Source organism: Salegentibacter sp. UBA1130 (genome assembly GCF_002311535.1).
Lineage (GTDB): Bacteria > Bacteroidota > Bacteroidia > Flavobacteriales > Flavobacteriaceae > Salegentibacter > Salegentibacter agarivorans.
In genome coordinates this window covers 57,672-114,114 of sequence record NZ_DCAP01000031.1, presented here as the reverse complement: position 1 = coordinate 114,114, position 56,443 = coordinate 57,672, and the positions used below count along the sequence as shown (strand labels likewise).

General features: G+C 36.8%; 59 protein-coding genes and 2 tRNA genes (1 of these 61 running past the window's edge). 25 read left to right on the top strand and 36 right to left on the bottom strand.

The window, feature by feature from the left end; translation table 11 throughout:
* Positions 1–718, bottom strand: partial view of a hypothetical protein gene (locus B4F31_RS12230; RefSeq protein ID WP_075326192.1) — the 5' portion only. It extends 80 nt beyond the left edge of the window; the window shows 718 of its 798 coding nt (coding positions 1–718); its start codon is at positions 716–718; its stop codon lies off the left edge, out of view.
* Positions 719–861: 143 nt separating this feature from the next.
* On the opposite strand from B4F31_RS12230, the gene pepE reads away from it, so the two are divergent.
* On the top strand, positions 862–1,569 hold the full coding sequence (gene pepE / locus B4F31_RS12225; protein WP_075326191.1) for a dipeptidase PepE: 708 nt from the start codon (positions 862–864) through the stop codon (positions 1,567–1,569).
* A gap of 1 nt (position 1,570) precedes the next feature.
* Positions 1,571–2,485, top strand: a complete 915-nt coding sequence (locus tag B4F31_RS12220; protein WP_075326190.1) for a glutaminase — start codon at positions 1,571–1,573, stop codon at positions 2,483–2,485.
* A gap of 80 nt (positions 2,486–2,565) precedes the next feature.
* Here B4F31_RS12220 and rpsT read toward each other — a convergent pair whose 3' ends face one another.
* The 4 genes from rpsT to proS form a co-directional block, all read right to left on the bottom strand.
* Complete coding sequence (gene rpsT / locus B4F31_RS12215) at positions 2,566–2,814, bottom strand: 30S ribosomal protein S20 (RefSeq protein ID WP_075326189.1); 249 nt, start codon at positions 2,812–2,814, stop codon at positions 2,566–2,568.
* A gap of 29 nt (positions 2,815–2,843) precedes the next feature.
* Positions 2,844–2,915: transfer RNA gene (locus B4F31_RS12210), tRNA-Glu, on the bottom strand.
* A gap of 66 nt (positions 2,916–2,981) precedes the next feature.
* Positions 2,982–3,053 (bottom strand) — tRNA-Glu (locus B4F31_RS12205).
* A gap of 78 nt (positions 3,054–3,131) precedes the next feature.
* The gene (gene proS, locus B4F31_RS12200) at positions 3,132–4,610 is read right to left on the bottom strand and encodes a proline--tRNA ligase (RefSeq protein WP_075326188.1); all 1,479 of its coding nucleotides are present in this window, start codon (positions 4,608–4,610) and stop codon (positions 3,132–3,134) included.
* Positions 4,611–4,720: 110 nt separating this feature from the next.
* Between proS and B4F31_RS12195 the strand changes: the two genes are divergently transcribed.
* Positions 4,721–5,869, top strand: a complete 1,149-nt coding sequence (locus tag B4F31_RS12195) for a hypothetical protein (protein ID WP_286761398.1) — start codon at positions 4,721–4,723, stop codon at positions 5,867–5,869.
* Between the two features lie 136 nt (positions 5,870–6,005).
* A complete protein-coding gene (locus B4F31_RS12190) occupies positions 6,006–7,508 on the top strand; it encodes an OmpP1/FadL family transporter (protein ID WP_286761397.1) in 1,503 nt (500 codons plus the stop codon).
* Here B4F31_RS12190 and B4F31_RS18165 read toward each other — a convergent pair.
* Positions 7,492–7,641, bottom strand: a complete 150-nt coding sequence (locus tag B4F31_RS18165) for an HK97 family phage prohead protease (RefSeq protein ID WP_143083604.1) — start codon at positions 7,639–7,641, stop codon at positions 7,492–7,494. The two genes, B4F31_RS12190 and B4F31_RS18165, sit on opposite strands and share 17 nt — an antisense overlap.
* 31 nt (positions 7,642–7,672) lie before the next feature.
* Between B4F31_RS18165 and B4F31_RS12185 the strand changes: the two genes are divergently transcribed.
* The 6 genes from B4F31_RS12185 (at position 7,673) to B4F31_RS12160 (ending at position 14,001) form a co-directional block, all read left to right on the top strand.
* A complete protein-coding gene (locus tag B4F31_RS12185) occupies positions 7,673–8,452 on the top strand; it encodes a hypothetical protein (protein ID WP_143083603.1) in 780 nt (259 codons plus the stop codon).
* A gap of 161 nt (positions 8,453–8,613) precedes the next feature.
* Positions 8,614–8,790 (top strand): hypothetical protein, encoded by a 177-nt coding sequence (locus B4F31_RS12180; RefSeq protein WP_177195632.1) that lies wholly within the window; start codon positions 8,614–8,616, stop codon positions 8,788–8,790.
* A 198-nt stretch (positions 8,791–8,988) separates the two neighbouring features.
* Positions 8,989–9,561 (top strand): cob(I)yrinic acid a,c-diamide adenosyltransferase, encoded by a 573-nt coding sequence (locus tag B4F31_RS12175; protein ID WP_093301924.1) that lies wholly within the window; start codon positions 8,989–8,991, stop codon positions 9,559–9,561.
* 149 nt (positions 9,562–9,710) lie between these two features.
* Positions 9,711–9,932 carry a DUF2795 domain-containing protein gene (locus B4F31_RS12170; protein ID WP_008272287.1) on the top strand — a complete coding sequence of 74 codons (222 nt, stop codon included), beginning with the start codon at positions 9,711–9,713 and terminating at the stop codon, positions 9,930–9,932.
* A gap of 88 nt (positions 9,933–10,020) precedes the next feature.
* Positions 10,021–13,380 carry a preprotein translocase subunit SecA gene (gene secA / locus B4F31_RS12165; RefSeq protein WP_286761396.1) on the top strand — a complete coding sequence of 1,120 codons (3,360 nt, stop codon included), beginning with the start codon at positions 10,021–10,023 and terminating at the stop codon, positions 13,378–13,380.
* A gap of 114 nt (positions 13,381–13,494) precedes the next feature.
* Positions 13,495–14,001 (top strand): DUF4199 domain-containing protein, encoded by a 507-nt coding sequence (locus tag B4F31_RS12160; protein WP_286761395.1) that lies wholly within the window; start codon positions 13,495–13,497, stop codon positions 13,999–14,001.
* Here the strand turns inward: B4F31_RS12160 and B4F31_RS12155 are convergent.
* Genes B4F31_RS12155 through B4F31_RS12140 form a run of 4 tightly spaced genes read right to left on the bottom strand, consistent with a single transcriptional unit; the run spans position 13,974 to position 17,259 of the window.
* Positions 13,974–14,675, bottom strand: a complete 702-nt coding sequence (locus B4F31_RS12155; protein ID WP_286761394.1) for a peptidoglycan DD-metalloendopeptidase family protein — start codon at positions 14,673–14,675, stop codon at positions 13,974–13,976. The genes B4F31_RS12160 and B4F31_RS12155 overlap by 28 nt on opposite strands.
* 56 nt (positions 14,676–14,731) lie before the next feature.
* On the bottom strand, positions 14,732–16,129 hold the full coding sequence (locus tag B4F31_RS12150; protein ID WP_286761393.1) for a hypothetical protein: 1,398 nt from the start codon (positions 16,127–16,129) through the stop codon (positions 14,732–14,734).
* Complete coding sequence (locus B4F31_RS12145) at positions 16,110–16,730, bottom strand: hypothetical protein (protein WP_208224881.1); 621 nt, start codon at positions 16,728–16,730, stop codon at positions 16,110–16,112. The genes B4F31_RS12150 and B4F31_RS12145 overlap by 20 nt, the downstream gene beginning before the upstream one ends.
* On the bottom strand, positions 16,714–17,259 hold the full coding sequence (locus tag B4F31_RS12140; RefSeq protein WP_075326179.1) for an RNA polymerase sigma factor: 546 nt from the start codon (positions 17,257–17,259) through the stop codon (positions 16,714–16,716). The genes B4F31_RS12145 and B4F31_RS12140 overlap by 17 nt, the downstream gene beginning before the upstream one ends.
* 154 nt (positions 17,260–17,413) lie before the next feature.
* Here B4F31_RS12140 and B4F31_RS12135 point away from each other — a divergent pair, with 154 nt between their 5' ends.
* Entirely contained in the window at positions 17,414–17,977 is a 564-nt protein-coding gene (locus tag B4F31_RS12135) for a DUF2911 domain-containing protein (RefSeq protein ID WP_075326178.1), read from the top strand.
* Between the two features lie 143 nt (positions 17,978–18,120).
* Here B4F31_RS12135 and B4F31_RS12130 read toward each other — a convergent pair whose 3' ends face one another.
* Positions 18,121–18,555 carry an organic hydroperoxide resistance protein gene (locus tag B4F31_RS12130; RefSeq protein WP_075326177.1) on the bottom strand — a complete coding sequence of 145 codons (435 nt, stop codon included), beginning with the start codon at positions 18,553–18,555 and terminating at the stop codon, positions 18,121–18,123.
* A 95-nt stretch (positions 18,556–18,650) separates the two neighbouring features.
* Here B4F31_RS12130 and meaB point away from each other — a divergent pair, with 95 nt between their 5' ends.
* Positions 18,651–19,739 (top strand): methylmalonyl Co-A mutase-associated GTPase MeaB, encoded by a 1,089-nt coding sequence (gene meaB, locus B4F31_RS12125; protein WP_093301907.1) that lies wholly within the window; start codon positions 18,651–18,653, stop codon positions 19,737–19,739.
* On the opposite strand, the gene B4F31_RS12120 is transcribed toward meaB, so the two are convergent.
* The 4 genes from B4F31_RS12120 to B4F31_RS12105 form a co-directional block, all read right to left on the bottom strand.
* Positions 19,736–20,305: a phosphatase PAP2 family protein gene (locus B4F31_RS12120; RefSeq protein WP_075326175.1), complete on the bottom strand. Its 570-nt coding sequence runs from the start codon at positions 20,303–20,305 to the stop codon at positions 19,736–19,738. The genes meaB and B4F31_RS12120 overlap by 4 nt on opposite strands.
* A complete protein-coding gene (locus B4F31_RS12115; protein WP_075326174.1) occupies positions 20,305–20,535 on the bottom strand; it encodes a hypothetical protein in 231 nt (76 codons plus the stop codon). The genes B4F31_RS12120 and B4F31_RS12115 overlap by 1 nt, the downstream gene beginning before the upstream one ends.
* Positions 20,536–20,537: 2 nt before the next feature.
* A complete protein-coding gene (locus tag B4F31_RS12110) occupies positions 20,538–21,908 on the bottom strand; it encodes an MATE family efflux transporter (RefSeq protein WP_286761392.1) in 1,371 nt (456 codons plus the stop codon).
* Between the two features lie 82 nt (positions 21,909–21,990).
* A complete protein-coding gene (locus B4F31_RS12105; protein ID WP_286761391.1) occupies positions 21,991–23,409 on the bottom strand; it encodes a M20/M25/M40 family metallo-hydrolase in 1,419 nt (472 codons plus the stop codon).
* 301 nt (positions 23,410–23,710) lie between these two features.
* On the opposite strand from B4F31_RS12105, the gene B4F31_RS12100 reads away from it, so the two are divergent.
* Entirely contained in the window at positions 23,711–24,241 is a 531-nt protein-coding gene (locus B4F31_RS12100) for a hypothetical protein (RefSeq protein WP_394333630.1), read from the top strand.
* Between the two features lie 5 nt (positions 24,242–24,246).
* Here the strand turns inward: B4F31_RS12100 and B4F31_RS12095 are convergent, their stop codons facing one another.
* From B4F31_RS12095 to B4F31_RS12065, 7 genes are all read right to left on the bottom strand, one after another.
* On the bottom strand, positions 24,247–25,413 hold the full coding sequence (locus B4F31_RS12095) for a sigma-54-dependent transcriptional regulator (protein ID WP_093301900.1): 1,167 nt from the start codon (positions 25,411–25,413) through the stop codon (positions 24,247–24,249).
* Position 25,414: 1 nt separating this feature from the next.
* Positions 25,415–26,323, bottom strand: coding sequence for a DUF6268 family outer membrane beta-barrel protein (locus B4F31_RS12090; protein WP_075326169.1), 909 nt, complete (start codon positions 26,321–26,323; stop codon positions 25,415–25,417).
* Positions 26,307–27,248 carry a mechanosensitive ion channel family protein gene (locus B4F31_RS12085; protein ID WP_075326168.1) on the bottom strand — a complete coding sequence of 314 codons (942 nt, stop codon included), beginning with the start codon at positions 27,246–27,248 and terminating at the stop codon, positions 26,307–26,309. The genes B4F31_RS12090 and B4F31_RS12085 overlap by 17 nt, the downstream gene beginning before the upstream one ends.
* 3 nt (positions 27,249–27,251) lie before the next feature.
* Complete coding sequence (locus tag B4F31_RS12080; RefSeq protein WP_093301897.1) at positions 27,252–28,544, bottom strand: ABC transporter permease; 1,293 nt, start codon at positions 28,542–28,544, stop codon at positions 27,252–27,254.
* Positions 28,537–29,466, bottom strand: coding sequence for an ABC transporter ATP-binding protein (locus B4F31_RS12075; protein WP_286761390.1), 930 nt, complete (start codon positions 29,464–29,466; stop codon positions 28,537–28,539). Before B4F31_RS12075 ends, B4F31_RS12080 begins: the two co-directional genes overlap by 8 nt.
* A 307-nt stretch (positions 29,467–29,773) precedes the next feature.
* The gene (dnaJ, locus tag B4F31_RS12070; RefSeq protein WP_075326166.1) at positions 29,774–30,901 is read right to left on the bottom strand and encodes a molecular chaperone DnaJ; all 1,128 of its coding nucleotides are present in this window, start codon (positions 30,899–30,901) and stop codon (positions 29,774–29,776) included.
* Positions 30,902–30,931: 30 nt separating this feature from the next.
* Positions 30,932–31,525: a nucleotide exchange factor GrpE gene (locus B4F31_RS12065; protein ID WP_075326165.1), complete on the bottom strand. Its 594-nt coding sequence runs from the start codon at positions 31,523–31,525 to the stop codon at positions 30,932–30,934.
* Between the two features lie 171 nt (positions 31,526–31,696).
* Here B4F31_RS12065 and B4F31_RS12060 point away from each other — a divergent pair, with 171 nt between their 5' ends.
* Complete coding sequence (locus tag B4F31_RS12060; protein ID WP_075326164.1) at positions 31,697–32,365, top strand: YceI family protein; 669 nt, start codon at positions 31,697–31,699, stop codon at positions 32,363–32,365.
* A 78-nt stretch (positions 32,366–32,443) separates the two neighbouring features.
* Here B4F31_RS12060 and B4F31_RS12055 read toward each other — a convergent pair whose 3' ends face one another.
* The 3 genes from B4F31_RS12055 to B4F31_RS12045 all read right to left on the bottom strand — a co-directional run bounded on the left by B4F31_RS12055 (position 32,444) and on the right by B4F31_RS12045 (position 34,599).
* Positions 32,444–33,346, bottom strand: a complete 903-nt coding sequence (locus tag B4F31_RS12055; RefSeq protein WP_286761389.1) for a TIGR01777 family oxidoreductase — start codon at positions 33,344–33,346, stop codon at positions 32,444–32,446.
* Positions 33,347–33,416: 70 nt separating this feature from the next.
* On the bottom strand, positions 33,417–34,091 hold the full coding sequence (mnmD, locus tag B4F31_RS12050; RefSeq protein WP_075326162.1) for a tRNA (5-methylaminomethyl-2-thiouridine)(34)-methyltransferase MnmD: 675 nt from the start codon (positions 34,089–34,091) through the stop codon (positions 33,417–33,419).
* Between the two features lies 1 nt (position 34,092).
* Positions 34,093–34,599 carry a DUF4920 domain-containing protein gene (locus B4F31_RS12045; RefSeq protein WP_286761388.1) on the bottom strand — a complete coding sequence of 169 codons (507 nt, stop codon included), beginning with the start codon at positions 34,597–34,599 and terminating at the stop codon, positions 34,093–34,095.
* Positions 34,600–34,702: 103 nt separating this feature from the next.
* Between B4F31_RS12045 and B4F31_RS12040 the strand changes: the two genes are divergently transcribed.
* Entirely contained in the window at positions 34,703–35,770 is a 1,068-nt protein-coding gene (locus B4F31_RS12040; RefSeq protein WP_075326160.1) for a branched-chain amino acid aminotransferase, read from the top strand.
* A gap of 110 nt (positions 35,771–35,880) precedes the next feature.
* Here the strand turns inward: B4F31_RS12040 and B4F31_RS12035 are convergent, their stop codons facing one another.
* Both B4F31_RS12035 and B4F31_RS12030 read right to left on the bottom strand, forming a co-directional pair.
* A complete protein-coding gene (locus B4F31_RS12035) occupies positions 35,881–36,909 on the bottom strand; it encodes a Gmad2 immunoglobulin-like domain-containing protein (protein ID WP_286761387.1) in 1,029 nt (342 codons plus the stop codon).
* 43 nt (positions 36,910–36,952) lie between these two features.
* Positions 36,953–37,339: a nucleoside triphosphate pyrophosphohydrolase family protein gene (locus B4F31_RS12030; RefSeq protein ID WP_286761386.1), complete on the bottom strand. Its 387-nt coding sequence runs from the start codon at positions 37,337–37,339 to the stop codon at positions 36,953–36,955.
* Positions 37,340–37,662: 323 nt separating this feature from the next.
* On the opposite strand from B4F31_RS12030, the gene B4F31_RS12020 reads away from it, so the two are divergent.
* From B4F31_RS12020 to B4F31_RS12000, 5 genes are all read left to right on the top strand, one after another.
* On the top strand, positions 37,663–38,694 hold the full coding sequence (locus tag B4F31_RS12020; protein WP_075326157.1) for an SRPBCC family protein: 1,032 nt from the start codon (positions 37,663–37,665) through the stop codon (positions 38,692–38,694).
* Positions 38,695–38,700: 6 nt separating this feature from the next.
* Complete coding sequence (gene crcB / locus B4F31_RS12015) at positions 38,701–39,075, top strand: fluoride efflux transporter CrcB (RefSeq protein ID WP_208224863.1); 375 nt, start codon at positions 38,701–38,703, stop codon at positions 39,073–39,075.
* A 169-nt stretch (positions 39,076–39,244) separates the two neighbouring features.
* Positions 39,245–39,583, top strand: coding sequence for a P-II family nitrogen regulator (locus tag B4F31_RS12010; protein WP_075326155.1), 339 nt, complete (start codon positions 39,245–39,247; stop codon positions 39,581–39,583).
* A gap of 30 nt (positions 39,584–39,613) precedes the next feature.
* Positions 39,614–40,855: an ammonium transporter gene (locus B4F31_RS12005; protein ID WP_075326154.1), complete on the top strand. Its 1,242-nt coding sequence runs from the start codon at positions 39,614–39,616 to the stop codon at positions 40,853–40,855.
* 102 nt (positions 40,856–40,957) lie between these two features.
* Positions 40,958–42,073, top strand: a complete 1,116-nt coding sequence (locus B4F31_RS12000) for a porin (protein WP_093306420.1) — start codon at positions 40,958–40,960, stop codon at positions 42,071–42,073.
* Positions 42,074–42,315: 242 nt separating this feature from the next.
* Here B4F31_RS12000 and B4F31_RS11995 read toward each other — a convergent pair whose 3' ends face one another.
* From B4F31_RS11995 to B4F31_RS11985, 3 genes are all read right to left on the bottom strand, one after another.
* Positions 42,316–43,740, bottom strand: coding sequence for a hypothetical protein (locus B4F31_RS11995; protein ID WP_286761385.1), 1,425 nt, complete (start codon positions 43,738–43,740; stop codon positions 42,316–42,318).
* 105 nt (positions 43,741–43,845) lie between these two features.
* Positions 43,846–44,040 carry a DUF1328 domain-containing protein gene (locus tag B4F31_RS11990; RefSeq protein ID WP_075326151.1) on the bottom strand — a complete coding sequence of 65 codons (195 nt, stop codon included), beginning with the start codon at positions 44,038–44,040 and terminating at the stop codon, positions 43,846–43,848.
* Between the two features lie 217 nt (positions 44,041–44,257).
* Positions 44,258–44,707: an Lrp/AsnC family transcriptional regulator gene (locus tag B4F31_RS11985; RefSeq protein ID WP_075327935.1), complete on the bottom strand. Its 450-nt coding sequence runs from the start codon at positions 44,705–44,707 to the stop codon at positions 44,258–44,260.
* Between the two features lie 116 nt (positions 44,708–44,823).
* On the opposite strand from B4F31_RS11985, the gene B4F31_RS11980 reads away from it, so the two are divergent.
* Complete coding sequence (locus B4F31_RS11980; RefSeq protein ID WP_075326150.1) at positions 44,824–45,228, top strand: hypothetical protein; 405 nt, start codon at positions 44,824–44,826, stop codon at positions 45,226–45,228.
* 9 nt (positions 45,229–45,237) lie between these two features.
* Here B4F31_RS11980 and B4F31_RS11975 read toward each other — a convergent pair whose 3' ends face one another.
* Entirely contained in the window at positions 45,238–45,849 is a 612-nt protein-coding gene (locus tag B4F31_RS11975) for a MarC family protein (RefSeq protein ID WP_075326149.1), read from the bottom strand.
* 431 nt (positions 45,850–46,280) lie between these two features.
* The gene (locus B4F31_RS11970; protein WP_286761384.1) at positions 46,281–49,736 is read right to left on the bottom strand and encodes a methylmalonyl-CoA mutase family protein; all 3,456 of its coding nucleotides are present in this window, start codon (positions 49,734–49,736) and stop codon (positions 46,281–46,283) included.
* Positions 49,737–49,876: 140 nt separating this feature from the next.
* On the opposite strand from B4F31_RS11970, the gene purU reads away from it, so the two are divergent.
* The 3 genes from purU to B4F31_RS11955 all read left to right on the top strand — a co-directional run bounded on the left by purU (position 49,877) and on the right by B4F31_RS11955 (position 51,807).
* A complete protein-coding gene (gene purU / locus B4F31_RS11965) occupies positions 49,877–50,728 on the top strand; it encodes a formyltetrahydrofolate deformylase (protein WP_286761383.1) in 852 nt (283 codons plus the stop codon).
* Between the two features lie 62 nt (positions 50,729–50,790).
* Positions 50,791–51,498: a DUF4197 domain-containing protein gene (locus tag B4F31_RS11960; protein WP_075326146.1), complete on the top strand. Its 708-nt coding sequence runs from the start codon at positions 50,791–50,793 to the stop codon at positions 51,496–51,498.
* Positions 51,499–51,624: 126 nt separating this feature from the next.
* The gene (locus B4F31_RS11955; protein ID WP_075326145.1) at positions 51,625–51,807 is read left to right on the top strand and encodes a Lacal_2735 family protein; all 183 of its coding nucleotides are present in this window, start codon (positions 51,625–51,627) and stop codon (positions 51,805–51,807) included.
* Here the strand turns inward: B4F31_RS11955 and B4F31_RS11950 are convergent.
* The 3 genes from B4F31_RS11950 to prfA form a co-directional block, all read right to left on the bottom strand.
* Positions 51,804–52,577, bottom strand: a complete 774-nt coding sequence (locus B4F31_RS11950) for an ABC transporter substrate-binding protein (protein ID WP_093306430.1) — start codon at positions 52,575–52,577, stop codon at positions 51,804–51,806. The two genes, B4F31_RS11955 and B4F31_RS11950, sit on opposite strands and share 4 nt — an antisense overlap.
* 9 nt (positions 52,578–52,586) lie before the next feature.
* A complete protein-coding gene (pyrF, locus tag B4F31_RS11945; protein ID WP_093306432.1) occupies positions 52,587–53,405 on the bottom strand; it encodes an orotidine-5'-phosphate decarboxylase in 819 nt (272 codons plus the stop codon).
* A 136-nt stretch (positions 53,406–53,541) separates the two neighbouring features.
* Positions 53,542–54,618, bottom strand: coding sequence for a peptide chain release factor 1 (gene prfA / locus B4F31_RS11940; protein ID WP_208224853.1), 1,077 nt, complete (start codon positions 54,616–54,618; stop codon positions 53,542–53,544).
* A 381-nt stretch (positions 54,619–54,999) separates the two neighbouring features.
* Here prfA and B4F31_RS11935 point away from each other — a divergent pair, with 381 nt between their 5' ends.
* A complete protein-coding gene (locus B4F31_RS11935) occupies positions 55,000–55,659 on the top strand; it encodes an ATP-binding cassette domain-containing protein (protein ID WP_286761382.1) in 660 nt (219 codons plus the stop codon).
* A 55-nt stretch (positions 55,660–55,714) separates the two neighbouring features.
* On the opposite strand, the gene B4F31_RS11930 is transcribed toward B4F31_RS11935, so the two are convergent.
* On the bottom strand, positions 55,715–56,047 hold the full coding sequence (locus B4F31_RS11930; protein ID WP_286761381.1) for a hypothetical protein: 333 nt from the start codon (positions 56,045–56,047) through the stop codon (positions 55,715–55,717).
* Positions 56,048–56,443 lie beyond the last annotated feature (396 nt).

Genomic DNA, 56,443 nt, shown 5'->3' with positions numbered 1-56,443 from the left:
CCAATAAGTCATTATCTAAACCGTGATCTGTAACGTAGTAAATAAAATCATTTATTTTATCTTTTTCAATATCCAGGTTGGTTCTAAAAAACTCATCGTCATAAAGATCCCGTAATTTTTCGTCGAGTTCCTGTTTCGTAAAAGGATTGTTTTCAACCTCAGCCCCTACAAGGAATTTAAAGATGTTCACAAAGTTGAGTCCGTTTACCAGCCTGGTATTTCCGGCAGCCAGAGCTGCATTTCTTCCGGGCCCCATTAAAGAATCGGGTTGTCTTCTAACATTCAAGGCTTCCAATTCGGCTGCAGAATACCGAGGAACATCTGGGTCACTAACAGCAATTCGACTAACATCTACCCTAATATCTCCAGAAAGTTTATTATCAGATAACAGCACCTCTGGCAGTTCGGTAACAGATTCTGTTAGAAAAACATTCATTTCACCAGAATTTATAACGCCTTCTTCTACAACTACTCTAAATTCTTCAAATTGAATGGAAGAAAATACTACCGTATCATTAAGCGCAACACTTAACTTAAATTCCCCGTCGGGATTAGATATGGTACCGCGTGCGGTGTTTCGGTTAAAAATGGTCATTCCCTCTGGAGTATCTTCTTCAGGAACAATAATTTTACCGTTTACCAGAGTGCGTTCCTTCTCCTGGGCAATTAAAATACTGCTGAATAAAATAAAAATAATAAAAAATGTATTCTTTAACATAGTTGTGGTTTTCCTATTAATAAAGTAACAATTCTTAGTCCTTATTTATAGTAAAGCAGCTTGTAAACTTTTGTTAAAACCCCTATTTAGACTAATTTTAAGTCAATATATATTATACTAGCATTAGAAAAATAAAAACATTTATGAGCAAAGCATTATTGGCCAGCACCTCAACTTTACATGGGCAGGACTACCTGGAATATTTAATTCCGGAATTAAAGGTATTTTTTAAAAATATAGATGAAGTGATCTTTATTCCTTTTGCCCGCCCCGGCGGAATTTCGCACACTGAATACACTAAAAAAGCTTCCGAAGCTTTTAACGAAGCCGGAATTAACTTACGTGGAATTCACGAATTTGAAGATATGACTGAAGCTATAACTCAAGCTAAAGGAATTTTTACCGGTGGGGGTAATACTTTTTTACTGGTTTCTGAGCTCTACCGAAATAAATTAATGCAACCGCTTAAAGAAAGTATTCAAAATGGCGCAGCTTATATGGGCACCAGTGCAGGGACGAATATCGCGGGCTTAACAATGCAAACCACCAACGATATGCCCATAGTCTATCCGCCGAGTTTTAAAACTTTGGCAGTAGTTCCTTTTAATATTAATCCGCATTATTTAGATCCCGATTCAAATTCTACGCATAAAGGAGAAACCCGGGAGACACGAATAAAAGAATTCCACACTATAAATACGCAACCCGTAATTGGACTTAGGGAAGGTAGCTGGATATTGGTTTCAGATAATAAAATTGAGTTAAAAGGTAGCTTGAGCGCTCGCATTTTTAAATCAGAAAAATTACCTTTCGAGATAGAAACCAATTCAGACTTAAGCGAATTAAATTAATATGGACTACCAAAGTATACTAAATACTATAAATGACGAACTGAGTTACCGGGATGTAACCGGCAAAGTTGCCTCTTATATTCCTGAACTCGCCAAAGTAGATCCGCGTAAATTTGGTATGCACGTTTATTGTGGAGACCGGCAACATTTTAGTTTTGGAGATAGCGAAGAGCTTTTTTCTATTCAAAGTATCTCTAAAGTTTTTAGCCTTTCTATGGCTATGCGTATTATGGGTGAAGATCTTTGGGACCGGGTAGATGTAGAACCCTCGGGAGATCCATTTAATTCGTTAAGCCAGTTAGAATACGAAAGCGGTGTGCCCCGAAATCCTTTTATAAACGCCGGCGCTTTGGTAATTTCAGATATTTTAGTAGATCAATTAGAAGATCCAAAACAGGAATTATTAGATTTTGTAAGGAAAATTACCGAAGATAATAGCATTAATTTTGATCTCAAAATTGCAGCTTCAGAACGTTCTACAGGATATAGAAATGTAGCACTGGTAAATTATATGAAAGCATTGGGGAATATTAAATGTGAAGTTGAACCTATTGTAGATTTTTACTTTCACCTCTGTTCTCTGGCAATGTCCTGCAAACAATTAGCCCAGGCCTTTATGATTTTCGCTAATAAGGGTAAAATATTAAGTACAGATGAAGAAATTTTAACGCCTACCTCTGTAAAAAGGATAAATTCTTTAATGCAAACCTGTGGTTTCTATGATGAAGCCGGGGAATTTAGTTTTGAAGTAGGATTACCGGGGAAAAGTGGTGTTGGCGGAGGTATTGTAGCCATTCATCCAGACCAGTATTCAGTAGCGGTTTGGAGTCCTATTTTAAATGAAAAAGGAAATTCAGAATTAGGAATGAAGGCTTTAGAACGCCTTACTTCGCTAACCGGTCTTTCGGTTTTTTAAACCCAAAAATTATTAAAAATAAAAAAATGCTTTCCGCAAACGCAGAAAGCATTTTTTTATAATTGAACACTGTAATATTATTAAAGCGCAGCTACGTGCTTAGCAAGTTGCGATTTTAAGTTTGCAGCTTTATTATCATGTATAATATTTTTCTTTGCTAATTTATCTACCATAGAGATAACAGAAGGCAAAAGAGCTTCAGCTTCTTTCTTCTCAGACTCCTTCAACTTTTTAATTGCGTTTCTGGTAGTTTTATGCTGGTAGCGGTTTCTAAGACGTTTGGTCTCATTGCTACGAATCCTCTTCAATGCTGACTTGTGATTTGCCATTACAAAATTGCTTTAATTATTTTTTAAAGTAGTCCGTAGGGGAATCGAACCCCTGTTACCAGGATGAAAACCTGGCGTCCTAACCCCTAGACGAACGGACCATTAATTTATTTCAAATTGCCTTTTCAGGACTTTAAAAACACAAAACTAAAACTTGTGTTCTGTTGTAGTCCGTAGGGGAATCGAACCCCTGTTACCAGGATGAAAACCTGGCGTCCTAACCCCTAGACGAACGGACCATTTTTTTGTTTCAATGCGGATGCAAAAATACAACTATTTTTGAATGCCGCAAGAGTTCCACAAAAAAATTTTAAAAATTAATATGCCTTCGCAAAAAGCACTCTTTGCTCAGACGGTTTCCCTGTAAGCACACAGCTTCCCGACTCTTTTTCGGAATTAAATGGTATACAGCGAATTGTGGCTTTGGTAAGCCCTTTTATCTTGTTTTCTGTCTCTGCAGTTCCATCCCAATGGGCAGAAATAAATCCTCCTTTTTCTTTTAAAACTTTTTTAAATTCATCAAAAGAATCTACCTCGGTGATATGTTCGTTTCTAAAATTGAAAGCTTTATCAAATAAAGTATCCTGCATTTCAACCATAAGGTGCTTCACCTTCTCCACTACTTCTGTTTGGTTTACAAACTCTTTAGCGAGGGTATCTCTTCTTGCAAGTTCAACACTTCCTTTCTCAAGATCCTTTGGCCCAATAGCCAATCTTACCGGCACTCCTTGTAATTCGTATTGAGCAAACTTCCAACCTGGTTTTTGCGTATCTCTATCATCGTATTTCACCGAAATACCGGCTTCTTTAAGATCATCAGCCAGTTTGTTGGCTACCTTAGAAATTTCTTCTAATTGTCCTTCTCCTTTATATATAGGAACAATTACTACCTGAGTAGGCGCTAAATTTGGAGGAAGTACCAAACCGTTATCATCACTATGCGTCATAATAAGCGCTCCCATTAAACGTGTAGAAACACCCCAGGAGGTTGCCCAAACATTTTCTAATTTTCCTTCTTTAGAAGTGAATTTTACATCAAAAGCTTTTGCAAAGTTCTGACCTAAAAAGTGAGAGGTTCCTGCTTGCAGAGCTTTCCCGTCCTGCATCATTGCTTCAATGCAATAAGTTTCTACAGCACCGGCAAAGCGTTCACTTTCGGTTTTACTTCCTTTTATAACCGGCATTGCCATAAATTTCTCGGCAAATTCGGCATAAATATTATTCATTAATTCAGTTTCCTCCAGGGCTTCCTGTTTGGTGGCGTGGGCGGTATGCCCTTCCTGCCAGAGAAATTCTGAAGTTCTCAGGAATAATCGGGTTCGCATCTCCCAACGCACCACATTAGCCCATTGATTGATTTTAATAGGAAGATCTCTATAAGACTGAATCCAGTTTTTGTAAGTATTCCAGATAATAGCTTCAGAAGTTGGTCTAACTACAAGTTCCTCTTCCAGTTTAGCTTCAGGATCTACTATTAATTTAGATTTATCATTAGGATCTGTCTTAAGCCTGTAATGAGTAACCACGGCACATTCTTTCGCAAAACCTTCGGCATTTTTTTCTTCAGCTTCAAAGAGATGCTTGGGAACAAAAAGCGGAAAATAAGCATTTTGATGTCCGGTTTCCTTGAACATTTTATCAAGCTGGGCCTGCATTTTCTCCCAAATGGCAAATCCGTAGGGTTTAATTACCATACAACCTCGTACTGCGGAATTTTCAGCTAAATCAGCTTTTACTACCAATTCGTTGTACCATTTTGAATAATCTTCGCTTCTTTTGGTTAACTTTTTACTCATTCTCTGGATTTGGCATAAATCTTGTATTTTGTTAAACACAATCTAAATGCAGGTTTAGTTAGCGCAAAACTAACTATTTTTGTAATGTTCAACAATAAAATACTAAGCTAATGATACGCAATTACGACTTACACAAAAAAGCAATTCTATTTGTTGCTCCTATGTTCTTGCTATTGTTAGCATCTTGCGGTTCTTACCAGTATTCTGGTTATGAGGATGGGATCTATGGTGATTCTAACCAACAGCAATCAACTTCTGAAGAGCCATCCCAATATGCTAATAATAATAATAATAAACAGGATCAGGGAAATTCATACTATAAGAACCTTTTTTCAGAAAAATCAGAATTTTATGGCCAGATGGCCGATAACATAATCTTTACCGATGTAGAATCTTACTCCTCTGCAGAAGGCGGAGAGGATGAAGTTTATTATGAAGACCAACAAGCTTATGTTGGCGGAAGAGCTCCCTGGGGTGAAGATCCAGATCAATATACTATAAACATTTACAATACCGGTTTCCACGGTGGATTTTACAATCCATGGAGATGGAATCGTTTTGGATATGGTTACGGTTTTGGAGGTTACTGGAATGATCCGTTTTTCTGGGATCCATTTTATGGTCCAGGTTATTGGGGTGCCGGTTTTAGTCCCTGGGGCGGAGGATTTGGCCCATGGGGTGGCGGTTTTGCATACGGCTCACGATGGGGCTGGGGTAACCACTTTGGCTTCGGATTTGGATATGGAGGCTTTGGAGGCTTTTATAACCCATATATAGGAAGAGGATATTTAAACAACCCATATTATGGCTATCGTAACAATTACAGAGACGTAGCTTATAATAGCGGAAGAAGAGCCAGCTATTCAGATTATGGTACAAATTCAAGGGATAATGTTTCCCGTATTAGAACTAACGAATCTTCTTATTCCAGAAGCATTCGAAATATTAGAAGCAATGATAATGCTTCAAGAAGTAGAAGTTATACCAGAAGTAATTCAGATAATTCTAACGTTTATTCCCGATCTAGCAGAAGGAGCGAACCATCTAGAATCAACACTTCTTCTTCAAGAACAAATTCGGCTATAAACAGGTCTAATAGAAGTTCAAGATCTAACTCTACTTATAATAGATCTTCTAATAGTTCTTCAAGAAGTAGCGGTACTGTTCGCAGTAGCTCTAGTAGTTCCAGAAGTTCTGGTACAAGAAGTTCAGGCGGAAGTAGTCGTTCTTCTTCATCCAGAGGTGGCGGTAGAGGATAATCAACTTCTGGCGTGAAAGTATTTTAAAAAAAATTGAATCAACCTTACAGTTTCCCGCTGTAAGGTTTTTTCTGAAATCAATAAATATACTCCGGTCTAAAACCCGGTAAACCGTAAAAGGATTTAAAAATAGTTTATGAAAAAGATATTTATAATATTGAGCATTCTTTTAGCAGGAAGCGCCCAGGCTCAAAACATTACCGATGCTTATAGATACAGTTCTGAAGAACTGAACGGAACCGCCAGGTTCCAGGCACTTGGTGGTGCTTTTGGAGCACTTGGGGGAGACTTATCTGCCATTACAGTAAACCCGGCCAGTTCTGCCGTTTTCCTTAATTCTTTTGGAACTATGACTTTGTCTCACCGTTCTACCAATAAAAATGTAGATTATTTTGGAACCGGTACTACAAATGAAAATTCAGATTTTAACTTTAATCAGGCCGGTGGTGTACTTGTTTTTGATACAAGAAGTGATAGTCCCTGGAGAAAATTTAGTTTAGGTTTAAATTATAGTCAGACCAATAATTTTGACGATGCTTTTTTGGCTACTGGAACAAGCCAGACTTCTATAGACCAGTATTTTCTAAATTATGCTAACGGCATACCATTAGATTTACTCCAAACCCGTGAAGATGAAAGCATCTCTGATCTTTATTCTTATTTAGGAGAAAACGAAGGTTTTGGAGCGCAACAGGCATTTTTAGGATACCAGGGCTATGTTATAGATCAGGCAGAGGATTCACCAGATAACACCGAGTATAATTCCTTTATAAGCCCCGGGAATTTTAACCAGGAATATCGTTCTGTGGCTACCGGTTTAAACGGAAAATTTTCTTTTAATTTTGGGACACAGTTTAAAGATTTCTTATACCTGGGTGCTAACCTAAATACCCATTTTTTAAACTACGACCGTAGTACAAGGTTTAGAGAAAACAACAGTAATTCAGGTAGTGCTACCAATCAGGTAATTTTTAATAACAACTTAAGCACAACCGGAGACGGATTTTCTTTTCAGTTAGGTGCGATTGCCAAAGTAAGTGATAGATTTAGAGTTGGCGCATCATACCACTCTCCCACCTGGTTTAGTATCGTGGAAGAGGCTACCCAGTATCTCGAAACAAATAACGAAGCGAATGAGCGGGTGGTTGTAGACCCCAACGTTTTAAACCTCTACCCTGATTACAATCTTAAAACTCCCGGTAAAATTACCGGTAGCCTTGCTGTACTATTCGGTACCAAAGGATTAATTAGTTTTGATTATTCCTACAAAGATTATTCAGCAACTGAATTTAGACCTACAGATGATCCCGAATTCGATTTTCAAAATGGTCTTATTTCAGAAGAACTTCAGGCGGCTTCTACTTTTAGATTGGGTGGAGAATATAGAATCAATAACTGGAGCTTAAGAGGCGGTTATCGTTTTGAGCAAAGTCCCTACGCTAACGAATCTACTGTAGGCGATTTAACCGGCTATTCGGGTGGTATTGGCTACGATTTTGGAAGTATGAAATTAGACCTTGCCTACACCAACGCAAATTACGAGGAAAATGCAAGACTTTATGAAACTGGTTTAACCAATACGGCAAATATAGACAGAGACCTCTCCCAAGTGATTTTATCGCTTAGCTTCGGCTTGTAGGAAAACGATCTTTTGTTTTTAACTTAAAACGCCCTTTTTGGGCGTTTTTTAATTTAAACCCTATACTACATCCTCTTATATCACTATTTTTCAGTAACTTATACAACCTATTTATTGAAGCCTCATCTATCATAGCTGCATTACTAACATTTAAATACACAGTTATGAAGTCAATTTTTTACTGGATGATGCTAATTCCTTTTTTGGTATTTTCCCAAAATCAGTCAGATAACAATGAGGAATATCTCATTGTTGGATCCACTATTTTTTCAGCAAAAAGCGATAAAATAAAAGAGTTTTCTGAAGGTATGAAAAATCACAATGAGCAGTTTCATGCAGAAGGAGCTATGGGAGTACGAATTTTTACAATCATGAATGGCCAAAATGCGTATGATTATATGGCGGTAATTGGGCCAATGCCGTGGAGTGCTTTTGATGAAGCCAGCCCTACCCAGGAAGCACATGATGAAGACTGGACCAATAATGTGATCCCTTATTTAGAGAGCGAAGAGGAAGTGACTTTTTGGAGATTCCATAATAAATTATCTCATTTTCCTTCTAATTTTGAAATGAGCAAACTTAGAGTAAGCGTTTGGGACATAGCAAGAGGAAAATATGAAGATATGATTTCTAAGCTAGAAATGGTAACAGGAGTTTTAAAGGAAAAATCACCTGAAACGCCTTTCGCAATTTACACCAATGAATTTTCGTCTACCAACTCTGGCCAGGATCTTTCTGTAGTATATTTCTTCGATGATTTTGCCTGGCTGGGAAAAGATCAAAAGCTTAAAGAGAAGTTTGAGGAAGTTCACGGGGCTGGTTCTTTTAATTCTTTTACACAAGATTGGATGAATATTACCAATGGCGCTTCTCAGGAACTTTGGGTTTATAACCAAAACCTAAGTGGGATTGGCCCGCAGGTAACCACTTCTACCGAAGATTAAAATTTAAAAAATGAGTTATAAAAAAGTCAGCATAGAAAAATTTTCTATGCTGACTTTAATTTTTACATAAACTTCCTCTTCAGTATGCATCTATTGAAAAATTTAATTTAATTCCTTAAAAACTCAAAATTTCATATCTTGTAAAAAATTAACAGTTTATCATGTTTGAGTTTGACCAGGAAACCTGGATTTACTTCGCGCTTATTGCGGCTTTTCTCGTTTATTTTATTTGGAATTCCCGTAGAGCAAAAAAGAACCGTAAGGCTCGTAAGAACAGAAATTTTAGAAGGCGCTATATGGAACGCCGAAGAGAGGAAAAATCTGAAACTAATATTTAACTTCTTAGCCTCATTAATTGCCGCCTTAATTCTTCATTTTGTACTTTTGAAAAGTAAATTACTTTACCAGGGAAGGCAAAGTCTTAAGTAAAATAATTTAGGCCCGGGACTAAAAATTTAATTTGAAAAAGCCTGGAATTCAAGTAAGAATTTTGAGTATTTTAATTTCAATTATCCAGTAAGAAACAAAACATTTATATGAAGATATATACAAAAACCGGTGATAAAGGTACTACTGCCCTTTTTGGAGGCACCAGGGTTCCCAAACACCATATTCGCATAGAAAGTTACGGCACTGTAGACGAACTTAACTCTCATATTGGACTTGTTCGCGATCAGGATACCGGCGAACATACCAAACAGGTTTTAAGCAGAATTCAGGATAGGCTCTTTACTATCGGCTCTACCCTGGCGACAGATCCTGAAAAACAAAAATTAAAAAACGGAAAAGAGCGATTAAATATTCCTAAAATTTCGGCAGAAGATATAGAAATGCTGGAAAAAGAAATGGACAAAATGAATGAGGAACTTCCTCCTATGACTCATTTTGTGCTTCCGGGAGGCCACCAAAGCGTGTCATTCTGTCACATAGCGCGGTGTGTATGCCGGCGTGCAGAGCGACTTGCCACAGCTTTACACGAAATTGAAGCTTTTGACGATAAGGTTTTACAATATCTAAATAGACTATCTGACTATCTATTCGTACTGGCACGGATGTTGTCTAAAAAATTAGAGGCCGAAGAGGTAAAATGGATTCCCGAAAAATCTTAGTTCTTATTTTAAGGCTTCAGCAAGAATTATTCAGTAAAATCTATAATTTTAGCGTATGTTCTTAACAGTATTGATTAAATAATAGATTTTTTTCTTGGCTATTACCACAAAAAATTTATTTTTGCAAAAATAATAAACCTGAGCAACCCATGTATTGGACTTTAGAATTAGCATCTTATTTAAGTGATGCACCCTGGCCTGCAACTAAAGACGAATTAATTGATTACGCCATTAGAACAGGTGCTCCACTAGAAGTAGTAGAAAACCTACAGGCGATTGAAGATGAAGGAGATTCGTATGATTCTATTGAGGAAATTTGGCCCGATTATCCCACTGATGAAGATTATCTTTGGAATGAGGATGAATATTAAATAATAACACGCAAAAAATAGAAAAAAGTCTCCAAAGTGAGGCTTTTTTTTTGCGTACATTTGAACCCCGTATTAAACAAAAACTATTATGAGTTTTTTAAATTCTGTATTAAAAGTATTTGTTGGCGATAAATCTAAAAAAGACGTCAAAGAAATACAACCTATAGTCGATAAGATAAAGGCGCTGGAAGGTGAGTTTGAAGCCCTTTCTATAGACGAACTTAGGGCTAAAACAGCAAGCTTTAAGGCGAAGATCGCTGAAGCTCTAAAAGATATAAATAAACAAATTGAAGAGCTGGAAGCCGAGGCCGATGCCAGTGACGATATTACCCGAAAGGAAGATATTTATGCTGAAATTGATGCGCTGAAAGCTAAATCTTATGAGATCTCTGAAGGGGTTCTTAACGATATTCTACCCGAAGCCTTTGCAACGGTAAAAGAAACCGCAAAACGCTTTTTTCATAACGAACAACTTAAAGTTACCGCCTCAGAATTTGATCGCGAGATTTCTGCCGAAAAAGATTATGTAAATCTTGAAGGCGATCACGCAATCTGGAACAATTCCTGGGATGCTGCCGGAAAACCGGTAACCTGGGATATGATTCATTACGATGTACAGCTAATTGGTGGTGTGGCTATGCACCAGGGAAAAATTGCCGAGATGCAAACCGGTGAAGGTAAAACCCTTGTGGCAACCTTACCAATGTATCTTAACGCTCTTACCGGAAACGGAGTGCACCTTGTAACGGTAAACGACTACCTGGCAAAAAGGGATAGTGCCTGGATGGCGCCACTTTTTGAATTTCACGGTTTAAGTGTAGATTGTATAGATTACCACAGGCCAAATTCAGCCTCCAGGAGAAAAGCCTATAATGCCGATATTACTTACGGAACCAACAATGAATTTGGTTTCGATTATTTGCGTGATAATATGTCTCACGCTCCAAACGATCTCGTACAACGCCCGCATAACTTTGCCATTGTAGATGAGGTAGATTCGGTTTTAATTGATGATGCGCGTACACCTTTAATTATTTCCGGGCCAATCCCAAAAGGTGATGTTCACGAATTTAACGAACTCAAACCTGCAATTTCTAATATTGTAGAACTTCAGCGTAAACACCTTACTAAGGTTCTTGCTGAAGCTAAAAAACTTATCAAAGAAGGAAACACCAAAGATGGTGCATTCTTGTTACTAAGAGTTTATAGAGGTCTACCAAAGAATAAAGCACTTATTAAATTTCTTAGTGAAGAAGGTATAAAACAGTTACTGCAGAAGACCGAAAATCATTACATGCAGGACAACAACCGTGAAATGCCAAAAGTAGATGCAGACCTTTATTTCACTATTGAAGAAAAAAGCAATCAGATAGACCTTACCGATAAAGGTATTGAGTTTCTTTCTGCCGATGGGGATTCCGATTTCTTTGTTATGCCAGAGATGGGAATGGAAATCGCCAAGATTGAAAAAGAAGGACTTTCTAAAGAAGAAGAAGCCGAGAAAAAAGAAGAACTTTTTAGAGATTACAGCGTAAAAAGTGAACGTATTCACACTTTGCGCCAGCTTCTAAAAGCCTATACTCTATTTGAGAAAGACGACGAATATGTGGTTATAGACAATAAAGTAAAAATTGTAGACGAGCAAACCGGCCGTATTATGGACGGGCGCCGTTATAGCGATGGCTTACACCAGGCAATTGAAGCCAAGGAAAACGTAAAAATTGAAGATGCTACCCAAACCTTTGCAACAGTAACGCTTCAGAATTACTTTAGAATGTACAGCAAGTTATCTGGTATGACCGGTACAGCTGTAACTGAAGCTGGAGAATTCTGGGAAATCTATAAATTAGATGTGGTAGAGATTCCTACCAACCGTCCTATTGCCAGAAAGGATAAGGACGATATGGTTTACAAAACCAAAAGAGAAAAATATAACGCGGTAATAGACGATGTTACCCAGCTTTCTAATGCAGGAAGACCCGTACTTATTGGTACAACTTCTGTAGAAATTTCAGAATTACTCTCAAGAATGCTGAAATTGAGAAATGTTCCGCACAACGTGCTTAACGCGAAACTACATAAACGAGAAGCCGATATTGTGGCCGAAGCAGGTAAATCTGGTATTGTAACTATCGCCACTAACATGGCAGGTCGTGGCACCGATATTAAACTTAGTAAAGAAGTTAAAGAAGCCGGTGGTTTAGCCATTGTAGGTACAGAGCGTCACGATTCACGGCGTGTAGACCGCCAGTTAAGAGGTCGTGCAGGCCGCCAGGGAGATCCGGGAAGTTCTCAGTTCTATGTTTCTCTGGAAGATAATCTAATGCGTCTATTCGGCTCTGAAAGGATCGCAAAATTAATGGATAAAATGGGTCTGGAAGAAGGTGAAGTAATTCAACATTCCATGATCTCAAAATCCATTGAGCGTGCCCAAAAGAAAGTAGAGGAAAATAACTTCGGAATTAGAAAGCGTTTGTTGGAATATGATGATGTGATGAACGCCCAACGGGAAGTGATTTACAAACGTCGTTACCACGCATTATTTGGCGACAGGCTTAAGGTTGATATTGCGAATATGATCTTTGATACTTCTGAAGCGATTACCGAAAATAATAAAGTTGCCCAGGATTATAAGAATTTTGAATTTGAACTGATTAGGTATTTCTCTATGAGTGCCCCGGTTTCAGAAGAAGAATTCGAGAAAATGAGCGTACAAAAAATTGCCGGAATTGTCTATAAAGAAGCCTACCAGCATTACCAGGAAAAGATGAAGCACAGCGCTTCCAGGGCTTTCCCGGTAATTAAGCAGGTTTACGAAGACGAAAGCAACAATTTTGAAAGAATTTCTGTACCATTTTCAGACGGGCAAAAAACGCTTCAGGTAGTTACGAATCTTGAGAAAGCTTACGAAACCGAAGGTGTTCAGTTGGTTAAAGATTTTGAGAAAAATATAAGTCTTGCAATAATTGATGATGCCTGGAAAACCCACCTTCGCAAGATGGATGAGTTAAAACAGAGCGTTCAATTAGCGGTTCACGAGCAAAAGGATCCATTATTGATCTATAAATTTGAAGCTTTTGAATTGTTTAAATCTATGCTGGATCACGTAAATCGGGATGTAATTTCTTTCCTTTTCAAAGGTGAAATTCCAGAAGGAAATGTTTCAAATATCCAGGAAGCAAGACAACGCAAAAAAGAAAAAGTAGAAACTCAAAAAGATGAAATTCCTAATATAGACGAAAGAGCTGCTCAAAGTCGCGCTGCTGAGAACACCCAACAGCAACGCCGCCCACAGGTGACCGAAACCATTACCAGAGACCAACCAAAGATTGGCCGTAATGATAAAGTGACTATAAAAAATGTAATGAGTGGCGAGAATAAAACTCTTAAATACAAACAGGCTATTCCGCTTATTGAAAAAGGAGATTGGGTTGTTGTGAATCAGTAATTTAATTTTAAATTATACAAAAGGGCTGTTTAAACCTCCTAAATAGAGGAACTTTTAAACAGCCCTTTCTTTTTTTGAGTACATTAGCTTTTCATTCAACCAATCATCAAAAAAATGAAAAACTACCAAATAGAAATAAAGTGGGGCGTAATTTTCTTCGCTGCATCTTTACTTTGGATGTATTTTGAGAAACTCATGGGCTGGCACGATGTGCTCATTGCCAAACACGCTATTTACACCAACTTTTTCGGTTTAATTGCAATAGCAATTTACTTCTTTGCCATTCATGATAAAAGAAAGAATTTTTTCCGCGGAAAAATGAGCTGGAGACAGGGATTCGTTTCGGGAGTAATTTTAAGTATTGTTATTGCCTTACTCTCTCCTATTGGCCAACTAATTACACACTATCTTATTTCTCCCGAATATTTTGAAAACGCTATAGAAAGCAGCGTAGAAAGAAATGCTATGAAGCAGGAAGATGCTGAAGCTTATTTTAACTTAAGCTCATATATAGTACAATCTATAGCCGGTGCATTAATGATGGGTGTAGTAACCTCAGCTATTGTTGCATTGATTTTAAGAAAAAAAAATAATCAGGAGTTTTTCAATTTGAGCAAATAATTGGGATCTGGGCAGTTTTGTAGATAGAAGTCCAATTCCCGGCGGGAAGTAACCCCGGGAAAATCCCCTATTTTTTCAACTAAATCTTCAATTATCTGAAAATGTAAATGTGGTGCATAATCGCCATTTTCTTCAGGTGTTCCCAATTCAGCAATTTTTTCGCCTTTTTTCACAGAACTCCCCGGAACAAGACCGTTTAATGAAGATTTACTTAAATGACCATAAAGGGAATAGAACTTCTTTTCTTCAAATTCGTGTTCCAAAATTATGGTTGGGCCGTAATCTCCGAAACTGGAATTATCATTAAAACTATGAATTCTTCCATCTAAAACCGCTAAAACATCGGTATGTGCATCAGCCCAAAAATCCAGGCCTAAGTGTATATTCCTGTTAAAATCTTCATCTTCAGAAGTTGTAAAAAGCTCACTTCTCTTATAAAGTTTTCGTACTTCAGAATAGCCTCCAAAAGCCACCTTTTTTTCGAAGGCATTTAAATATTCGGCTATATAATTAGAAAAAGCCCGGGAAGAAGAAATATCTACTTTCCCGAGCTCTACATTGTTTTCAGATAAATCTATAATTATATAATCTTCTTCTTTTAAATTCACATCCAGAACCTGGGTAAAACCCGGTGTTAACTGCGAAAGAAATTCAGAAAAATTTGTGGTTCCCATAAGCGATCTTTAAAACGATTTACCGTTTAAGAATCGCTAAAATTACACCTTGAAATTTAATTTAACAAGACATCGCTAAAATTAGCTTGAATGCTAATATTCCCTCCCGAATCTTTAGTTTTATGAAATCCCGTAAGTTTTTTATTATCGTAAGATTCGCTACTTGTTACCTTTAAAGAACCAGGATGTTTAATATCGCTCTGGGTGCCACTATACATAAAATTAAAAGCTGATGAAGGCAAACCAAGTTCCAGATCGCTATTCTCTAAATTAATATCTAGATTTTTAAAATTAGCCCCTACTCTTGCAATATTCAACTCCCCAAAATTTCCCGATAAAATCCCGGTATCTTCAAGCTCCTCAATATTTACATTACTGGAATTGGAACTTAATTTGATGCTTTTAACCTTCTTAATTTTAAAGTTTTTTACATACCTGGCATCCATTATTCCATAAATCCAATAGTTGATGTTCACCGGAGTGTAAGCTGCCTCTACATTAGTACTTTTACCGCTTATCCTATCGGCGGTTAGTTTACTGTGAGAAAGATCGGCGTGAAGATTATTCGTTGTACCCGAAAGGTTTACATCCCCGTGGCGTACATCAAGATTAAGCTTTGCGTTTTTAGGCATTTTTACTTTAATGGTCTTTTTGGCCTTAGAATTACTTAAACCTATCACTTTTGGTTTTCCATTTTCTGCATCACCAAAACGGGCTTCCATTTGCGCTCCAAAAGATTCGCCCCAGGCTTCCATATCATTACCAAAACTTTCGGCCCATTTTTCCATAGACTTTTCAAGCTCTTCACTATTTATTTCCATCTTCATTTCAAAATTCTTCTCCCATTTCTCGGCATTTTTTTCAAACTGAGAAGCCCATTTTTCCATATCTTTTTCAAAATCTTCACCAAAATTCGCTTCCATTTGCTTTTCAAACTTCGCAATGTATTTGTCACCGTCTTTTTTATAAGCTTCATAGTCAAATTTGATATTGCCCATTTTTTCACTGAATTCTGGCGGAAGCGGCGCTCCCATACTTTCTCCCATACTTTGCATCAAAGGCGTCACCAAATTATTCATTAATGGCTCCAGCATCTGCGGAAGACTGGCCAGTGGTTTTTCCAATCCGCTTAGATCTATATCTCCGCTCCACTGCATTCCCCCGCCTGAAGAAATATTTACTTCTGAAGCATTTCCGGAAGTATTTAATTTCCAGGCCGCAAGAATATCTTTTATTTCACTTTTTTCAATTTCACCAGTTTCCAGAGAGGCTTCAATTTGCACTTCATTTTTATCCCAGTATTCTACAATAATATTGGTGTGACTGGCATCAATTTTCACTTCTACATCGCCGGAGGTTTTATAAGTTTTATCCAGCTTTTTTGTTTGCGCGCTCAATGTTACCGGAAGGCAGAGCAGCAGCGCAACTATTAAATTATACCTCGTAGTTTTCATATTCGTTGTCTTTTGATTGTTTAATTTCCTTTAATTTGCTTTTTAGCTTATATAGCAAGTCTAATCTAAGCTGAAGATTCGCTATCATCGCTTCCAGGGTTTGCTCGTTTGGCCCCGCTTCTTTAATTTCTGTATTTAAGCGTTGGTATTCCTTATCCAGTTCAGCCATTTGGTTCATAAAAGAATCTATAAGGGCTTTATTTGCGGGTGTAATATTGATCTTGGAAAGTTCAATATTAAGACTGGCCATATAATAATCTTCAATCTTCTTGAATTCAGGTGAAACTTCACTTAGCTGAAAATTATTTTCAGTTGTTCCCGGCTTATTTTCTTTTTCTTCTGAATTTTCCTGATTTGGAGTGTCAGCTACCGATGGCTCATTCGTAAAATTATCTCCCCCTGAATTCAGAAAAAAGAATCCCACGCCCAGCGCAACAATTAAAACCGCTGCGATCTTTAGAAAAAAGAACGTATTATTCTTCTTTTCTACGGGAAATTCTTTCTCCAGGCGATCTTCAAATCGCTTTTGGTGCCCTTTGGGTAAAGTGTTGGGTTTAGGCTCCTTCTCGTTCCTGAACATTTCTCTAATATCCTGTGCCATTTTTTATAGTCTTTAATTCTTCCTGCAATTTTTTCTTACCTCTGTGCACTAAAGTCCGCGAGGCTACCGGACTAATATTTAAAATCTCTGATATTTCTTCGTGGTCATAGCCTTCCATTAAGAACAGCATCAGTGGATATTTATATTTTTCGGGAAGTTTTTCCATACTTTGCTTTATTTCTTCCATTCCAATCCCATCGTCTACCTGCCAATTATCGTCTTCTTCGGCTGTGCTCAATACCTGTTCATTAATAGCAACTAATTCCAGCTTTTTCGCTTTTAATTTATCTATACACTTATTAATTACAATACGCTTAAGCCAGGCGCCAAAAGTAACTTCCCCCGTAAATTGTTGCAGTTTTGCAAAAGCTTTTATAAAAGCTTCCTGCATCGCGTCTTCTGCCTCATAAGGATCTTTCAAAAAACGCAAGGCCACATAATGCATTCCCTGGCAATACTGATTGTAGAGCTTCAGCTGGGCCCTGCGATCTTTGTTTTTACAGGCTTCTATTAATTGATGCTGTATCATTTTCTTTGATTGGTTGTACTTTAAAGACGAAACTATTTTTGCAATGTTGCAAGCTTCTGTTATTTTGTAGCTGAAAATACGTTTTTTCCTTTTTAAAGCCTGAAAAATTAGTTTGCACGCTTTTTGAACTGTAGTATTTCAAAATAAAATAATAATGAAAAAACCGGTAAAAACGTTTTTAAAGATTGGCGGAATTATTATTGTCTTAGCCGCTGTAGTGGTATTTATAATGCGCTACAGTACTAAAGCTCATAGTCCCGAAGCCACCGTAAATTATACACAGGGTGATTTGAAAATAGAAGTTTTTTATAACCGCCCTTATAAAAAAGAACGGGTGATTTTTGGTGAACTGGTACCTTATAATGAAGTATGGCGTACCGGTGCCAACGAAGCCACTACTTTTGAAACCAATAAAGATATAATGGTAGATGGTTCCCTTTTAGAAGCCGGGAAATACACCTTGTGGACCATCCCCATGGAAGATTCCTGGAAGGTGATTTTTAATAAAAATATGTATCCCTGGGGAATTGATATGGAGGAAAAAGCTTATCGTGATCCTGAGTTTGATGCGCTGGTACTGGAAGTTCCTACCAAAGATTTACAAAGAACTATTGAACAATTTACTATAGCTTTTAATGAAGAAAATGAATTTATAAATTTAAACCTGGCCTGGGCCGAAACGCTGGTTAGTGTTCCTATAAAACCTGAAAAAGCATAAAAAATTAAACCTCACAGGGTCATAAAATCCTGTGAGGTTTATAATTTAAGTCACCCTGAACTTGTTTCAGTGTCTAATTTCTTAAAGTCTTAGATGCTGAAACAAGTTCAGCATGACGATAACGAAATTTCGAAAATATCACCTTAATCTTCGTCTACTAAAAGATTAAGCGTCACATCTATATTGTCTCTTGTGGCTCTAGAATAAGGGCAAATCTCGTGGGCTTCATTTACAATTTTTTCACCAGTTTCAACATCTACACCTGGTAAATAGCAGTCTAATACTACAGATAGTTGTAAATTTTCTTCCTCATCAGTCAGGCCTAATTTTACTACTGCGCTCACACTAACATTTTCATCTATATCTATACCGTGATTCTTAGCAGCTAACTGCAATGCACCTCCAAAACAAGCAGAATACCCCGCTCCAAATAATTGCTCCGGATTGGTATAATTTCCGCCTTCACCGCCCATAGATTTTGGCATACTTAATTTTACGTCCAATATTCCATCATCACTTTTGGCGTGGCCTTTTCTTGCTCCTTTTGTAGTTACCGTTGTTTTATACAAATTTTTCATCGTTATTTAAGTTATATTAATTAGGCCTGAATATACCAAGCATAAACAAGGCTCCCAAAGATCGAATTCATAAATTTGTCATAAATAAGTATAGTTTGAGCGAGAAGAACCAAAAATCGGCATTAAGTGAATCTGGCAGTAAGCCGGCCTCGGCGAATGTGAATCCAAAATCAGCTCAAAAGATTAGAGCTTCCCGAAAAAATAAATTTGAGGAAGAAGATTTGCTTCAGCAACTTCTAAATGGAAATAAGACTGCATTAGGCCGTGCAATTACTTTGGTAGAAAGTAATCAATTTTCACATAGAAAAAAGGCGCAACAGTTATTGGAAGGCGCCTTGCCCTATTCTCAAAAATCTATTCGAATTGGAATTACAGGCGTGCCCGGCGTGGGCAAAAGTACTTTTATAGAAAGTTTTGGCTCATATTTAATCGAACAAGGAAAAAAAGTAGCGGTACTGGCGGTAGACCCCAGTAGTAGTGTTTCCCACGGAAGTATTTTAGGTGATAAAACCAGGATGGAAAACCTTGTAAAAGAAGAAAATGCTTTTATACGGCCATCGGCTTCGGGTTCTTCTCTTGGTGGGGTGGCCAAAAAAACCCGCGAAAGTATTATTCTATGTGAAGCTGCAGGCTTTGATGTTGTGCTTATTGAAACCGTTGGGGTTGGCCAAAGTGAAACCACGGTGCACAGTATGACCGATTTCTTTTTATTGCTGAAACTGGCCGGAGCCGGAGACGAACTACAAGGCATAAAACGAGGAATTATAGAGATGGCCGATGCAATTGTGATCAACAAAGCTGATGGAGACAATATAAAAGCTGCAAGGGAGGCAAAACTGGAGTTTAACCGTGCGCTCCAACTTTACCCAAGCAAAGAAAGCGGCTGGAAACCAAAAGTTGCTCTTAGCAGTGCTTTAAAGCAAACGGGAATTGATAGTGTTTGGGAACTGATTAAAGAATTTGAAAAGCTAGGAAAAGAAAATGGTTTTTTCCTGAAAAACAGAAAAGAGCAGAATAAATTCTGGCTTCTACAAACTATAAACGAACATCTAAAAAACCGCTTTTACCAAAATCCTGTGATGAAAAACGAACTTGAAATTCAATTAAAAGCTATAGAAAATAATAAGATAACCGCTTTCGCCGCAGCCGATTTATTAATTGAAAAGTTTGAAAATCTGGATTAATTCTTTTTGAAAATTTTCTGCTGTGCCCATTCGTGAAGTTTATAGAAAATAAAGCCTAAGAGCCCACCAATCAACATTCCTACAAGTATATCTCCCGGATAATGCACTCCTAGATAAACCCGACTATAAGCTACAAGTAAAGCCCAGGCAACTAACCAGAATATCATTTTAGGAAAGACTTTTCTAAATAATAATCCAAGAAAAATAGCAACGCCCATCGAGTTAGAAGCGTGTGCTGAAAAGAAACCATAAGAACCGCAACGAACCGCCACAAACCGGGTATATTCCATAATGCCTTCCTGCCGGCAGGGTCTTAAACGTTCAAAAGCATCTTTAAAAACATTTCCTAATTGATCTGTAGCGGTAATTAATAAGGTTATAAATACCACCGTGACCAGGCTTGATTTCCAACCGAATTTCCTAAAAATAAGGAATAAAAGTAAAGCGTATAGCGGGATTGCTGTCCATTTATCGGTAATGAGCAGCCAAAGCCAATCCCAGGTTTCATTACCGAGATTATTTAGCCAAAGAAATAATTTATGATCTAACTCTATTAATTTCTCCATTAATCGTCCTCGTATCTTGCAATTTCCCTATCGTAAAATTCTGAAGCTTCTTTAATAAGGTTTTCGGTTTCATTTTCAAGTTCTTCTTCATCGTGCTGATCAAATTCTTCCAGCCATTCTACTTCATCGTTCTCAAGATTAATGATAAATCGTGGGAATTCGGTATGTATTACGAAGATAGCAGTGGGATAGTCGGTATTATCACCGAGAAGAAATTTAGGGAAATCCATAATTATATTTTTGATTGAACAAGACTAGACTCTTGCAAAATAAGTTTTTTTGTTAAATAGTTAAATCGAATGTACAACATTAATGCCGAAACAGAGAGCCCGGCAAGGAGCCCAAGCCAGATTCCCATACTTCCAAGATTTTCGGCTTTGCCAAAATACCAGGAAACAGGAAAGCCAATAATCCAGTAAGAAATAAAACAAATTACCGTGGGAATTTTCACGTCCTGAAGACCTCTTAAAGCTCCCAGAATAACCACCTGCAAACCGTCACTAAGCTGAAATAACGCAGCTACAACTAATAATTGGGCAGCAAGTAAAATCACCTCGGCATTATCTATATAAAATGTAGGCAGCCAATCTTTAAGCAGAATAAAGCCTAAAGCAAATACTGCTTCAATTAAAAATACAAGCAGAAATGTTGAAAATGCAATTCTGCGTAAATCTTTAAAATTAGCAAGACCTTTTTGATTTCCTACCCTAATAGTAGCTGTAACTCCAAGTCCAACAGCAATCATAAAAGTCATTGAAGCGAGATTCAAAGCAATTTGGTTTGCCGCTTGTGGATTAGTACCCAACAAACCGGCAAGGAATACGGTAGCGGTAAAAATCCCAACTTCAAAAAGCATTTGCAGCGCCGTTGGAAAACCGAGGTTTAATAATCTTTTAAATACATCAGAGTTTAGAGATTCCTTTTTTCCCCATTTGAAATATTCGGCAAATTTCTTTTTTCGTCTCAAAATTTCCCAAACAAACCATAACATAAAGAATCGGGAAATCAAGGTACCAATTGCTGCTCCTTCTAATTCCAGTCTTGGAAAAATCCAGATTCCGTAGATTAAGAGGTAATTAAAAATCACGTTTACCACGTTAGCAATTAAAGTGGCATACATGGCATATTTTGTTTGCGAGAGTCCGTCAGCGAATTGCTTAAATGCCTGGAAAATCATTAAGGGAATCATTGAAAACGCCACGATATTAAGATAGGGAATGGCAAGTTCTACCACCTCTGGCGGTTGGTCTAAATAATACAATACCGGTTTCGCTATGAGTAAGGTGAGAAAAAGAAGAATTCCATTAATAATACATAAAATTACACCGTGGTGAAAATAGCTTCTGCCTTTATTTATATCCTGCGCGCCATCGGCTTCAGCAATTAAAGGTGTAATGGCGAAAGAAAAACCAATTCCTAAAGAGAGGGCTATAAAAACCAGCGAATTTCCCAGGGAAACCGCCGCTAGTGGTGCCGGCCCTAATTGGCCAATCATTAAATTATCTACCAGCCCAACTAATACATGGCCTAATTGCCCGAGCATTACGGGAAAGGCAATATTTAAATTTTTGCTGAATTCTTGTGTGTAGGCGCTTAGCTGCAAAACATAATTTTAGGCGGCAAAGATAGTAGGATTTTGCTGCTCTAAAATTTAAATTGCGATAAAGAATAATTAAATTTTAAATCTAAAGTTTCTGATCTTTTTCCAGATTAATTCGCTTTATTCCATACTTATCTACTAAATAGATCAATGAAGTCATTGTAGCAGCTCCAAGTTCCAGCTCACGTTTGTTTACGTGTTCAAAGGTATCAGTTGCCGCGTGATGATGGTCAAAATATCTTTGTGAATCTGGTCTTAATCCCGCAAGTACAATATCTCCCTTTTTCAACGGACCAATATCGGCTCCACTTCCACCTTTTTCAAAATAATGAATCAGGTAAGGTTCAAAAAGTGGTTTCCAACTTTCAATTTGCGCAAATTGAGCATCATCGGCTTCAAAAGAAAATCCGCGAGTAGTGAATCCTCCGGCATCACTTTCTAAAGCAAAAATGTGATTTTCGTTTTTACTATGTGCTACATCGGCATACTTATTCCCGCCGCGTAAACCGTTTTCTTCATTCATAAAAAGTACCACCCTAATGGTTCTTTTAGGTTTATGGCCGGTTTCTTTAAATAAGCGCAAAACCTCCATAGATTGCACTACACCCGCACCATCATCGTGAGAACCATCTCCCAAATCCCAGGAATCCAGGTGGCCGCCAACTACCATAATTTCTTCCGGAAATTCGCTACCTGCTATTTCCCCAATTACATTGTAAGATTGTACTTCGCCGTGATTTTCTGAACTCAATTTAAAATAAAATTCAAGGTCTTTTTTCAGCTTCAAAATTCCGGAAAGATATTCGGCATCTTTAGTACTAATCGCCGCAGCTGGAATTCGTTTACTATTTGGTAAATCGCCATAGCTCATTGACCCCGTATGCGGATTTTCATCTATTTTATGACTTAAAGAACGTACAATTACGCCGGCAGCACCGTATTTAGCAGCGGCTTCAGCCCCCGAATAACGCTGATCTACACACCCGCCGTACGCCTCAAAAGTTTGAATAAGTTCAGGATTCATTGGGCGATTATAAAAAACAATTTTGCCCTTTATTTCATCTTTATAATTTTCTAAATCTTCAATTCCCTGCACTTCTATAACATTTGCTTTTAAACCGCCGGTAGCAGTGGCAACAGAGCCCCCAAGAGCTGTTATACTTACTTCTGTAGTCATTCCCGGGCCGGTTTGTATATAAGCGTGTTCACGAGCTCCACGCGTCCATTTTGGAACCATAACCGGTTGTAGCCAAACCTTATCAAGACCAAGTTCTTCTAACTGTGTTTTAGTATATTCTACCGCTTTTTGCGCATTTAACGAACCCGATAACCTACCTCCAATTTTGTTAGAAAGATGGTCCAGCCAATTGTAGGCTTTACCATTTACCAGCGCAGCAGAATATATCTCCCTAATTTTAAGAGAATCTTCTTTAGTTTCAGGAGCCTGTGCATTAAGATTTAGTGTAAGAAAAAGGCCAAAAAAGGCGAAAATGTATAATTTCATCGGGAAAATAGGATTTAAATTTTCATGTTTTGACTGCTAAAATAAATATTCCTTTGGAAGCTTCTATTTTAATTCTTTATAGTTTCTATAAAATTTAGGAAACAATTTCTAGCTACCTGTGTGATAACAAAGAATATGCCTTAAAAGTATTTGAATTTGCAGAATTTTAATCGACTTACTTTAAACCTAAAAAAAGATAAATTTTATATCTTCGCCGCTAAATTATAGCAGTTTGAACAAAGCAGAAAAAGAAGAGATAATTACCAAAGTCACCAGCCTTTTAAAGGAAATCCCGTCCTCTATGGATATTGTAAAAAAGGGAGGTAACCGTCACAAACGTTTTGAATATCTCGCCACACATATGGTAGAGAAGGCGATTGAAAAAGACGCTCTTATTATTTCTGAAAACCGAATGGGAATTGCTATTTTATTTAAAACCAGCAAAAAAGACGATAACTTTCTGAAAGATATTTGGAGCCAAATTGGTTTGGTTTTAAATGTTACCGGAATAAAAAACGCTTATCGCATTGTAAAAAACCAGAATTATATTAAAAAACAACGCCCACAAACCGGGGAATATCTTTACTGCTGGTTCTGGGGTATTTTGGCTGAATCTCGCGGTGCAGATACCCAGGTTGGTAAAGAAATGAAAGACGAATTTTACCGCCAGGCAATAGAATATCAAATTCCACTATATGCCGAAACCAGAATGCGTAAAAACGCACTGGTATATCAGCGATTTGGATTTGAATTATTCCACGAATGGCAACACCCAAGCGGAGATACTATGTATTTTTTAAGATATAATCCGCCGCCGAAAAAAATCGATTAAATTCTCTAAAATTTGCTTCCGAAGAGTTTTACGTCTTCTTCAGTAATTTTATCGCCCCCTAAAATAATGAGCCGTTCTACAACATTACGAAGTTCACGTATGTTTCCGCGCCAGTCATATTCTTTAAGAGTTTTTAAGGCATCTTCGGTAAATTCTTTTTTACCCGAACCATGTTCTGCAGAAATCTTTTCGCTAAAATAATCTATAAGTAAAGGAATATCTTCCCGGCGTTCATTTAGCGACGGTACTTCTATTAAAATTACCGCAAGCCTGTGATATAAATCTTCCCTAAACTTTTTGTCTTCTATTTCTTTTTTTAAGTCTTTATTGGTTGCTGCAACAACCCGAACATCTACTTTTATGTCTTTGCCGCTACCCACGCGGGAGATTTTATTTTCCTGAAGCGCTCTTAAAACTTTGGCTTGCGCCGAAAGACTCATATCACCAATTTCATCAAGAAAAATTGTACCTCCATTGGCAACTTCAAACTTACCGGCACGATCTTTATTTGCTGAAGTAAACGCCCCTTTAACGTGACCAAAAAGTTCACTTTCTATTAATTCTGAAGGGATTGCAGCACAATTTACCTCTACCATTGGCCCTTTTGAACGTTCACTTTTTTGATGTATCCAGTGAGCCACCAATTCTTTCCCTGTACCATTTTGCCCGGTAATTAGCACCCGGGCATCTGTAGGAGCTACTTTTTCAATAAGTTCTTTAATACGCTCAATCCCTTCTGATTGGCCTACCATTTCAAAATTCTTACTAACTTTTTTCTTAAGCCGTGTATTCTCTACAACAAGCTCTTTGCGGTCTAGTGCATTGCGAACGGTATTAAGCAGTCTATTAAGATCTGGTGGTTTTGCGATATAATCAAAAGCGCCTACTTTCATTGTATTCACGGCGGTATCCAAATCTCCGTGACCAGAAATCATTACCACGGGAATTTCAGGCTTTATTTTCATGATTGCCTCCAGGACTTCTACTCCATCCATTTTGGGCATTTTAATATCACAAAGTACAAGATCATAATCTTCGTCTTTTATCTTTTCAATTCCTTCCAGGCCATCTCCTGCTTCTTCAACTTCATAACTATCATTTTCTTCGGTAAGGATTTTAACTAAAACCCTTCTAATTGCTGCTTCATCTTCTATTAATAAAATACGTGCCATATTATAAAATACTAAATTTTAAGCCGCCACGGGCGTAGAATGTATTGTTTTCGTCTATTGTATACAGGTCCTCCCTGTCTTTATCTCTTAATCTAATATCATTCATAACCGTATAACCGGCATAGGTATAAAATGCTATATTATCTGTGATATTATACTGGTATCCCAAACCGCTTAAAACTATGGTCATAGACATACTTTCTGCAAGCCGGTTTGCGCCAGGATTTGTTTGCGGATAAGGATTAAAGTTTTGCTGAATATTAGCAAAAAACCCATCTAATGTTACAAATCCCTGAACTTCATGTTTGTTGTTAAAATAATATTTCAGGTTGGTTTTAGGTATTCCAAGCCCATAAGACCAATTTTCATCAAAACGCTTATAATAATTTATTACAGGCAATGGAAACGGAAAACCGGTTGTGGTAGAATAACTAAGTCCCAAAATAAGCCGCCAGGGTTCTATGTAACGCTCATCTTCTTTAATTTTTATAAAATAAACCGACCCGGTGTAAATAAAATCATCTTTAACCAACTCACTGGTAGCGAAGTTAGAAGCAATTTTCACCCCGGTCTCAGCGCCAAAACGCCATAACTCGTTCATTTTAAATGTGTAGCCTATTTTACCTGTAAAAGATTGAAACCTATCCAGGTTATTGGTGGTAAAAGCTTCGCTATTTTTATATTTAAAATTTACGTTTCTATATTCTACTCCCGGAATTAAATAGGCTCCTTTTCCATTTAATTTAATGGGTAAATTAACAAAGGTTCTAAATCTACGAAATGAATTATCTGAATCTGACTGCGGAAAATATGTATATTCTATTCGGGCTAAATCTGTAGTTTGGGACGTTGCCGGAAAAGTTACAGCTCCTAACATCAGGAAAGCTATAATTTTAAAGGTCTTCATCATTTTTTGATAAATTTTGGGTTAGGTTTTGGGTAGGATAAAAATGCACATCCCGCTGTGGAAACGGAATTGTGATGTTATTTTTCCTAAATTCTTCATCTATTTTAAATCTAAGCTCACTTTTAATTTTTGGATCTACAAAGCTATCGGTTACGTAAAAATGGAGTGAAAACACTAAAGAAGATGCTCCAAAATCGTCAAAGAGAACAAATGATTCAGGGCTTTTCACAATACTTTCGTTTTCACTGGCACATTTCAACAAAATATCTTTTACTTTTTGGGTGTCACTCCCGTAGGCCACACCAACCTGAACGCCTTCCCGCGTAGTTGCATGGTTTTGGGTATAATTATAAATTACATCGCTAATAAATTTATGATTGGGAATAATCATCACCTTATCATCTCTGGTAAGGGCACGGGTGGTTCTTAGTTTAATTTCAAAAACACGGCCTACCCTGCCTTCCATTTCAATAACATCTCCAACTAAGAGCGATTTATCTATAATTATAAAAACCCCTCCAATAATATCCTGAAAGAGCTCTTGTAAAGCTAAACCTATACCAACAAAAAGTGCAGCCGAAGCTGTTAAAAGTATGGTAATATTTATTCCGGCAGAGCTTAAGGTGATTAAGATTACCACTAAATAGACAAAATATTTTATAAACTTAAAAACGCTTATAAACTTCTGTTTGTCTCCCTTGGCCAGTTTACTTGTAATAAAAGATCTAATTAACCTAAGAACAACACTGGTCACAATAAATGCGATAACTACCAGTAAAATAAGCCCTACAGTTATTTCTATTGGCGTACCACTAACCTCATATTTGAAAAGGATAAGATTCCAAAAGTCCACCAGGCTACCCCAGATATCTTCTTCCACCACTTCTAAGATCGCCTCTGATGTTTCTGATTTTTGCTGTTCCTGCATTCTCTAATATTTGAGCCATTTGAATAGTTCTTTGTAACTGGCTTTTTTACCATACATAAGAATTCCTACTCTATAAATTTTAGCTGCTATCCAAATTACTATAAAATTGGTAATAATTAAAAGTGCTACAGAAATTGCGAGTTCCCACCACGGCACTCCAAAGGGTATACGCATTAACATAACTATTGGAGAAGTAAGAGGCACCATTGAAAAAATAGTAGAAACTGTACCATGCGGATTTTCTATTACCGAAAAGAAACCCACATAAATACCTAACATTAAAGGTAAAATTACCGGAAACATAAATTGTTGGGTATCGGTTTCACTATCTACCGCCGCACCAATTGCAGCGTAAATAGAACTGTAAAGGAAATAACCACCAATAAAATAAATAAGGAAAAATATAATTAATTTAAGAATTGGTAAATTAAGCACATCCATTACCAGCTGCGCTATTTCGGGTTGTGCAATTTGCTCAACCGTCTCTAATTGTGATTTCTGAACAGTAAAAATATCAATGCCTAACACGTAAAACGAAGTCATTGCTAAAACTCCAGCTAATAGTACCCAAATGGTGAATTGCGTGATTCCTGCTAAAGAGGTACCTAAAACCTTTCCCATCATAAGTTGAATGGGTTTTACTGAAGAAACAATAATTTCAATAATTCTATTTGTTTTTTCCTCAATAACACTGCGCATTACCATGTTACCATAAATGATAATAAACATCATTAATAAATAACCCGCAGCGCCACCAAAAAACATTTTTATATAATTAGACATTTTGGACGTACGCTCTCCAGAGAAATTCTGAATTTCAATTCTAACCTCGGTTTTAGCTTCGTTTAATTGGTTTACATCAATACCTCGCTCAATAAGTTCTTCACGTGTAAGCCTATCGGCAATGGTTTTTTCTATAGCCTGGATAGTTCCTAAACCGGGAGATTCTTTCCCAAAAAACTGAACGCCTTGAAGATCTCTATTAATATTTTTAGGAATATATATAAGCCCGTAATAATCCTGTTCATTAACCATTTGTTTTGCTTCTTTAAAGCTCTTTCCAGAAAGGTCTAAATATTGAACCTGTTCCTGATCTTTAAATTCTGAAGCAAACATTTCAGTCTCATCATACAAACCAATAATACGTTGTTCGCTGCTATTCAGCATACTTAAATAAGCGATAAGTGCGAACATCCCAACCAGAATTAGCGGACTTAAAAAAGTCATGATAATAAAGGTTTTATTCCTTACCCGCGCCAAATATTCCCGCTGAATTATAAGCTTTAAATTACGCATGTTGAGTTACGGTTTTTATAAAAATATCGTTTACTGATGGAATAACTTCTACAAAATGATTTATCTTGGCTTTAGCAAGAAGATAATTTAATAATTGGTTAGGAGTTTCACCTTCTTTAAGCTGAATGGTTAATTTAAGATCGTCGTTTATACTTTTAAAATTAGTATTACCAACCACGAATTTTTCTTTTAATTCTGCTAAAAGAGCGGTATCATTTTCTGTTTCCAAACCTACTTCATAGGTGTTAGATTTATATTCCCGTTTTATTTCTGAAACTTTTCCGTCTAATAATTTATTGGACAAATGAATTAAAGCCATATAATCACATAATTCTTCTACACTTTCCATTCGGTGGGTAGAAAAAAGTATAGTTGCTCCTTCTTCTTTAAGCTGAAGGATTTCGTTCTTAATTAAACCAGCATTTACAGGATCAAAACCACTAAATGGCTCATCAAAAATTAACAGCTTAGGCCTGTGTAAAACGGTGATAATAAACTGGATTTTTTGCGCCATCCCTTTAGAAAGTTCCTGGATCTTTTTATCCCACCATCCTTCAATTTGTAATTTCTTAAACCAGTATTCCAGGCGTTCTTTGGCTTCAGCTTTAGAAAGTCCTTTTAATCGAGCCAGGTAAAGTGCCTGCTCCCCAACTTTCATAGATTTATAAAGTCCGCGTTCTTCCGGCAGGTAACCAATATGCGCAATATCATTGGGCTGTAAATGTTTGCCGTCTAGATAAACCTGGCCCTTATCTGGCATGGTAATTTGGTTAATTATACGTAGCAAAGTGGTTTTTCCTGCACCATTAGGACCTAAAAGACCAAAAATACTACCACGCGGAATGGCTATTGAGACATTATTTAGTGCAGTAAAATTGCCAAATTGTTTGTAGATATTTTCTGCTACTAAAAGATTTTCCATATAAAAGTGTTGGTAAAAAAAATAAAATAGCTCGAGAGATAATTCACCGGGCATTCATAGCAAACAGCTGTTTAATTTTCCGGGCAATTATGGCTAATGTTAATCTTCATTATCGAGTAAATATATTGAAATCACCCGAGAGATGTTTTGGATTAAGAAGAAATTATAACTTTCCAGATTGCTCTAAAAAACAAAACCCACCCTTAATAAATTAAGGATGGGAAAAAAATTGCTATGAAAAAGAAAAATTATCACTAAAAGACTTAGTGATAATCAAATATATAAATTTTTTCTTAAAACCGGGGTTCTAAGAAAACATATCTTTAACTTTTTCAAAGAATGACTTATCACTTTTCTCCGGATTCGGCTGGAAGTTCTCGTCTTCAGCCATTTTCTCAAAGAAATCGCGTTGTTCTTTATTTAAATTTTTCGGGGTCCAAACATTTACATGGACCAATAAATCCCCTTTGCCGTAGCCGTTAAGATTTCCAATTCCTTTTCCTCTAAGTCTAAGAATTTTTCCAGATTGGACGCCTTCTTCAACCTTTATTCTCACTTTACCGGTTACAGTATCTATTTCTCTTGAAGAACCTAAAACAGCTTCAGACAAACTAATGTACAAATCGTAATGCAGGTTATCTCCTTCACGTTGCAGGCTATGGTGCTCTTTTTCTTCAATAGCTACCAATAAATCTCCTGGAACTCCATTACCCGGAGCATCGTTTCCTTTTCCGGCAACTTTTAACTGCATTCCATCTTCAACCCCAGATGGGATTTTAATAGAAACAGTTTCTTCTTTTTGTACCAATCCGTGCGCATCAGCCTCTGGCGGTCTATGGTCTATAATCTGTCCAGAACCGCTACAAGCTGTACAAGGCGATGCAGTTTGCATTCTTCCTAATATCGTATTGGTTACACGAGTTACCTGGCCTGTACCTTTACAGGTAGTACATGTTTTATAAGTTGTACCGGGAGCCTGGACTTTTCTTTTTACCTTAATCTTTTTCTCGGCACCATTAGCAATTTCTTCTAAAGTAAGACTCACCCTAATTCTAAGGTTGCTTCCTTTAGCACGTCTTTGGCCACCGCCAAAACCGCCACCAAAACCAGAGAAGCCTCCGCCACCACTGAAGCCACCTCCAAAGATGTCTCCAAACTGGCTGAATATATCGTCCATATCCATTCCGCCGAAGCCTCCGCCTCCGCCGCCACCTTCAAATGCCTGGTGGCCAAACCTGTCGTAACGGGCTCGTTTATCTTCGTTGCTAAGTACTTCGTAAGCTTCAGCCGATTTTTTAAACTTTTCTTCAGCCTCAGCATCTCCCGGATTCTTATCTGGGTGATACTTAATGGCCATTTTTCGGTATGCTTTCTTTATTTCGGCGGTTGAAGCATTCTTACTAATGCCTAATATGTCGTAATAATCTTCTTTCATGGTCTCGTTTTGCGAATTCTAAAAAAGCTTTTATTTGCCGGTTACAACCTTTGGATACCTAATAATACGATCTCCTAATTTGTAACCTCGCTCTACTACATCAACTATCTTGCCCTTAAGCTTATCTTTAGGTGCTGGTATTTGGGTAATAGCTTCGTGAATTTCGGAATCAAAGGCATCGCCTTCTTTCACATTCATTGCCTCAAGCCCTTTACTGTTAAGCGTTTCTTTAAATTTATTGTGAATAAGTTCTACGCCCTGTACTAAATTTTTATCACCAGATTTTCCAATTTCTTTTAAAGCTCTGTCAAAATCGTCTAAAACTGGCAACATGGCGGTCATTACTTCCTGGTTGGCAGTTTTAAAAAGCTCTAAACGCTCTTTAGAAGTTCTTCTTTTGTAATTTTCAAACTCTGCAAAAAGACGTAAAAATTTATCTTTTTCTTTTTGAAGATCTTCTTTTAGCTTTTCTTCCTCAGTAAATTCAGGCGAGTCGTCATTGTTATCCTCGTTTTCCTTTTCACCTTCTACCTCGTCTATAGCTTCATCTATAGCATCTTCAATTTGATCTTTAACAGGTTGGTCCTGTTGCTCTTCTCTTATATCTTCTTTCTTATTGCTCATTTTTATGCATTTTAATACAGCCTCAACGGGTCAAAATCATTGCCAATAATGATTCGGTGTCAAAATGTCACTACGCAATAATTCTTAAAATTATTTAGTAAATATTTAGCATTAGGGTGTATGAAGTTTATGTAATTTTGCAGACTAAAATAAAACTAAATTTTAACACAAATGAGAAAATCAATTTTAAGCACTTTTGTAATTGCAGCTTTTTTAACTGCGGTTGTAGGATGTAAAAACGATAAAAATAAAGCAGAAACTTCTGAAGCTAAAGATGCAGCTACTGCTCAAGCTGAAGCTATGGAGTTTTCAGTAGATACTTCGGCTTCTACTATTGAGTGGAAAGGTAGCAAACCTACAGGTGAGCATACTGGTACTATTAAACTTGCTGAAGGTACTTTTAGTGCTAATGACAGCATTATTGAAAGCGGAAATTTCGTGATTAATATGCAGTCTATTAATGTAACCGATCTTGAAGGAGACGATAAAAAAGATCTTGAAGCTCATTTAATGGGAACTGTAGAAGGTAAAGAAGGAGATTTCTTTAACGCTACAAAATATCCGGAAGCTACTTTTGAAGTAACTGAAATTACTGAAGAAAACGGCCAGAAAATGCTATCTGGTAACCTTACAATAAAAGAGGAAACTAAAAACGTTACTTTCCCGGTTAGCATTAACCAATCTGATGATAGTATTGAAATCACCAGCGAAGAATTCACTATAGATAGAACAAACTGGAATGTGAATTTTGGTTCTAAATCTGTTTTTGACGGACTTGGAGACAACTTTGTAAGTGACGATATTACTTTAAAAGTTAATCTTAAAGCTACTAAAGCTTAAGAAGATTCAAAATTTGAATACAAAAAAAAGGCTGCCAAATTTGGCAGCCTTTTTTAATGCTTAAAAACTTCAGTAACCCTAAATTAAATCTTCCAGGGCTTTAGAGAGGTTTACATATTTAAAATTATAACCTTCCTGTTCTATTTTATCACTACTCACCAATTGACTGGACAAAACCAGGCGGGACATTTCTCCCAGCACTAATTTAAGTGCTACTTTAGGAACATTAGGCAACCAAACTGGTTTCCCCATTTGAGAAGCCACTTCGTTAACCAGTTCTTTATTAGTAACAGGATTTGGTGCTACAGCATTATAAACGCCGGTAAGCTCTTTTTCTAAAGCGAACATAAATATCCCACTAATATCGTCTATATGAATCCAGGATTGCCACTGTTTCCCATTTCCCAAGGGAGAACCTACATTAAAGTTTACCGGTTCTTTTAATTTTTGGAGCATTCCGCCGTTTTTAGCAAGAACAAGTCCTATTCTAATTTTAGCTACTTCAATGCCCAGGTCTTTAAAATTATCTACAGCTTCTTCCCATTTTACCACCACTTCTCCTACAAAAGAATCATCTACCCCCTGGTCTTCTTCAGTATATAATTTCTCCAGGGAACTTGGGTAGATACCTATGGCACTGGCTGAAAGCAGGTTTTTTACCTCGTGCCCATTTTCCTGTAAACAAGTGTAAAGTAAATTTGCCGTTTCGGTACGGCTCTTTAAAATTTTCTTCTTTTGTTCTGGCGTCCATCGTTCTGCAATACTGGCACCAACAAGATTTATTATAGTATCTACGCCTTCTATGGCCTTACTGTCTATTTCATTCTCGTTAGGATTCCAATAAAAACCTTTATAGTCTGTTTTGTTTTCCAGCTTGTCTTTACTGGTAGAGAGGTAATGAACTTTTATTCCTTTTTCCTGACACAACCGACTAATTTTAGATCCAATTAAACCGGTAGCTCCTGTGATTAATACTCGCATTTTTCTTTACAAGATAGCAACAAGTATAAACCTCAACTAAAGTTTATCACCTATTTAACAGCAAAATAGCCTACTTTTTTAATGCTCTTAACATTTCTCGTTTACCTGGAGGCCCGGGAAGCCTTTCAACTATAAAACCTGCAGTTTGCATAGCCCTTCTTACACTTCCTTTTGCCGAATAAGTAACTAAAACCGAGTTATTTTTCATCGCAGCGAACATTCTGGAAAAAATATCTTCAGTCCATAGTTCGGGTTGAACCCTGGCACCAAAGGCATCAAAAAACACTAAATTATATTGATTAATATCTTCAATTTCTTCAAAGCGCTGCTGTTGTTTTTCAAGCTGAAAATTTTCTGAAATATCTACTTTTTTATTCCACGGAATTTCGTGCATACTTCGAAAAGTTTCTATTTGATTTTCTGCGGAAAGCATTTCGGCATAATTCAGTGCTTTTATTTCAGAAGTTGAAACGGGATAAGCTTCTACCCCAGTATAATCTATCTTTAATTGAAGCTTTTGAGCTTCCAAAAAAGTAATAAACGCATTTAGGCCGGTACCAAAACCAATTTCCAAAATAGCGGGATTTTTTTTCTTATTTAGTTCAACCCAGTATTCCAGGCCCATTTTTATAAAAACGTGCCGGGCTTCCTGTATTGCACCGTGTTTAGAGTGGTATTGCTCATCCCATTCGCTTAAATGAATAGTAACCGAGCCATCGCCGGTCTTTATAATTTTTCTTTCCACATTATTCCTTTAAAAGTACGCCGTTCGCAATAAACGCCCTGGAAACCTCAGGGGAAGTAATTGCTGCTATTTCTGCTTCAGATTTCCCTTCATCTTCGGCATAATGTTTTTGATCTTCAATAGACATTTGGTTTATAAAAGCTTTTCCTTCTACAATCAAATCGGTATTTTCGCTGTCTTTCGGTACAAAAAATCCATAATCTTTAAAAGTCACTCTTACATCTTCCCCTTCAGGAAGTTCTAAAATCATCCAGCAACCTCTCTTTTTACAAACATTATTGATTTTTGATTTAAATTTTAAATCTAAAGTATCACCGGGTTTCAGGGAATTGAATTTATTAAGAGCTTCGCTGGAAGAAATAGCACTTTTTGAACTTATTTCGGCTCCAAAAGAATTATAAGAAGTGGTATTGTTTTCAGCTACAATTTCTGTCTCTTTATTAGATTTTTCATTTTTACAGCCTATAAATATTAAGGATAAAGCCAATATAGCAGCGAATTTTTTCATTTTCCTATTTTTAGTTAAAACCTTGCAAGTAAACAAATTTACCAAAACTTTAGATTTTGATTCTGTTTTAATTTAGGTAAATTTGTTAACTAAATTAATGATAATGAAATACGATACTAACCAGCTTGAAATTAATAAAGTCCAAAAATCTAAGATTGAAGAGGTAAATTTTGAAAACCTGGTTTTTGGCGAAATTTTCACCGATCATATGTTTGTATGTGATTATGAAAATGGCCAGTGGCAAACCCCTAAAATTACACCTTATGGGCCAATTCAACTAGATCCATCGGCTAAAGTATTTCATTATGGGCAAGCAGTTTTTGAAGGAATGAAAGCCTACAAAGATGATGAAGACCAAATTTGGCTTTTTAGACCTGAAGAAAATTATAAAAGAATAAATAAATCCAGCGCCAGATTGGCAATTCCTGAATTTCCAAAAGATTATTTCTTCCAAGGATTGGAAGAATTATTGAAATTGGATAAGGATTGGATAAAGAAAGGTTTTGGGAACTCGCTGTACATTCGTCCGTTTGTAATTGCTACCGAGGAATGCGTTTCTGCCAATCCTGCAACGAAATATAAATTTATGATTATTTGTTCTCCCGCCCAGGCTTATTATAGCGGCGAAGTAAGAGTTCAGTTTTCAGAAAAATACAGCCGTGCTGCCGATGGTGGTGTTGGAGCTGCCAAAGCTGCCGGGAATTATGCCGCGCAGTTTTACCCTACCAATCTTGCTAAAGAAGCCGGGTTTCAGCAAATAATTTGGACCGATGCTAATACGCATGATTACCTTGAGGAAGCTGGAACAATGAATATTTTCTTTAGAATTGGAGATAAACTTATTACTGCTCCTACCAGCGATAGAATTTTAGATGGAGTTACAAGAAAATGCGTGATAGATCTCGCAAAAGATATGAATATTGAGGTTGAAATTAGAAGAGTTCCAGTTTCAGAAATCGTTGAAGCCGCAAGGAAAGGTGAGCTAAAAGAGATCTTTGGTTCAGGGACCGCGACAGTTATTAACCCGATTGCCGGTTTTGGATATAAAGACGAAAAATTTGAACTACCAAAAATGGAAGATTCCTACGGAAAATCTTTTAAAGACCGCCTAATGAAAATTCAATACAACCAGGCTGAAGACAAGCACGGTTGGAGATACCAGGTGAAGTAATTTTTCCTGATTTATATAAATTAAACCTCACAGATTTAAAAACTGTGAGGTTTAATTTGCTTTAACCTGAAGTTGTTTCAGATTCTAATTTTGAACTATTCCTGATTAAATTATTCCGATGGGAAACGTACCGGCAGCGTAAATTTTCTATCTAATTCAGGTTTTCCTGAAGCATTTGATTTTTCAAAAATTAAATAGCCTTTTTTATCTTCAGGAAAATTGCCAAAAGACAGTTCGGTAGAGAACGGCACAAAATCGTTGGTCATCCATTCACCTTTCGCTTTTATAGAAGTTTCTGCCAGGGTAATATAATTTTTATCAACTAATCTAACAGGCGCTTCGGCTTCAAAAAACCAGGTTCCGCGTGCTTCACCAGAAATTTGTATGGGAGAATTAATAAGCGTATTTACCGCAGGTTTTTCAACTTTTATAAGATCTGAAAGTTCTTTACGCTCTTCAGCATTCTTCCTAAAAAAATAAAGAGAGCTCATTATTTTATCCAGTTGCATCTTACTTTTTTCATTAATTTCTCCTGAAAACCTCACTTCATCTTCACCCATTGGATCGCATTCTTGCATAGGCTTTGATTCTCCCCCGGTTGAAATGCAGGTAGCATTAAAATTTTCAATTTGATAATGCACAAAAATACCTCCGTATTCATCCCACTTTTCCGGAGACTGGTAAAACTTTAAATAATAAGCCCAGGCCTCACCGTTTTCTAAAAGGTAAACCCGCGAATCGTTTTTATTAAAGTTAAAAGATAAATCCAGGACCGATTCCCAATTATTAAAAGATTTTTGTTTACCTGAAGGCCCATCTACGCCAAAACCTTTAGGTAATAATGCGATATACGCTATTTCGGGTTCTTCGTGAATAGCGAGCGGTTTACTAATATCAACTTTTTTTGAATAAACATTTACTACAGAGCTGTTTGCCGGTAATTCGTCTTCTAAAACTTCAAAATTTGAAGGATATTCCAGGGCAAAATTCCAGGTACTATCAACATATTTTTGAACTTCATTATTGATTTTTTTAGTATTCTGTTCTTCTTGGTCTTTAGAAGTTTCAGCACTCCCGGGATTATTTTTACAACCAAAAGCTGCAAGTACCAGCAACATAGAGAGTAACGAAATTTTCATACTATTTTATTTTTAAATTAGTCAACAGTTTTAATTTATAAATTCAACCTTTTAGCACTTTCACTATATTGGGTTTACAATAGTTAGAACCTTTAATAACTTTGCCTTTTTCATTATAAAGTGGATTTCCATCTTCACCAAGTTTACTCATATTACTACGCTGAATTTCATTAAAAATGGCTTCAATTTTATGTTCTAGGCCGTGCTCAATAATGGTTCCGCATAAAACATACAGCATATCGCCAAGAGCATCGGCAACTTCGGTTAAATCACCCTTACTTGCAGCTTCAAGATATTCTTCGTTCTCTTCCTTCATTAATTCATAGCGCAAACGATTCTTTGTGGCTCCCAATGATGCCTGCGGATTTTCTGCAATTCCCAGCCTAAAAGTTTTATGAAATTCCTTTACCCCAGCAAGTGTCTTTTTCATCTGTTTATAATTTAAAATCGATTAGAGGTTAAGCCTAAAACCTTAACTTTGCATAAAATTAAATAAAATGTTTAGCACCGGCCAACTCATTTTCGCGGGTTTATTTGTGTTTGTTTTTATAATAATAATTGCATTTAGTTATAAAAAAGACACCGTATTACATAGAAAGCAGTATAAAGGAAGTTTATGGGTGCTTGTAGCATTTCTTGCTTTTATAGGACTTCTATTTATTTTAAAGGGCTTCTTAAATCCGTAGTTTACTTCTTATAAAGTGAATTACTAATTATGTTAAATTAAGTATCTTCGCTTATAAACCCAACAATATGAAAATTTTAAAATATCTATTCTTCCTACTGCTTATTGTAATAATTGCAGGTTCTATTTATATCGCTACAAAAGATGGTGATTACCAGGTTGAAGAAACCAGGGTAATTACAGCACCGGTAGAAATGGTTTTCCAGGAAGTAAATGAATTTAAAAATTGGGAGAACTGGGAACCCTGGTCGGCTGAAGCAGATGATATGATTATTGAATACGGCGCAAAAACCAGCGGCGATAGCGCTTCTTATTCCTGGAAAAGTGAAAACGCGGGCGATGGGGAAATTAAGACTATTTCAGCAAAACCTTATTCAGAAATTGAGCAGGAAATAATTTTTAAAACTCCATTTGGCGAATCTATCAGTGATGTTTACTGGGAATTCAACGAGATAGAAAACGGCACTCAAGTTACCTGGGGAATGAAAGGCAAACAAAGTTTTATGGAGAAACTGGCCTTTACTTTCCAGGATAAATCTATTACTGAAATGATGCGGCCAAAATTCCAGACCGGGCTAAATAATATGGAAAGTGTAGTGCTAAATAAGATGGATAAATACACTATTAATGTAGACGGAGTTATTCAGCACGGGGGCGGTTACTATATGTACACCACCACTGCCAGCAAAATTAGCCAGGTAGATGAAAAAATGGCGTCTATGTTTTCTGAAGTTTCTACTTATATGGATGAAAACGGAATAGAAAAAAGCGGCAATCCGTTTGTTCTTTATAACGAATGGAATGAAAATTCTGGAAACGTAATTTTTTCCGCAGGAATTTTCACTCCCAGCGAAGTAATTACTCCGGCTGCAAGCGAAATTTTAACCGGATTTTTACCAAACCAGAAAGTTTTAAAAACTACCCTAAAAGGAGATTATAAGAATTTAAAGGAAGCCTGGGATAATGCATATAATTATATTGAAGCAAACGATCTTGAAATGGCAGAAGACACAAAGAATTTTGAAGTGCATTTAACATCGCCAGAGAACGTGGCAAATCCTGCTAAATGGATTACACACTTATATATTCCGGTTAAATAAACAAGTATGCTTAAACAACTATTACTGATTTTCTTAGGTGGCGGACTTGGCAGTGCGTTGCGCTACCTCATCAGTAAAAGTTTGAATTTTGAAACTGCATTTATTCCTTTTGGCACTTTTACGGTAAATATCCTGGGAAGTTTACTTTTGGGATTAATCCTGGGAATCGCTGCTAAATCTGATTTTTTCTCGTCTAATATTGTTTTATTTCTTGCCGTGGGTTTTTGTGGCGGCTTTACTACCTTTTCAAGTTTCGCTTTTGAAAATCAGGCACTTTTACGTTCCGGAGATTATCTAAATTTCTTCTTTTACACCTTCGGAAGCATAATTCTAGGAATTTTGGCTGTCTTTTTAGGTCTTTTCCTCTCAAAATTGACCTAGGCCCTGGTCAAAAAATTAGAAACAAATCAAAACACATATGTAATTTAAATTAACCCCTAATTTTTTAGGGGTTGTTTTTATTTATTTCACATTAATTTAGCATAGACCCCTATTTTTTAATAGGTGTTATGATATTTTTATACATTTACATCATCAAAATCAAGTTTTTATGAAAAAAATAGAAGCCATTATTAGAAAATCTACGTTTGATGAAGTTAAGAAAGCACTTCATGAAACCGAAGTCAATTTTTTTAGTTATTGGGATGTTACCGGGGTAGGTAATGAAAAACAAGGTCACGTTTATCGGGGAGTATCTTACAGCACTAGCGATATTCAGAGACGAAAAATTTCACTGGTAGTATCAGATGAAAATGTTCATAGTACTGTAGAAACAATTCTAAAAGCTGCGCATACAGGCTCTGTAGGAGATGGGAAAATATTTGTGTCTCCCGTAGAAGAAGCCTATCGCATAAGAACAAAAGAGAAAGGCACCGATTCCCTTTCTTAAACTAATCAACTCATTATAAAAATAACTTTTATGGAATTACTTACTACTAATAATGTTTGGATGATGGTGTGTACCGCGCTGGTATTTTTTATGCACCTGGGCTTTTCACTGCTTGAAGTTGGACTTACAAGGCAAAAAAATGCCATTAATATCCTTTTTAAAAACGTATTTATAATTTGTGCCGGGCTACTTACTTATGCCATTATCGGTTTTAATCTTATGTACCCAGGCTCTTTTATCGCCGGATTTATTCCAGATTATTTCTTCGACCTTTTTGGGTTAAGCGCGCCGGTGGCAGATGGTGCTTTAGACTTAGCCTATAACGAAGGTTACACTTACTGGACAGATTTTCTCTTCCAGGGAATGTTTGCTGCAACTGCGGCTACAATAGTTTCTGGTGCAGTTGCAGAACGAATTAAACTGGGAAGTTTTATGCTGTTTTCTGTGATCTATATTACCATTGTTTACCCTATTGTTGGTTCCTGGAAATGGGGCGGCGGTTTCTTAGACGGACTCGGTTTTTACGATTTTGCCGGTTCTACCCTGGTTCATTCTGTAGGAGGATGGGCAGCTTTAATAGCTATTTATTTACTGGGTGCGCGTTTAGGGAAATTTGGTAAAGATGGCCAATCTCACGCCATCCCTGGCCATAATATTCCTTTAGCTACTGCAGGAGTATTTATTCTTTGGTTAGGCTGGTTTGGTTTTAATGGTGGTTCAGTACTTTCAGCCGATCCTTCTTTAACTTCTATTACCCTTGTAACAACTTGTCTTGCTGCGGCAGCCGGTGGAATTTCTGCCTTCGTGGTTTCTACAATTGCTTATAAGAACTACGATCTTACCATGTTCCTAAATGGAATTTTAGGTGGGCTTGTTGGTATTACTGCAGGAGCAGACCTTATGTCACCATTAGACGCCGTACTTATTGGTCTTGTTGCCGGTGGAGTTATTGTCTTAGGTGTTGCACTGGTTGAAAAACTTAAATTAGATGATCCTGTTGGTGCTGTGGCTGTTCACCTGGCTTGTGGTATTTGGGGAACTCTGGCGGTAGGAATTTTTGGAAGTATGGCCGGTTTTAATCAACTACTTATACAACTGGCAGGCGTAGGAATAATTGGTGCTTTCTGCTGCATTACAGCTTTCGGGATTCTTTCAATTATTAAAGCCACAATGGGCTTAAGGATGGAAGAAAAAGAAGAAACTGAAGGCCTGGATGCTCACGAGCACGGGATGGATGCTTATGCCGAATTTGGAACAGTACAGGAAAGATAATTTTTCAAAAAAAAGGAGCGCTTGGCGGAGCGCTCCCTATAAAGTAAACCTCTCATAAAGCTTTGCTCAACACATTTCACTCATTAAACAAGACTATTAATTATGAAAAAATTTACTATTACAAATATCCAAAAAATATTCCTTTTAGGCGTATTCTTCGGACTAGGTTCTGGCCTTCAGGCTCAGGAAACTGAAACAACTGAGGTTGAAAGCTTTATGTCAAAATTTAGTATAAGCGGTTCTGTAGACAGCTATTTTAGAACCAATTTTAATGGATTAAATAAGTACGAATATAATGATGCGGGTGAACCAATTGCAGGTCCACAGGCACCCGCTTCTTCTTTTGCAAACGATCCCGGTTTTGCCATTGGGATGGCCAATGTAATTTTAGGATATGAAGGAGAGAAAGTTGGATTTGTAGCCGATTTGGTTTTTGGACCTCGTGGAGAAGATGCGGTGTTTGCTTCTGCTGCACCCAGTAATATCGTAAACCAATTATATGTTTACTGGAACGTTTCAGACGCAGTTACTTTAACTATGGGAAATTTCAATACATTTCTGGGTTATGAGGTAATCTCTCCGGCTGCCAACTTCAATTATTCTACTTCGTATATGTTTTCTTACGGACCATTTTCTCACACCGGAATAAGAGCTGATTTCACCATTGATGATAATTGGAGTGCAATGCTGGCTGTAATGAATCCAACTGATTGGACAGAATTTAATCCTTATGGAAAATATTCTTTTGGAGGTCAACTTGGCTATTCAACCGGGGAAGGCAGTGCTTTTTTGAACCTAATTTATGGGGAACAAATGCCCCTCTCAGATGAAGCTACTTTTCAAATAGATTTAACTACCGGATGGGATTTTAGCGATGCCTTTTATTTGGGATTAAACACCACTTATAATACTACTGATGGAGAAGGATTTTATGGTGCAGCTGTTTATCCACAAATCCAGACTTCAGAGAATTTTGCTATTGGTTTAAGAGCAGAATATTTTAAAGAATTAGAAGACGGTGGGCCGGTTTATGGTGCAGATGCCGAAGCATTGGACTTCACCCTTACCGGAAGTTATACTCTTGGAAGCCTTACCCTTAAACCTGAATTACGTTTAGATAAAGTATCTAACACAGCATCACCGGTGTTTTTAAATTCAGATTTAGAAGGAACCGATAATCTTTCATCTTTTGTGCTAGCTGCGATTTATGCTTTTTAAAACAAATATTTGATTTTTTGATACCTGTTGAAATAGTTGTTTCTGAATGATTATCAGGTGGGAAATTAACAACAAATAAATTACAATTATTAGCATAGAAAGGATTATGTAGTAAAAGATCAACAAATTGGAATCACCCTCCGGTATCCTTAAGTCTGAATACCGTCCGCCGGAGTTGGTGGTTTCGTAGTTATTAAATTATACGTTTCAACACTCGTGAGCATCAGCAGTTTTTTCCTGAATTAACCTTCAGCTTTATAATATTTTGCTTCTCCCAGGTATTCCCTGATTTTGTCGTTATAAGCTTCACTTAATTTAAGGTCTAAAATACCCTCAATCTCATATAAAGCTTCCATATCGTCAAATCCGGTTTTTAATAAATCTTCAAGATATAAAAGGGCGGTTTCGTGATCGCCATCGTGACCCGCAATTTTAATGATGTTTAAATAAGCCTCAGGATCTTCCTTATCAAATATAGTTCTAAGTACACTAACAAACACTTTAGAACGCGGTGTGGCCTGGGAATTCACATACCCATCGTAATAATTTTTGCTAAGATTATCTAGAAAACCTTGCAGCCTGCTAGCCATTTTTTGTTTAGGTCCGCTAAACTTTTCTTCGTTTTTCTTTAAATCTTCTACCTGGGCAGCCCACCAGCCCACATTTTCGAAATTTGAAGTCACCACATCGGTTTCCATATAATAAATATATTCTTCCTGTTTAGCTTCTTCAGATGCTGCTACATTTCGGTAATCCCTTCTCTGCTCTTTAAAGGCTTTATTCCTTCTTATATTTCTTATTTGATCGCGCAAATCTACGTCTATATCAAAATCTTCATACTTATCTTCTATTTGCTTCAGTTTTTCGAAAGCCTGGTAATAATTTCTGGTACGCCTTAAAACTTCGGCATATTCTACTTCAGCATCAAAAAGTGATTTTACTAAATTTAAATCTTTAGTCCTTTTACCTTCTTTCATCGCATTCAGGGTAAAGCCGGCTACCGCATTCCTAATCACATCCACATCTGGCCACTCTACATCTTCTTCACAGGTATAATAATTTATTTCCGTTGGAAAGTTTTTACTGTCCAGGTAGTTTTCAATTTCCTCTAAAACGAACATAGAATTATTACTATCGCAAGCCAACGCACTAAACATAAATTTATTATTGATATTTAAATATTCGGTATTTATCCAGGCATTTTCTACCGCCAATACTCCTGAAACGTTATTGTAAAGAAAAGGCAGTGCCGTAGCCAGTTGGCCGCCGGCTGAAAGACCCGCCACGTAAACCTGTTTGCGATCTATAGACAGCATCCCGTCTACCTGGTTAATAAAGGGAGCTACTTTGTCCAGGTTATTTTTTAAAGAATCTTGTTTTAAATTTAAATTAGAAGAGGCAATTATATAAGACTGTTCTTCGGCTACTGTTCTAAAAAGCTGGGTGGTTGCCCTTCCCCGGCCTTCGTGATCAAAAACAAAGATTACCGGCCATTGTTCCTTTTGATTAAAATTTTGTGGCAGATAAATTGCAAAACTACTCGCCGTGGTATCGGCAGTTGGTATAGAATCTACAATTTTACCAAGAGGAAGTTCTATTTCTTGCGCATTGCCAAATTGAAAAATAAAAGTAAAAAGCAATATTAAAATTGGTATCCTTTTCATCATAATCTTAAATAATTAATATAAATATAAGCATAGATATCAAAGATCGTGCATAAAAAAGCCCTCATCATAGATGAAGGCTAAATAATTATATAGGTGAGATAGATTCTATTTTTTTATTCGTTGTAATCTCATTTGGTCTTTTCTAAAAAACAAACGCGCAACTAAAGAGACTACTAATAAGTCTGCAAAGATTAAAAACAACACCCTCACTACTTCAATACCGGCAAAATTTAATCCGGAAAATCCTATCGCACCGGTTAATGCCGCTACGATTAGATATAATGTACTATACTTTCTCATAATGTAATTTCTTTTTTGTAAAAATAGCTATAGTATAGTCGTCATGGTATTAACAAAATTACAATTTGCTATACTTTAACTAAAACAAAATTTGAATTAAGAATTTCGTTAAAAACAGGTGAAAAAGCAAAAGGATTTAACGAATTTCTGAATTTTAATTATTAAAAATAAGCGAGTTTAAAATGTAAAGAAAGGAAAGTATTAAAAAACATTAGAATCATTTTATTTTACTCTTATTTATAGCTGCAAAATCTACTACCTGGGAAAGTACAATATGGGTTTTGGTTTCTCCATAAGTAATAAGTTTATCAATAAATTCTTCCAAATGAACCTGATCCCGAAGAACAACTTCCATAATTATATTTTCATTACCGGTAATGCGATAACAATTATTAACTTCTTTAAATTCTTTTACTTTTTCTAAAAATGGTTTTAATCTTCCCATAAAAGCCCTAAGCGTAATAATTGCTTTTAACTGGTAACCTGTCCTATGATAGGAAATTTGGGTTTTATAGCCTTTTATAATCCCGGCATCTTCCATTTTTTTCACCCTTTCTGCCACGGCCGGGGAGCTTAAACCTACTTCCCTACCAATTTCGGCAAAAGAATATCTGGCATTTTCCTGCAATCGTGTTAAGATTGCCCAGTTAAGCTCATCTACTTGCATATTAAAGTTTTTAAATATAAATACCTTAAATTTAAAGGTAAAACATCTCATTGAAATTAAAACACAAAGATAGACTATTTAATTTCTCATTAATTTTATGCTGAAATTAAATAAAAATGGCTCAGGCTTTCCCTAATAATACATATCACATGCCGGTTTACCGGAAAGCGCTGGAAATCTTTAAACTTTCCAGGGCAATGGCGGTGCATTTTACCCAGGATAAGCACGTTGTGGAAATGGGATTTTCAGCCTGCCCTAAAGACCGATATGCAGGAGACCTTGTTTCTGAATCGCTTCAACTTGCTCCCGGTATAGCTTCAGTGGCTACAGCAAAAAGTTCTGGTTCCCGTTTAGAACGAATTAGAAATATTAGGAAAGCGAGTAAAAGTCTACAATTACTCTGTAAAAATCTAGAATTTTCAGGAGCTAAAGAACATGAATTTCTAAATTTACTTAAGAAAGAAATTCATATTTTCGATAAGATGATTGCAGACTGGATTCAACAAATTAGAAAGGTGTAAGCTTCAAATTTAGAAGAAAGCGATTTTAATCCCTTCAATAAGCATATTGGTTCCTATAATTGCTATTATTAGTCCCATTATTTTTTCAATCACAATAATCTTATTTTGTCCAATAAACCGCACCAGGTAATCACTGGAAATAAATGCCAGGTGGTTTAAAACCATAATTAATCCGAACATTGCTACAATAATCGCCATATCTACATAACTAGCGGTGGTAGTATAGTTCATGGCGGTTACAATAGTTCCCGGCCCGGCAAGAATTGGAATTGCCAGTGGAGAAATTGAGATTCCTTCGTTAAAATCAATTTCGGTTTGGTTATCAATACTAGATTGCTGCGCCCTAATCATTTCAAAACCTACAAAAAACACAAGGATTCCCCCGGTAATTTTAAAGGCAGGAATTGTGAGACCAAAAAGTTGAAAAATGTATTTTCCCAACAGAATAAATCCTGTAACAATTACGAATGCCGTGAAAGTCGCTTTTTTAGAAATAAAACGCTTTCTTTTTCCATCGGCCTGTTTGGTAAGGCTAAGAAATATAGGAATATTCCCCACGGGATTATTAATCGCGAAGAATGCGGTAAACGCACCTATGGCATATAACCAGATATTTTCCATAGATTTAAATTTTTGGCACTTACGAAGTTACAGGTTAAATTTTAGAAGCTGCAAAACTAATCTGAATTTTAGCGCTGCCCAATAAAAAAGATGAAAATTTTAAAGCACCTTCAAACCTTGCAATTAAAATATTCCGTTTTTAGAAAATTGAAGAAATAACCGGGGCGGTTCATGGAATGATATTACTGAAACCCTGAGATAAAATTATTCTTAAATTAAAAATCCCAATGAGGCTTTCGCCCATTGGGATGATTTATCAATAACTCTGTAATATTAAAGCCGTGATCGCCAGGCTCATCACTTCATTTTTTTTCTAATAAACTGCTTTAACAACATTCCGGTTTTAAAGATCCCGATATCGCTGCGCTTATCGGGATAAGCGATTCGCACGCATTCTCAAAGCTTTTCGCTTTGAGAATGCGGCTCTCTGCTTACATATTTCTTCTATATTGCCCGCCAACCTCAAACATCGCCTGGGTTATTTGGCCCAAAGAACAAACTTTGGTGGCTTCCATTAATTCTTTAAAAATATTCTCATTTTTAATAGAGGCCTCTTTAATTTTCTCTAAAGCTGCTTCAGCTGAATCTTCTTTGGCTTTGTGAAGCGTACGCAAAGTTTTAAGCTGATGCTGTTTTTCTTCTTCCGTAGCTCTAATTACTTCTCCCGGTGTTACCGTTGGTGAGCCGGTAGAACTTAAAAACGTATTTACACCAATAATTGGATAATCGCCATTATGCTTTAAAGTTTCATAATGCAAGCTCTCCTCCTGGATTTTCCCACGTTGGTACATAGTTTCCATCGCGCCAAGAACTCCGCCTCTTTCGGTTATTCTATCGAATTCGGTTAAAACGGCTTCTTCTACAAGATCGGTTAATTCTTCGATAATAAAAGAACCCTGAATTGGATTCTCGTTTTTCGCAAGTCCCAGCTCTTTATTGATAATTAACTGAATAGCCATTGCTCTTCTTACCGAAGCTTCGGTTGGCGTGGTGATCGCTTCATCATACGCGTTGGTATGCAATGAATTACAATTGTCATAAATCGCGTAAAGTGCCTGAAGCGTAGTTCTAATATCGTTAAAATCTATTTCCTGCGCGTGTAGTGATCTACCTGAGGTTTGAATATGGTATTTCAACATTTGCGCCCTTGGGTTTGCACCGTATTTATGCTTCAGTGCTTTTGACCAAATTTTACGTGCTACTCTTCCTATTACTGCATATTCCGGATCTATTCCGTTAGAAAAGAAGAACGAAAGGTTGGGGCCAAATTTATTGATATCCATTCCCCTGCTTAAGTAATATTCCACGTAAGTGAAACCATTGGCCAGGGTAAATGCTAACTGTGTAATTGGATTTGCACCCGCTTCAGCAATATGATATCCGGAAATTGAAACCGAATAAAAATTCCTTACTTTTTCTTTAATAAAATGTTCCTGAACATCACCCATTAAGCGCAAAGCGAATTCCGTAGAAAAGATACAGGTATTTTGTGCCTGGTCTTCTTTCAAAATATCAGCCTGAACAGTTCCACGAACCACGCTAATAGTTTTTTCTTTAATTTCTTCATAAACCTCTGCCGGTAGAACCTGGTCTCCGGTTAGTCCTAAAAGCATTAAACCAAGTCCGTTGTTTCCTTCGGGCAATTCTCCACGATAAACGGGACGGTCTAAATCACCATCATCATAGAGTTCTTTATATTTCGCCTCAACTTTATCCTCCAGCCCGTTTTCTTTAATGTATTTCTCACATTGCTGATCTATAGCCGCATTCATAAAAAAACCAAGCAACATTGGCGCCGGTCCATTTATAGTCATACTTACCGATGTCCTGGCATCTGCCAGATCAAAGCCTGAATAGAGTTTTTTAGCATCATCCAAACAGCAAATAGAAACCCCGGAATTTCCAATTTTTCCATAAATATCGGGACGTTCATCTGGATCGTTTCCGTAAAGCGTTACCGAATCAAAAGCGGTAGAAAGCCTTTTTGCGGGTAAGCCCATACTCACATAATGAAATCGGCGGTTGGTACGCTCTGGCCCACCTTCACCGGCAAACATTCTTGTAGGATCTTCGCCTTGTCTCTTAAACGGATAAAGACCTGCGGTATATGGAAATTCTCCCGGAACATTTTCCTGAAGGCACCATTTTAAAATATCGCCCCAGGCTTTATATTTCGGAAGTGAAACTTTTGGAATTTGTGTATGTGAAAGCGACTCGGTATGTGTATCTATTTTAATCTCTTTATCACGAACTTTAAAGGAATAAACAGGCTCTACATATTTATTTACCTTCTCCTGCCAGCTCTGGATCACTTCCCAGTTATAAGGATCGAGGTCCATTTTTACACGATCAAATTCAGCAAAAAGAAGCTTTAGAAAATCTTTTTGGGAATCTTCGGCAAACTCATTTATTTCTTCCTGGTTAATGCCGTGTTTTTCTAAATATTGAGATTGATTATTTGTCATTTCCAAACCAGAAACCGACTCGATAGTTTTGAAAACTCCATATAGTTTTTGAGCTACTTCAGCCTGGTTTGCAGCTTTCTCGTCGTAGCTTCTGTTATTTTCAGCAATTTCTGAAAGATAACGTGTGCGTTTCGGTGGAATTACGAAGATCTTTTCACTCATTTCTGCTGAAATCTCAAAAGTAGAATTCAGATCGGCTTTAGTTTTTTCAGCAATCTTATCCATAATTTGACGATATAGGGTGTTCATCCCCGGATCGTTAAACTGAGAGGCGATGGTTCCAAAAACCGGAAGTTTCTCAGCGTCTTCATGCCATAATTGGTGGTTTCGCTGATATTGCTTTTTCACATCACGCAAAGCATCCTGTGCACCACGTTTATCAAATTTATTGATCGCCACTAAATCGGCAAAATCAAGCATATCAATTTTCTCTAACTGCGTAGCTGCACCAAATTCCGGGGTCATCACGTATAGAGCAACGTCAGAATGATCCATAATTTCGGTATCACTCTGCCCAATTCCGGAAGTTTCGAGAATAATTAAGTCGAATTCAGCAGCTTTTAAAACTTCAACGGCTTCAGCCACGTGTTTAGAAAGTGCAAGGTTAGATTGGCGGGTAGCCAGCGAACGCATATAAACGTGCTTGTTGTTTATGGCATTCATCCTAATTCTATCTCCCAGCAAAGCGCCGCCGGTCTTCCTTTTAGAAGGATCTACAGAAATAATCCCGATATTTTTCTCAGGAAAATCACCTAAAAATCGGCGTACCAATTCGTCTACCAAACTGGATTTCCCTGAACCACCGGTTCCGGTAATTCCAAGAACTGGAATTTCGCTTTTATCTGTGTCTTCTCTTAAAGGTTCAAAATGCTTCAGAAAAGAATCGTGTTTATTTTCAGCCAGGGAAATTAGCCTTGAAATAGTATTTACATTCTTATTTTTTAGATCTTCAGCAACAGATTTCTCTTCAACCAAATCGCGAGTTTCAGTATCTACCCGCTTTACCATATCATTGATCATTCCCTGGAGTCCCATTTCACGGCCATCGTCTGGCGAGTAAATTCGGGTTATCCCGTAATCCATCAATTCCTTAATTTCTTCAGGAAGAATTACTCCGCCACCACCGCCAAAAATAGCGATATGACCGGCGTTCTTCTCCTCAAGCAAATCGTGCATATATTTAAAATATTCGGTGTGACCTCCCTGATAGGAAGTCATTGCGATAGCCTGCGCATCTTCCTGGATGGCGCAATTCACAACCTCGTCTACACTGCGGTCGTGACCAAGGTGAATTACCTCAACTCCCGTAGATTGGATGATTCGGCGCATTATATTTATTGCTGCATCATGTCCATCAAAAAGCGAAGCTGCGGTAACGATTCTTATTTTATTTTTAGGCGTATATGGTTTTTGTTGTTCCATTTGTAATGATATCGTGTTTTTGGTACTGCAATTTACGTAAATTGTAATTCTCAGGACCCTTCCGTGATATTAATATAATTCTAAAATCAGGCCTAATGAAACAGCCCAAATTGTTTAATTTTATCTTTTAAAATCCTGCTATGTCAAAAATTACGCTTCTTATCCATTGCCCTGACACTTCAGGAATTATTGCTCACGTTACCTCCTTTTTTTATAAAAAGCAGGGCAATATTATTTATATAGATCAATATGTAGATGTAGAAAATACTGTTTTCTTTATGCGTCTGGAATGTGAGTTTAATGCGGAAACCAATATTAGCGCCACCAAAGAAGAATTTAAGGAAACTGTTGCTGAAAAATATAATATGGCCTGGGAAATGTATTCAGACAATACACTACCCAGAATGGCCGTTTTTGTTTCTAAATACGACCATTGCCTTTATGATATTTTAAGCAGGTATAAATCAAACGAACTAAAGGTATTTATACCATTAATTATTAGCAATCATAAAGACCTTGAGCAGGTAGCACAAAATTTTGGAATTCCGTTTCATCATATTCCCGTAACTGCCCAGACAAAAGAAAAAGCTGCTGAAATCCAGCTGGAATTGCTTCAAAAAGAAAAAGTAGATTTTATTGTCCTGGCCAGGTATATGCAGATAATACCAAAATCTTTAATAGCATGTTTTCCCAATCGAATCATTAATATTCACCACTCCTTCCTGCCTGCATTTGCCGGAGCTAAACCATATCACCTGGCTTACAAACGAGGTGTAAAAATAATTGGAGCTACCAGTCATTACGTAACTGAAGAGCTAGACGCTGGCCCTATAATTGAACAGGATATCACCCGCATTTCACATAGCCATTCAATTAAAGACCTTATTTTAAAAGGAAGAGACCTGGAAAAAATTGTTTTAGCCAAAGGAGTGAAATATCATATTGAAAGAAAAACCTTGGTTTTCAATAACAAAACTATAGTTTTTATTTAACAGCTGTTTTCCCGACCAATCGGTTTCTTTCCAAAAATGGTACATTTGCAAAAAAGCATTCTATGAAAAAGATTACTCTCATTTTAAGCATATTTATTTTCTCCTCCTGTGCTGAATTACAAACAATAGCCGAAAATTACCCGCAAGCAGGCGTTAGCAATACCGAAATAGCTTCAGGTTTGCGCCAGGCTTTAGATATGGGAATTGAAAAGCAAGTCACTAAACTTACCGAGGAAAACGGGTTTTACAACAATGATCTGGTAAGAATTACGTTGCCGGCAGAACTGCAAAAGGTAGACAAAACCCTCCGCGATATTGGGCTGGACGCTTTAGCAGATCAAGGCTTAAAAGTATTAAACAGGGCTGCTGAAGAAGCAGTTAAAGAAGCCACTCCAATTTTTGTAAATGCCGTAAAAGAGATCACGTTTAATGATGCGCGAAATATTCTATTAGGCCAGGATAATGCCGCCACAATGTATCTTACCGGCAAAACCGAAGAGCCTCTTTACAGCAAATTTAATCCTGTTGTAACCAATTCCCTGGAGAAAGTAGGTGCTACTGAAGTATGGACCAATATTATAAACCGATATAACAGTTTACCGCTAACCAGCAATGTGAATCCAGACCTGGCCGATTATGTAACCAATGAAGCTTTAAACGGTGTTTATACAATGATCGCGTTTGAAGAAAAAGAAATAAGAGAAAAGGTTTCTGCAAGGACTACAAATCTTTTACAACGAGTATTCGCATTACAAGACAACCAGTATTAAAAGGGCATCTCTAATATTTTAACATTTAAAGCCTTAAAGAAAGATTTTTTACATGAACATTAACGCCGACTTAGCAATCCTTTGCGGTGTTGGCTCCTATCTTTGCATCAAAGACGAAAACAAATTATGTTCAAAATCTTTGAAACAAAATCTACAGAAGAATGCCTCTGTGATAAGTATACTCACCTTATGCACAAAGCTTACAAGCTGGCACTTACCGATAAAGAGGAAAGTGACCGCTTAAACGCTCGTGCAAAATCCATTCTAAGGGAACTTCGAAGAATGAATTATGATAAAATAGATTATTAGCTTCTAAGCGTTTTAAAATAATCTATTGCTCCCACCAATCTTGATCCGTACCAGCTAAAATATTCCCCGTCTACCAGTTGAATTTCAATATTTAATGCTGAAAAATATTCTTTATGTTTCTCTTTAAACGGATAAGGTTCTGAAGAAAGTAAAATTACATCGGGATTTTTGGCTTTTATTTCTTCAAAAGAAGTTTCGGGATATCGAGACTCTTTAAATACATTTTCAAACTTATTTAGTTTTAAAAGCTCGTCTATAAAAGTTTCCTTACCGGCCACCATTAAAGGTTTTTTCCAGATAAAATAGGCTACTTTTTTTACCGGTTTATCCTGAAGTTTTTCCTGTAGAACCACAATTTTTTCCCTAACGGAATTTACCATTGTTCCCACTAAAGCTTCTTTCTGAAAGATCTCACCGTATTGATGCATCAATGTAAAAGCATCGTCAATTTTCACAATATCTGAAACATGTACGGGAGCAATTTCTTGTAGCTCTTCCACCATTTCTTTGGTATTCTCCTCTTTATTACAGAGAATAATATCTGGCTCTAAAGCTTTGATTTTTTCAATCTTAACCTGCTTGGTACCGCCTACTATGGTTTTGGTTTTCCGAAGATATTGGGGATGAACGCAGAATTTTGTGATGCCTACCAGGTTTTCCTCCAAACCTAAGTCTACCAGAAGTTCGGTTTGACTGGGAACTAAGGAAATAATTCGTTTTAGAACGTTGGGAAGGGAAATCTTTCTTTGTAATTGATCTATCACTTCCATGTTAGAATTTTAAAGTTTCCTCAACTCTTCTGCCATTTGCTGCTGAAGCACTTCAGCTTTGGCTCCAGCTATTTCAGCGAAATTTGAAGATTCTGAAGCATAAATAATCTTTCGGGAAGAATTTACTAAAAGACCAACATTTTTAGTCATTCCGTATTTACAAACGTCTTCCAGTTTTCCGCCCTGGGCTCCAACACCAGGTACTAACAAGAAATTTTCAGGAATAATCTCCCTTATTTCTTTCAGAAATTCAGCTTTAGTCGCTCCCACAACGTACATCAAATTCTCAGAATTTTTCCAGGTTTTAGAGGTTTTAAGTACTTTTTTATAAAGTTCTTCGCCATCAATTTGCTGAGTTTGAAAATCGAAAGCACCTTCATTAGAAGTTAAAGCCAGTAAAATTGCCTGGCGATTGTCAAACTCCAAAAATGGCTCTACTGAATCTTTTCCCATATAGGGCGCTACCGTTACCGAATCGAAACCGAGATCCTGGAGAAAAGTTTTAGCATACATTCTGGAAGTATTACCAATATCGCCACGTTTGGCATCAGCAATGGTATATATTTCGGGATATTCGTGGTGAAGATAATTGATTGTTTTTTCTAAAGCCTGCCACCCTTCAACTCCATTAGCTTCATAAAAAGCGATATTAGGCTTATAAGCCACGCAAAATTTATGCGTAGCGTCTATTATAGCTCTATTGAATTCAAAAATAGGATCGTCTTCAGACAATAAATAGGTGGGAATCCTATCTATATCCACATCAAGTCCCACACATAAAAACGATTGCTTTTTAAAGATCTGTTCAGTTAATTCTTGTGGGGACATAGGTTAGTTTTTTGTAATTAATATGATTCAAAATAAAAAGAAAATTCCGCTTTCGCGGAAAGTAATTCTTAAAATAAAGTATTTGTCATACTTAAAAAATAAAAAAAGCGACCTCCGCCTTCGCGGAGGTGACAGTTTAAAATATATCTGAATTTTCTTTAAGCTTCTCTGTATTTTCTACAAATCGCAATTCGTCCAGTATTTTCTGGATATCCCCATTTATGATGTTTGAAAGATCATAAAGGGTAAGGTTTATACGGTGATCTGTAACCCTTCCCTGGGAATAGTTATAGGTTCTAATTTTCGCACTACGGTCACCACTGGAAACCATAGAGTTTCTTTTGGCGGCATCGGCTTCCTGCTTTTTAGCAAGTTCCATTTCATATAAACGGGAACGTAATACTCTAAAGGCTTTCTCTTTGTTCTTATGCTGCGATTTTTGATCCTGGCACTGTGCCACCAATCCTGTAGGCTCGTGAGTTAATCGCACGGCAGAATAAGTAGTGTTCACCGATTGCCCACCGGGACCGGAAGAACAGAAATAATCTATTCTCACTTCTTTTGGATCTATTTCTACATCAAATTCTTCAGCTTCAGGAAGTACCATTACGGTAGCTGCAGAAGTATGCACACGACCCTGTGTTTCGGTTTGTGGCACACGTTGTACACGGTGTACACCGGCTTCAAACTTCATTGTACCATAAACATCTTCACCAGAAACTTCAAAAATCATCTCTTTAAATCCGCCACTGGTACCTTCGCTATAATCTACAATATTATGCTTCCAGCCTTTGCTTTCCACATATTTGGTATACATTCTATAAAGATCTCCGGCAAAAATACTAGCCTCATCACCACCGGTACCGGCCCTAATTTCTATTACCACGTTCTTGGCATCGTCTGGATCTTTTGGAACCAGCATCATCCTAATCTTTTCTTCCAGCTTTGGCACTTCCTTTTCGGCTTCTTCCAATTGCATTTTGGCCATTTCGGTCATTTCCGCATCGCTGCCATCGGCAATAATTTCTTTGGCTTCTTCAATATTATTGGTGAGTTCCAAATATCTTTCGCGCTCATCCATTAAAGCCCTAAGATCTTTATATTCTTTATTTAATTCTATGTATCGCTTTTGATCTGAAATCACATCGGGCTGAATAATAAGATCATTCACCTCATCAAAACGCTGCTTTACTATATTAAGCTTCTCAATCATATAATCACACTGATTTTAGGAAAACAAATTTACGATAAATTGGGCGAATTATAAGATTGAAAAAAGAATTGTAAATTGAAACGATCTTACGACTTTTATGATAAGCAAAACCAGGGCAATATTTTATTTTTACAAGCAATTTATTTTGATATCTATTTTGCTGAATTTTGTATTTCTATTTTATAGAAACCCGTTGATTTTGATAGTCATATTTAAGCTTGTGCTTAGTTTACTGGTATTTTACGTTTATAAAACCTCATATAAAAACCAGTTGTATCTTTACCAAAACCTTTCTTTAAGTAGTATTCAACTGTTCTTTTTTAGTTTTCTTATAGATTTTATTTTCATCATAGTTTCCGCCGGAATTTATTCTCTGATAATATGATCTTCGAAATTGATAATATTGAATTTTATTTTGCCGACAAGCAAATTCTTAACGGAGTTTACTTAAAGACTGAAACAGGAAAAGTTACCGGAATACTCGGTCCTAATGGCTGCGGCAAAAGCAGTTTGCTCAATATTTTCTTCGGAAGGCTTCAGCCCAGGCACAAATTGATTAGAATTGACAAGAAACCTTACCTGAAACCACTTTTTAAATACGGAATGGTAAACTATTTACCGCAACAAAATTTTATTCCGCCCAAAATGAAACTTGAAACCTGCTTTCAACTTTTTAAGGTAGATCTAAAGGAATTTTTAAAGATTTTCCCTGAATTTAAGGCCGCAAAAAACAATAAAATGCGAGAGCTTTCAGGGGGGCAACAACGTGTATTGGAAATTTATATTTGCCTAAATAGCAGAGCTAAACTTATTCTTTTAGATGAACCATTTTCCCATCTTTCGCCATTGTATGTAGAGAAAATTAAACATTTACTTCAAGAATTAAAGAAAGAAAAAGCCATAATTATTACCGACCATATGTATCGGCATATTTTGGATTCCAGCGATGAGATTTATCTTCTGAAAAATGGCAGTACACAGCTTATTAAAGAGGAAAAAGCTTTGGAAGATTATCAATATTTAAGAGTTGGTACGTTTTAGATTTATAGCCTAAAAAAACAGAAAATTTTAATTTAAACTTTCTTCAACTTAAAGATTAAACTTCTGTATCAACCCCCTCAATGTAGTTAAATTCCAAAGGTTTTATCCAGAATAGAATAATTAAACCAAGACTAAAAATATGAAGAAATCTATCGGGGTAATAAAAGACAGGCATATCTAAATAGAAGGCTATAAAGAAATTCACATCAGAGAGCGCCAGGAAAAGTGCAGCCAGCAAAAAATAAGAACTTTTTTTGTTGCTGTACCTATTATTATAAGTAATTGCTGTTCCAACCAACATCATCGTTAGAATGGTAAAGCCCAAATAGGCCGGATCAAAATAATCGTATAAGTGAACTTCTGGGACCATATCTAAGAGTTCAAACAATAGATAAATATTAATACCTACCACTGCCAAACCCAGAAACAATTCAAAAAACCTAAATTTTATAGCCCTAATTTTAGGAAAAACAATTAAAATCAACGCAAAGAAAATCGAAGATCTGGAAATAAAAGTTATAAAATTAAAGATTTGATTTTCGTAAAAAAGAAGCGCTATATCACAAATCCAAAAGGAAAATAATACATAATGAATTTTAGATTTAAAAGCCTGGAAAGACAAACTCCATAAAATAAAATACGAAGATGTTGCGACCCTTACCCACCTGCTGGCTTCTTCAGTAAAAAAATAGAGACTAAGTAAATTGAGTATAACCCAAACAACGGTTGAGGCAAAAACAAATTTGGAGTTATATATATTCAATTTATTCGCCAATAGGGTATA

Bases quoted from the DNA above. Each gene is read 5' to 3' on its own strand.
- B4F31_RS12020 (WP_075326157.1), top strand. From the start codon at position 37,663: ATGAAAATTTTAAAATATCTATTCTTCCTACTGCTTATTGTAATAATT.
- B4F31_RS12090 (WP_075326169.1), bottom strand. From the start codon at position 26,323: ATGATGAAGACCTTTAAAATTATAGCTTTCCTGATGTTAGGAGCTGTA.
- purU (WP_286761383.1), top strand. From the start codon at position 49,877: ATGTCAAAAATTACGCTTCTTATCCATTGCCCTGACACTTCAGGAATT.
- B4F31_RS11935 (WP_286761382.1), top strand. From the start codon at position 55,000: ATGATCTTCGAAATTGATAATATTGAATTTTATTTTGCCGACAAGCAA.
- crcB (WP_208224863.1), top strand. From the start codon at position 38,701: ATGCTTAAACAACTATTACTGATTTTCTTAGGTGGCGGACTTGGCAGT.
- B4F31_RS12095 (WP_093301900.1), bottom strand. From the start codon at position 25,413: ATGGCACGTATTTTATTAATAGAAGATGAAGCAGCAATTAGAAGGGTT.
- B4F31_RS12175 (WP_093301924.1), top strand. From the start codon at position 8,989: ATGAAGATATATACAAAAACCGGTGATAAAGGTACTACTGCCCTTTTT.
- B4F31_RS12000 (WP_093306420.1), top strand. From the start codon at position 40,958: ATGAAAAAATTTACTATTACAAATATCCAAAAAATATTCCTTTTAGGC.
- B4F31_RS12005 (WP_075326154.1), top strand. From the start codon at position 39,614: ATGGAATTACTTACTACTAATAATGTTTGGATGATGGTGTGTACCGCG.
- B4F31_RS12065 (WP_075326165.1), bottom strand. From the start codon at position 31,525: ATGAGCAATAAGAAAGAAGATATAAGAGAAGAGCAACAGGACCAACCT.
- prfA (WP_208224853.1), bottom strand. From the start codon at position 54,618: ATGATTGAGAAGCTTAATATAGTAAAGCAGCGTTTTGATGAGGTGAAT.
- B4F31_RS12190 (WP_286761397.1), top strand. From the start codon at position 6,006: ATGAAAAAGATATTTATAATATTGAGCATTCTTTTAGCAGGAAGCGCC.
- B4F31_RS11960 (WP_075326146.1), top strand. From the start codon at position 50,791: ATGAAAAAGATTACTCTCATTTTAAGCATATTTATTTTCTCCTCCTGT.
- B4F31_RS11950 (WP_093306430.1), bottom strand. From the start codon at position 52,577: ATGGAAGTGATAGATCAATTACAAAGAAAGATTTCCCTTCCCAACGTT.
- B4F31_RS11970 (WP_286761384.1), bottom strand. From the start codon at position 49,736: ATGGAACAACAAAAACCATATACGCCTAAAAATAAAATAAGAATCGTT.
- B4F31_RS12185 (WP_143083603.1), top strand. From the start codon at position 7,673: ATGAAGTCAATTTTTTACTGGATGATGCTAATTCCTTTTTTGGTATTT.
- B4F31_RS11995 (WP_286761385.1), bottom strand. From the start codon at position 43,740: ATGATGAAAAGGATACCAATTTTAATATTGCTTTTTACTTTTATTTTT.
- proS (WP_075326188.1), bottom strand. From the start codon at position 4,610: ATGAGTAAAAAGTTAACCAAAAGAAGCGAAGATTATTCAAAATGGTAC.
- B4F31_RS12040 (WP_075326160.1), top strand. From the start codon at position 34,703: ATGAAATACGATACTAACCAGCTTGAAATTAATAAAGTCCAAAAATCT.
- B4F31_RS12080 (WP_093301897.1), bottom strand. From the start codon at position 28,544: ATGCGTAATTTAAAGCTTATAATTCAGCGGGAATATTTGGCGCGGGTA.
- B4F31_RS11975 (WP_075326149.1), bottom strand. From the start codon at position 45,849: ATGGAAAATATCTGGTTATATGCCATAGGTGCGTTTACCGCATTCTTC.
- B4F31_RS12145 (WP_208224881.1), bottom strand. From the start codon at position 16,730: ATGGCACAGGATATTAGAGAAATGTTCAGGAACGAGAAGGAGCCTAAA.
- B4F31_RS12155 (WP_286761394.1), bottom strand. From the start codon at position 14,675: ATGGGAACCACAAATTTTTCTGAATTTCTTTCGCAGTTAACACCGGGT.
- B4F31_RS12120 (WP_075326175.1), bottom strand. From the start codon at position 20,305: ATGGAGAAATTAATAGAGTTAGATCATAAATTATTTCTTTGGCTAAAT.
- B4F31_RS12195 (WP_286761398.1), top strand. From the start codon at position 4,721: ATGATACGCAATTACGACTTACACAAAAAAGCAATTCTATTTGTTGCT.
- B4F31_RS12030 (WP_286761386.1), bottom strand. From the start codon at position 37,339: ATGAAAAAGACACTTGCTGGGGTAAAGGAATTTCATAAAACTTTTAGG.
- pepE (WP_075326191.1), top strand. From the start codon at position 862: ATGAGCAAAGCATTATTGGCCAGCACCTCAACTTTACATGGGCAGGAC.
- B4F31_RS12180 (WP_177195632.1), top strand. From the start codon at position 8,614: ATGTTTGAGTTTGACCAGGAAACCTGGATTTACTTCGCGCTTATTGCG.
- B4F31_RS18165 (WP_143083604.1), bottom strand. From the start codon at position 7,641: ATGATAGATGAGGCTTCAATAAATAGGTTGTATAAGTTACTGAAAAAT.
- B4F31_RS11980 (WP_075326150.1), top strand. From the start codon at position 44,824: ATGGCTCAGGCTTTCCCTAATAATACATATCACATGCCGGTTTACCGG.
- B4F31_RS12100 (WP_394333630.1), top strand. From the start codon at position 23,711: ATGGATATTGTAAAAAAGGGAGGTAACCGTCACAAACGTTTTGAATAT.
- B4F31_RS12045 (WP_286761388.1), bottom strand. From the start codon at position 34,599: ATGAAAAAATTCGCTGCTATATTGGCTTTATCCTTAATATTTATAGGC.
- B4F31_RS12150 (WP_286761393.1), bottom strand. From the start codon at position 16,129: ATGAAAACTACGAGGTATAATTTAATAGTTGCGCTGCTGCTCTGCCTT.
- B4F31_RS12035 (WP_286761387.1), bottom strand. From the start codon at position 36,909: ATGAAAATTTCGTTACTCTCTATGTTGCTGGTACTTGCAGCTTTTGGT.
- B4F31_RS12055 (WP_286761389.1), bottom strand. From the start codon at position 33,346: ATGCGAGTATTAATCACAGGAGCTACCGGTTTAATTGGATCTAAAATT.
- B4F31_RS12220 (WP_075326190.1), top strand. From the start codon at position 1,571: ATGGACTACCAAAGTATACTAAATACTATAAATGACGAACTGAGTTAC.
- B4F31_RS11990 (WP_075326151.1), bottom strand. From the start codon at position 44,040: ATGAGAAAGTATAGTACATTATATCTAATCGTAGCGGCATTAACCGGT.
- B4F31_RS11985 (WP_075327935.1), bottom strand. From the start codon at position 44,707: ATGCAAGTAGATGAGCTTAACTGGGCAATCTTAACACGATTGCAGGAA.
- B4F31_RS12130 (WP_075326177.1), bottom strand. From the start codon at position 18,555: ATGAAAAATTTGTATAAAACAACGGTAACTACAAAAGGAGCAAGAAAA.
- B4F31_RS12010 (WP_075326155.1), top strand. From the start codon at position 39,245: ATGAAAAAAATAGAAGCCATTATTAGAAAATCTACGTTTGATGAAGTT.
- pyrF (WP_093306432.1), bottom strand. From the start codon at position 53,405: ATGTCCCCACAAGAATTAACTGAACAGATCTTTAAAAAGCAATCGTTT.
- B4F31_RS12140 (WP_075326179.1), bottom strand. From the start codon at position 17,259: ATGATACAGCATCAATTAATAGAAGCCTGTAAAAACAAAGATCGCAGG.
- rpsT (WP_075326189.1), bottom strand. From the start codon at position 2,814: ATGGCAAATCACAAGTCAGCATTGAAGAGGATTCGTAGCAATGAGACC.
- B4F31_RS12160 (WP_286761395.1), top strand. From the start codon at position 13,495: ATGAAAAACTACCAAATAGAAATAAAGTGGGGCGTAATTTTCTTCGCT.
- B4F31_RS12085 (WP_075326168.1), bottom strand. From the start codon at position 27,248: ATGCAGGAACAGCAAAAATCAGAAACATCAGAGGCGATCTTAGAAGTG.
- B4F31_RS12075 (WP_286761390.1), bottom strand. From the start codon at position 29,466: ATGGAAAATCTTTTAGTAGCAGAAAATATCTACAAACAATTTGGCAAT.
- B4F31_RS12105 (WP_286761391.1), bottom strand. From the start codon at position 23,409: ATGAAATTATACATTTTCGCCTTTTTTGGCCTTTTTCTTACACTAAAT.
- dnaJ (WP_075326166.1), bottom strand. From the start codon at position 30,901: ATGAAAGAAGATTATTACGACATATTAGGCATTAGTAAGAATGCTTCA.
- B4F31_RS12115 (WP_075326174.1), bottom strand. From the start codon at position 20,535: ATGGATTTCCCTAAATTTCTTCTCGGTGATAATACCGACTATCCCACT.
- secA (WP_286761396.1), top strand. From the start codon at position 10,021: ATGAGTTTTTTAAATTCTGTATTAAAAGTATTTGTTGGCGATAAATCT.
- B4F31_RS12170 (WP_008272287.1), top strand. From the start codon at position 9,711: ATGTATTGGACTTTAGAATTAGCATCTTATTTAAGTGATGCACCCTGG.
- B4F31_RS12060 (WP_075326164.1), top strand. From the start codon at position 31,697: ATGAGAAAATCAATTTTAAGCACTTTTGTAATTGCAGCTTTTTTAACT.
- B4F31_RS11955 (WP_075326145.1), top strand. From the start codon at position 51,625: ATGTTCAAAATCTTTGAAACAAAATCTACAGAAGAATGCCTCTGTGAT.
- B4F31_RS12135 (WP_075326178.1), top strand. From the start codon at position 17,414: ATGAAAAAACCGGTAAAAACGTTTTTAAAGATTGGCGGAATTATTATT.